The organism is Bacillus sp. SB49 (genome assembly GCF_000469135.2).
GTDB lineage: Bacteria > Bacillota > Bacilli > Bacillales > Halobacillaceae > Halobacillus.
Window position 1 is genome coordinate 1,304,882 of the sequence record NZ_CP048117.1, and the last position, 56,558, is coordinate 1,361,439.

The 56,558-nt window shown below is 49.1% G+C and carries 59 protein-coding genes and 1 riboswitch (1 of these 60 cut by a window edge); of the genes, 47 read left to right on the forward strand and 12 right to left on the reverse strand.

Features of this window, described 5'->3' with window-relative positions; genetic code table 11:
• Positions 1–100 precede the first annotated feature (100 nt).
• Positions 101–430 carry a hypothetical protein gene (locus M662_RS06845; RefSeq protein ID WP_026578469.1) on the reverse strand — a complete coding sequence of 110 codons (330 nt, stop codon included), beginning with the start codon at positions 428–430 and terminating at the stop codon, positions 101–103.
• Positions 431–580: 150 nt separating this feature from the next.
• Here M662_RS06845 and M662_RS06850 point away from each other — a divergent pair, with 150 nt between their 5' ends.
• Positions 581–1,336 (forward strand): class I SAM-dependent methyltransferase, encoded by a 756-nt coding sequence (locus tag M662_RS06850; protein ID WP_026578470.1) that lies wholly within the window; start codon positions 581–583, stop codon positions 1,334–1,336.
• Between the two features lie 41 nt (positions 1,337–1,377).
• Here M662_RS06850 and M662_RS06855 read toward each other — a convergent pair whose 3' ends face one another.
• Entirely contained in the window at positions 1,378–2,046 is a 669-nt protein-coding gene (locus tag M662_RS06855; RefSeq protein WP_026578471.1) for a DsbA family protein, read from the reverse strand.
• Positions 2,047–2,271: 225 nt separating this feature from the next.
• On the opposite strand from M662_RS06855, the gene M662_RS06860 reads away from it, so the two are divergent.
• The 6 genes from M662_RS06860 (at position 2,272) to M662_RS06885 (ending at position 6,488) form a co-directional block, all read left to right on the forward strand.
• Entirely contained in the window at positions 2,272–2,685 is a 414-nt protein-coding gene (locus tag M662_RS06860) for a BlaI/MecI/CopY family transcriptional regulator (protein WP_026578472.1), read from the forward strand.
• Position 2,686: 1 nt separating this feature from the next.
• Positions 2,687–3,535, forward strand: coding sequence for a M56 family metallopeptidase (locus M662_RS06865; RefSeq protein ID WP_026578473.1), 849 nt, complete (start codon positions 2,687–2,689; stop codon positions 3,533–3,535).
• Positions 3,536–3,588: 53 nt separating this feature from the next.
• Complete coding sequence (locus tag M662_RS06870) at positions 3,589–3,987, forward strand: DoxX family protein (protein WP_008637340.1); 399 nt, start codon at positions 3,589–3,591, stop codon at positions 3,985–3,987.
• A gap of 132 nt (positions 3,988–4,119) precedes the next feature.
• The gene (locus M662_RS06875; RefSeq protein WP_152522234.1) at positions 4,120–5,274 is read left to right on the forward strand and encodes an alpha/beta hydrolase; all 1,155 of its coding nucleotides are present in this window, start codon (positions 4,120–4,122) and stop codon (positions 5,272–5,274) included.
• Between the two features lie 335 nt (positions 5,275–5,609).
• Positions 5,610–6,053: a putative immunity protein gene (locus tag M662_RS06880; RefSeq protein WP_236096543.1), complete on the forward strand. Its 444-nt coding sequence runs from the start codon at positions 5,610–5,612 to the stop codon at positions 6,051–6,053.
• Between the two features lie 126 nt (positions 6,054–6,179).
• Entirely contained in the window at positions 6,180–6,488 is a 309-nt protein-coding gene (locus tag M662_RS06885; protein ID WP_051348959.1) for a DUF5316 family protein, read from the forward strand.
• Between the two features lie 54 nt (positions 6,489–6,542).
• On the opposite strand, the gene M662_RS06890 is transcribed toward M662_RS06885, so the two are convergent.
• Complete coding sequence (locus tag M662_RS06890) at positions 6,543–7,301, reverse strand: sporulation protein (protein WP_008637352.1); 759 nt, start codon at positions 7,299–7,301, stop codon at positions 6,543–6,545.
• Positions 7,302–7,506: 205 nt separating this feature from the next.
• On the opposite strand from M662_RS06890, the gene M662_RS06895 reads away from it, so the two are divergent.
• From M662_RS06895 to M662_RS06910, 4 genes are all read left to right on the forward strand, one after another.
• Entirely contained in the window at positions 7,507–8,226 is a 720-nt protein-coding gene (locus M662_RS06895; protein WP_026578476.1) for an ABC transporter ATP-binding protein, read from the forward strand.
• A complete protein-coding gene (locus tag M662_RS06900; protein ID WP_026578477.1) occupies positions 8,195–10,654 on the forward strand; it encodes an FtsX-like permease family protein in 2,460 nt (819 codons plus the stop codon). The genes M662_RS06895 and M662_RS06900 overlap by 32 nt, the downstream gene beginning before the upstream one ends.
• Before the next feature lie 4 nt (positions 10,655–10,658).
• The gene (locus M662_RS06905; RefSeq protein ID WP_026578478.1) at positions 10,659–11,162 is read left to right on the forward strand and encodes a PadR family transcriptional regulator; all 504 of its coding nucleotides are present in this window, start codon (positions 10,659–10,661) and stop codon (positions 11,160–11,162) included.
• Positions 11,163–11,287: 125 nt separating this feature from the next.
• Positions 11,288–12,103, forward strand: a complete 816-nt coding sequence (locus tag M662_RS06910) for a hypothetical protein (protein ID WP_026578479.1) — start codon at positions 11,288–11,290, stop codon at positions 12,101–12,103.
• Between the two features lie 4 nt (positions 12,104–12,107).
• Here M662_RS06910 and M662_RS06915 read toward each other — a convergent pair whose 3' ends face one another.
• Complete coding sequence (locus M662_RS06915) at positions 12,108–12,401, reverse strand: hypothetical protein (RefSeq protein WP_008637361.1); 294 nt, start codon at positions 12,399–12,401, stop codon at positions 12,108–12,110.
• Positions 12,402–12,456: 55 nt separating this feature from the next.
• On the opposite strand from M662_RS06915, the gene M662_RS06920 reads away from it, so the two are divergent.
• From M662_RS06920 to M662_RS19745, 11 genes are all read left to right on the forward strand, one after another.
• Positions 12,457–12,996: a P-loop NTPase family protein gene (locus M662_RS06920; RefSeq protein ID WP_026578480.1), complete on the forward strand. Its 540-nt coding sequence runs from the start codon at positions 12,457–12,459 to the stop codon at positions 12,994–12,996.
• Positions 12,993–13,517 (forward strand): GNAT family N-acetyltransferase, encoded by a 525-nt coding sequence (locus tag M662_RS06925; protein WP_026578481.1) that lies wholly within the window; start codon positions 12,993–12,995, stop codon positions 13,515–13,517. The genes M662_RS06920 and M662_RS06925 overlap by 4 nt, the downstream gene beginning before the upstream one ends.
• Before the next feature lie 36 nt (positions 13,518–13,553).
• A complete protein-coding gene (locus M662_RS06930; RefSeq protein WP_026578482.1) occupies positions 13,554–14,369 on the forward strand; it encodes a lipid II flippase Amj family protein in 816 nt (271 codons plus the stop codon).
• Between the two features lie 18 nt (positions 14,370–14,387).
• On the forward strand, positions 14,388–15,053 hold the full coding sequence (locus M662_RS06935; RefSeq protein ID WP_026578483.1) for an HAD family hydrolase: 666 nt from the start codon (positions 14,388–14,390) through the stop codon (positions 15,051–15,053).
• 11 nt (positions 15,054–15,064) lie between these two features.
• Positions 15,065–15,565, forward strand: coding sequence for a GNAT family N-acetyltransferase (locus M662_RS06940; protein ID WP_026578484.1), 501 nt, complete (start codon positions 15,065–15,067; stop codon positions 15,563–15,565).
• 153 nt (positions 15,566–15,718) lie between these two features.
• Entirely contained in the window at positions 15,719–16,543 is an 825-nt protein-coding gene (locus tag M662_RS06945; protein WP_051348960.1) for a helix-turn-helix domain-containing protein, read from the forward strand.
• Between the two features lie 92 nt (positions 16,544–16,635).
• Entirely contained in the window at positions 16,636–17,628 is a 993-nt protein-coding gene (locus M662_RS06950) for an ABC transporter substrate-binding protein (RefSeq protein WP_026578485.1), read from the forward strand.
• An 18-nt stretch (positions 17,629–17,646) separates the two neighbouring features.
• Positions 17,647–19,674 carry an iron ABC transporter permease gene (locus tag M662_RS06955; protein WP_026578486.1) on the forward strand — a complete coding sequence of 676 codons (2,028 nt, stop codon included), beginning with the start codon at positions 17,647–17,649 and terminating at the stop codon, positions 19,672–19,674.
• A 45-nt stretch (positions 19,675–19,719) separates the two neighbouring features.
• Complete coding sequence (gene dapF / locus M662_RS06960; RefSeq protein WP_026578487.1) at positions 19,720–20,688, forward strand: diaminopimelate epimerase; 969 nt, start codon at positions 19,720–19,722, stop codon at positions 20,686–20,688.
• A gap of 5 nt (positions 20,689–20,693) precedes the next feature.
• Positions 20,694–21,089: a secondary thiamine-phosphate synthase enzyme YjbQ gene (locus M662_RS06965; RefSeq protein ID WP_026578488.1), complete on the forward strand. Its 396-nt coding sequence runs from the start codon at positions 20,694–20,696 to the stop codon at positions 21,087–21,089.
• A 214-nt stretch (positions 21,090–21,303) separates the two neighbouring features.
• Positions 21,304–21,375: a putative holin-like toxin gene (locus tag M662_RS19745; RefSeq protein WP_369815263.1), complete on the forward strand. Its 72-nt coding sequence runs from the start codon at positions 21,304–21,306 to the stop codon at positions 21,373–21,375.
• Between the two features lie 249 nt (positions 21,376–21,624).
• On the opposite strand, the gene M662_RS06970 is transcribed toward M662_RS19745, so the two are convergent.
• Positions 21,625–22,863: a YeeE/YedE family protein gene (locus M662_RS06970; RefSeq protein WP_026578489.1), complete on the reverse strand. Its 1,239-nt coding sequence runs from the start codon at positions 22,861–22,863 to the stop codon at positions 21,625–21,627.
• A gap of 706 nt (positions 22,864–23,569) precedes the next feature.
• On the opposite strand from M662_RS06970, the gene M662_RS06975 reads away from it, so the two are divergent.
• From M662_RS06975 to M662_RS06985, 3 genes are all read left to right on the forward strand, one after another.
• Positions 23,570–24,739 (forward strand): FxLYD domain-containing protein, encoded by a 1,170-nt coding sequence (locus M662_RS06975; protein WP_026578490.1) that lies wholly within the window; start codon positions 23,570–23,572, stop codon positions 24,737–24,739.
• Between the two features lie 11 nt (positions 24,740–24,750).
• Positions 24,751–25,947, forward strand: a complete 1,197-nt coding sequence (locus tag M662_RS06980) for a S1C family serine protease (protein WP_008637386.1) — start codon at positions 24,751–24,753, stop codon at positions 25,945–25,947.
• A 135-nt stretch (positions 25,948–26,082) separates the two neighbouring features.
• Positions 26,083–27,413 (forward strand): IS3 family transposase gene (locus M662_RS06985; RefSeq protein ID WP_162129281.1). Its coding sequence is split into 2 segments (ribosomal slippage): positions 26,083–26,455 and positions 26,455–27,413, totalling 1,332 coding nucleotides; the frame shifts between segments, so codons are not numbered across the junction.
• 471 nt (positions 27,414–27,884) lie between these two features.
• Here M662_RS06985 and M662_RS06990 read toward each other — a convergent pair.
• The gene (locus tag M662_RS06990) at positions 27,885–29,354 is read right to left on the reverse strand and encodes a flavin monoamine oxidase family protein (RefSeq protein ID WP_026578491.1); all 1,470 of its coding nucleotides are present in this window, start codon (positions 29,352–29,354) and stop codon (positions 27,885–27,887) included.
• 122 nt (positions 29,355–29,476) lie between these two features.
• Between M662_RS06990 and M662_RS06995 the strand changes: the two genes are divergently transcribed.
• Together M662_RS06995 and zupT are read left to right on the forward strand one after the other, a co-directional pair.
• A complete protein-coding gene (locus M662_RS06995; RefSeq protein ID WP_026578492.1) occupies positions 29,477–30,112 on the forward strand; it encodes an SIMPL domain-containing protein in 636 nt (211 codons plus the stop codon).
• Positions 30,113–30,336: 224 nt separating this feature from the next.
• Positions 30,337–31,146, forward strand: a complete 810-nt coding sequence (zupT, locus tag M662_RS07000) for a zinc transporter ZupT (RefSeq protein ID WP_026578493.1) — start codon at positions 30,337–30,339, stop codon at positions 31,144–31,146.
• Positions 31,147–31,199: 53 nt separating this feature from the next.
• On the opposite strand, the gene M662_RS07005 is transcribed toward zupT, so the two are convergent.
• Positions 31,200–31,799, reverse strand: coding sequence for a YgjP-like metallopeptidase domain-containing protein (locus M662_RS07005; RefSeq protein WP_026578494.1), 600 nt, complete (start codon positions 31,797–31,799; stop codon positions 31,200–31,202).
• Between the two features lie 300 nt (positions 31,800–32,099).
• Between M662_RS07005 and qoxA the strand changes: the two genes are divergently transcribed.
• From qoxA to M662_RS07030, 5 genes are read left to right on the forward strand one after another with little or no spacing between them, the layout of a single operon-like run.
• Complete coding sequence (gene qoxA, locus M662_RS07010) at positions 32,100–33,044, forward strand: cytochrome aa3 quinol oxidase subunit II (protein WP_008637393.1); 945 nt, start codon at positions 32,100–32,102, stop codon at positions 33,042–33,044.
• An 18-nt stretch (positions 33,045–33,062) separates the two neighbouring features.
• Positions 33,063–35,003 carry a cytochrome aa3 quinol oxidase subunit I gene (gene qoxB / locus M662_RS07015; RefSeq protein WP_026578495.1) on the forward strand — a complete coding sequence of 647 codons (1,941 nt, stop codon included), beginning with the start codon at positions 33,063–33,065 and terminating at the stop codon, positions 35,001–35,003.
• Between the two features lies 1 nt (position 35,004).
• Positions 35,005–35,610 carry a cytochrome aa3 quinol oxidase subunit III gene (gene qoxC / locus M662_RS07020; protein WP_008637396.1) on the forward strand — a complete coding sequence of 202 codons (606 nt, stop codon included), beginning with the start codon at positions 35,005–35,007 and terminating at the stop codon, positions 35,608–35,610.
• On the forward strand, positions 35,611–35,997 hold the full coding sequence (gene qoxD, locus M662_RS07025; RefSeq protein ID WP_008637398.1) for a cytochrome aa3 quinol oxidase subunit IV: 387 nt from the start codon (positions 35,611–35,613) through the stop codon (positions 35,995–35,997).
• Positions 35,998–36,021: 24 nt separating this feature from the next.
• On the forward strand, positions 36,022–36,249 hold the full coding sequence (locus tag M662_RS07030) for a hypothetical protein (RefSeq protein WP_008637400.1): 228 nt from the start codon (positions 36,022–36,024) through the stop codon (positions 36,247–36,249).
• A gap of 197 nt (positions 36,250–36,446) precedes the next feature.
• Here M662_RS07030 and M662_RS07035 read toward each other — a convergent pair whose 3' ends face one another.
• Positions 36,447–36,746, reverse strand: coding sequence for a hypothetical protein (locus tag M662_RS07035; RefSeq protein ID WP_008637402.1), 300 nt, complete (start codon positions 36,744–36,746; stop codon positions 36,447–36,449).
• Between the two features lie 382 nt (positions 36,747–37,128).
• Between M662_RS07035 and M662_RS07040 the strand changes: the two genes are divergently transcribed.
• The 4 genes from M662_RS07040 (at position 37,129) to M662_RS07055 (ending at position 41,081) form a co-directional block, all read left to right on the forward strand.
• Positions 37,129–38,871: a solute:sodium symporter family transporter gene (locus M662_RS07040; protein ID WP_035388472.1), complete on the forward strand. Its 1,743-nt coding sequence runs from the start codon at positions 37,129–37,131 to the stop codon at positions 38,869–38,871.
• A 272-nt stretch (positions 38,872–39,143) separates the two neighbouring features.
• Positions 39,144–39,512 (forward strand): GntR family transcriptional regulator, encoded by a 369-nt coding sequence (locus M662_RS07045; RefSeq protein ID WP_008637408.1) that lies wholly within the window; start codon positions 39,144–39,146, stop codon positions 39,510–39,512.
• Entirely contained in the window at positions 39,509–40,384 is an 876-nt protein-coding gene (locus M662_RS07050; RefSeq protein WP_008637410.1) for an ABC transporter ATP-binding protein, read from the forward strand. Before M662_RS07045 ends, M662_RS07050 begins: the two co-directional genes overlap by 4 nt.
• Complete coding sequence (locus M662_RS07055) at positions 40,377–41,081, forward strand: hypothetical protein (protein ID WP_008637418.1); 705 nt, start codon at positions 40,377–40,379, stop codon at positions 41,079–41,081. The genes M662_RS07050 and M662_RS07055 overlap by 8 nt, the downstream gene beginning before the upstream one ends.
• Positions 41,082–41,334: 253 nt before the next feature.
• On the opposite strand, the gene yfkAB is transcribed toward M662_RS07055, so the two are convergent.
• A complete protein-coding gene (yfkAB, locus tag M662_RS07060; RefSeq protein WP_026578496.1) occupies positions 41,335–42,459 on the reverse strand; it encodes a radical SAM/CxCxxxxC motif protein YfkAB in 1,125 nt (374 codons plus the stop codon).
• Positions 42,460–42,854: 395 nt separating this feature from the next.
• Between yfkAB and M662_RS07065 the strand changes: the two genes are divergently transcribed.
• Positions 42,855–43,070: a hypothetical protein gene (locus M662_RS07065; RefSeq protein ID WP_026578497.1), complete on the forward strand. Its 216-nt coding sequence runs from the start codon at positions 42,855–42,857 to the stop codon at positions 43,068–43,070.
• 240 nt (positions 43,071–43,310) lie between these two features.
• Entirely contained in the window at positions 43,311–44,804 is a 1,494-nt protein-coding gene (gene dacB, locus M662_RS07070; protein ID WP_026578498.1) for a D-alanyl-D-alanine carboxypeptidase/D-alanyl-D-alanine endopeptidase, read from the forward strand.
• A 177-nt stretch (positions 44,805–44,981) separates the two neighbouring features.
• Here the strand turns inward: dacB and M662_RS07075 are convergent, their stop codons facing one another.
• Positions 44,982–46,217 carry a dicarboxylate/amino acid:cation symporter gene (locus tag M662_RS07075; protein ID WP_026578499.1) on the reverse strand — a complete coding sequence of 412 codons (1,236 nt, stop codon included), beginning with the start codon at positions 46,215–46,217 and terminating at the stop codon, positions 44,982–44,984.
• 234 nt (positions 46,218–46,451) lie between these two features.
• Between M662_RS07075 and M662_RS07080 the strand changes: the two genes are divergently transcribed.
• The 9 genes from M662_RS07080 (at position 46,452) to M662_RS07120 (ending at position 55,056) form a co-directional block, all read left to right on the forward strand.
• Positions 46,452–47,645 carry a DUF819 family protein gene (locus tag M662_RS07080; protein ID WP_008637425.1) on the forward strand — a complete coding sequence of 398 codons (1,194 nt, stop codon included), beginning with the start codon at positions 46,452–46,454 and terminating at the stop codon, positions 47,643–47,645.
• Between the two features lie 118 nt (positions 47,646–47,763).
• Entirely contained in the window at positions 47,764–48,369 is a 606-nt protein-coding gene (locus M662_RS07085) for an ArsR/SmtB family transcription factor (protein ID WP_026578501.1), read from the forward strand.
• A gap of 84 nt (positions 48,370–48,453) precedes the next feature.
• Positions 48,454–49,698, forward strand: a complete 1,245-nt coding sequence (locus tag M662_RS07090; protein ID WP_026578502.1) for an MFS transporter — start codon at positions 48,454–48,456, stop codon at positions 49,696–49,698.
• A 195-nt stretch (positions 49,699–49,893) separates the two neighbouring features.
• Positions 49,894–50,802 carry an SDR family oxidoreductase gene (locus M662_RS07095; protein WP_051348961.1) on the forward strand — a complete coding sequence of 303 codons (909 nt, stop codon included), beginning with the start codon at positions 49,894–49,896 and terminating at the stop codon, positions 50,800–50,802.
• Positions 50,756–51,493, forward strand: a complete 738-nt coding sequence (locus tag M662_RS07100; RefSeq protein ID WP_026578503.1) for an alpha/beta hydrolase — start codon at positions 50,756–50,758, stop codon at positions 51,491–51,493. The genes M662_RS07095 and M662_RS07100 overlap by 47 nt, the downstream gene beginning before the upstream one ends.
• 83 nt (positions 51,494–51,576) lie before the next feature.
• Positions 51,577–51,676, forward strand: a riboswitch (TPP riboswitch).
• An 89-nt stretch (positions 51,677–51,765) separates the two neighbouring features.
• Positions 51,766–52,335: an energy-coupled thiamine transporter ThiT gene (gene thiT, locus M662_RS07105; protein WP_008637432.1), complete on the forward strand. Its 570-nt coding sequence runs from the start codon at positions 51,766–51,768 to the stop codon at positions 52,333–52,335.
• A 174-nt stretch (positions 52,336–52,509) separates the two neighbouring features.
• A complete protein-coding gene (locus tag M662_RS07110) occupies positions 52,510–53,952 on the forward strand; it encodes a phospholipase D family protein (protein ID WP_008637433.1) in 1,443 nt (480 codons plus the stop codon).
• Positions 53,953–54,035: 83 nt separating this feature from the next.
• Positions 54,036–54,500 carry a hypothetical protein gene (locus M662_RS07115; protein WP_026578504.1) on the forward strand — a complete coding sequence of 155 codons (465 nt, stop codon included), beginning with the start codon at positions 54,036–54,038 and terminating at the stop codon, positions 54,498–54,500.
• Between the two features lie 19 nt (positions 54,501–54,519).
• Complete coding sequence (locus M662_RS07120; protein WP_026578505.1) at positions 54,520–55,056, forward strand: GNAT family N-acetyltransferase; 537 nt, start codon at positions 54,520–54,522, stop codon at positions 55,054–55,056.
• 33 nt (positions 55,057–55,089) lie between these two features.
• Here the strand turns inward: M662_RS07120 and M662_RS07125 are convergent, their stop codons facing one another.
• Together M662_RS07125 and M662_RS07130 are read right to left on the reverse strand one after the other, a co-directional pair.
• A complete protein-coding gene (locus tag M662_RS07125; RefSeq protein ID WP_026578506.1) occupies positions 55,090–55,854 on the reverse strand; it encodes a DUF4397 domain-containing protein in 765 nt (254 codons plus the stop codon).
• Positions 55,855–55,932: 78 nt separating this feature from the next.
• Positions 55,933–56,558, reverse strand: the 3' portion of a protein-coding gene (locus M662_RS07130; protein ID WP_026578507.1) for a DMT family transporter. It continues 325 nt past the right edge of the window; the window shows 626 of its 951 coding nt (coding positions 326–951); the start codon falls outside the window, past its right edge; it ends in the stop codon at positions 55,933–55,935.

Genomic DNA, 56,558 nt, shown 5'->3' on the forward strand with positions numbered 1-56,558 from the left:
CAGTGGTATTTTTGCGGCGAATTCCAAGAAGAAAGATCAGTGAGGGGCGGGCTGTTCATTTTTTGTAAGTATTGGTTTAAATAGAGGATGCTCCCTTTCCTTAATTTATTCGTTGAACAGCACTTTTCTCTTCGTCTTTCCAGGAATACAGCACCTGTTCTCCATTCTTTTTATTGACAGCTACATCATAGTTGAACGGGGGAATGCCGGCTTTCGCTTTTATGACAGTAATTTCATCAATTGCTTCTTTCGCAAGGCCACTGTCTTCGTTTGTAATTTCCCACATAACAGCAGCTAAGAGTTCTTCTCTATCATGTAGCTCCTGTTGGGAATAGTTTTGTAACATCTGATACATGGAGAAAATAGATAGACAAACAAGGGCGGCCGCTAGTATGAAAATGGTCCATTTACTTTTTTTTCCTTTTAACATAGTAGTCTCCTTAATGGTTTTTTTGGTTATCACAAAATATGGGAAGGTCATTTCGTGAATGGTATGTAAAATTATGTATTACATTCTATCATGAAAATTATTCTTTATAAATCTCTCATTGGAAAATGAGGATTGAAATGAGGTGAGGAAATGTTCGGATTTTACAACTCTTTATCTGCAGAAGTGTATGACCTGGATAAACCGATCGGCCATTCCTTCGGGGATATCGAATTTTATTTGGACCATCTGGGCGGGGTGAACGGCAGACTATTGGAGCCTGCCGTCGGCACCGGCCGGCTGTTGATTCCGCTGCTTGAAAATGGATATGACGTGGACGGGTTCGATTTGTCTCCGGACATGCTCGCTGTCTGCCGTAACAACTGCCGGCAGAGCGGGGTTGCTCCAAAGCTTTTCGAAGCGAATATGACCGACTTCGACCTGGGTGAGGAATACGGAGCGATCGTAGTACCGACCGGGACGTTCCTTTTGATTCATGAACGGGAGAAGTCGATCGCGGCCCTCCGGCAGTTTCATCATCATTTGAAAACAGGAGGAAAACTGCTCCTCGATGTCTTTCTGGAGACGGATATCCAACTCGGGAAGGTGTCTGTGAAGCAGTGGGACTGCCCGAACGGGGATACGATTACGCTGGAAGCGAAGCAGGTGGAAGTGGATTACATCCATCAGTATGTCGTTTCGCATCATCGGTATGAGCGGTGGAGAAATGGGAAGCTGATGGAAAGTGAACAGGAGCGTTTTCCGACCCGGTGGTACGGAGTGGAGGAATTCTCTCTGGTTCTGCAAGCGTGCGGGTTTGAGGTGAAAGAGATATCTGCGGATTATAAGCGCGGAGTGTATCCGTCAAAGTCCGATCAGGTCATCACATTTGAAGCAGTGAAAAAATAAAACAGGCAGAGGAGCGGATGTGCTCCTTCTGCCTGTTTCGATTATTCTCCCTGTGCTTCCTCAACAGCCTGTACGAAATCTTCATGCGTGCTTCCTTCAAAGCGCTCGCCGTCAATGAACAGCGCAGGAGTGCTGGTGACGCCCCACTCTTTCACCAGATCCAAGTCGCGCTCGACGGCATCTTCTCCTTCGCCGTTCTGGTACGCTTCCAGTACGGTTTGTGCTTCTTCCTCGCTTGCGATGCTTTCCAGCGTCTCTACGAGGTAGTCTTCCGTATAGACTTCTTCCTGCTCTTCACCAGGGTTCTGTTTTTCATACAATAGGTCATGGAATTCCCAGAACGTATCATTTCCAAGTTCCTGATAAACGACTTCGGCGAATTCAGCCGACCGTTTGGAATCCTCGTGGATGAACGGGTAGTTGACGAAATAGAACTTCGCTTTTCCTGTCTCGATGAGGTCTTTATCGATCAATGGGTACGTATTTGCGGTAAAGTCTTTGCAGTACGGGCACTTATAGTCGCCGAACTCGACGATCTTCACTTCTGCATCCTCATCTCCAAGATAAGGCTGTCCTTCATAGGTGTCTGCGGATGGTGCATCCCCGGAGCCTGTATCATCATCGGAATTCGTTGCTGCATAGACCCCGATGATTCCTGCGATGACTACGATGCCGAGAAAAACCAACATCCATATCCATGGCTTCTTCATGAGTTGTCCTCCTGTCCTTCGTGGAAACGTATGATCGGTCAGGGATTCTGCTGTTGTACTTGTTCCCCTTATCGATCGTGTGGAAGCTTCTTCTTCCTCTAAAAAAGAGTGGAAAGTTCCTTCACCAAGACACTACATGATGTAGTGTGAAAAGTCAAAGGGGAAAATTCGCGTCTTGACGGGGAGGGAAGTCTACACTACAATCTGTAGTTGAGAGGTGTAGAGATGAAAATTCAACCGTTCAAAACAAATGAAAAAGGGCTGAACCGTTTCTTTGGACCGCTGGAAGCGCGTGTAATGGATGTGCTTTGGAACGGATCTGAAATGTCGATCAAAGCTGTCAAAGAAAGACTCGATCACGAGCAGGAGGCGAAGTTCAATACGGTCATGACCGTGATGAACCGTCTCGTTGATAAAGGTGTGCTTACAAAGCGGATAGAGAAGCGGAAATCGTTATATACTCCTGTCCTTACAAGAGAGGAATTCCTGAACGATCAATCGAAAGAGCTGACCAAAGGAATCATGGATGAATTCGGTTCGCTTGCCGTCAATCACATGCTGGATGCCTTGGAGGAAGCGGACCCCGGCTTGCTTGAGAAGCTGGAGAAGAAGGTGCAGCAGCTGAATAAGGAGAAGTAGAATGAAAATCAGGGAGCTCAAGTTTCTTTTTATCCTGTCGTTTCTGTTGATCAGTGCGGTCATTGCTCAGATGTCATGGTACGGCTTCTATGTGGTGACGAGCCATAATTTATTTTTAAACATCGCAAAAGTCTGTCACAACTGGCTGCAGGCCATCGACGTGTCGCCACTGAATGCTCTTCTCCAGCTGCTTGCGATCTCGACAATTGTACTTTTTCTGATCCAAATCGGAAGGCAGTTCCGGCTCCATCACCGGTTTCACCGGAGGATGGAAGCCCTGCGTGATGAACCGTTGACTACCGAGGTCAGAGAGAAGACCGGCTTTGGGAACAAGAACCTGATCGTTGTCCAAAGTGACGAGTGGATGGCGCTCACATGCGGGTTCCTGAAACCGAAAATCATTCTCTCGTCCGAAATGGTAGCAGGTTTGGAGAAGGATGAACTTCGTGCGGTCGTTTATCATGAAGGGTATCACCAAAGATATTTCGATCCGTTGAAGAAATTACTCATCCAGACCCTTACCGCAGCATTCTGGTATATTCCGATACTAAAGTGGGTGGCGGAACAATATCATGTCTGTAAGGAGCTGGCAGCCGATCAATATTCGATTGACCAGATGGACAATGATTTGTATCTGAGTGCCGCGCTCTTGAAGCTCGTCAGGAATGGACAAGGAAAAGCGGCGCATTCGTTCGCTGTTTCTTTTGCCGATACCGCGGTCAATTATAGGATCCAGCAGCTGGTTAAGCCGGACGAGCAGGTCAAAGTAGCGGTTCCATTAGGATCAGCACTGTTATCTTTCATCATCTTTTTAGGGATGACGGGGATGTTCATCATCGCCCTTCCCTAAAAATTTTTAAATCAAAGCACTACATAGTGTAGTGTATCAAGGAGGAAATAATAATGAAGACAACGACAAGTATGACTATTTTACGGGTGGTTCTGGGAATCATATTCCTCGTCCACGGAGCACAGAAGTTTTCCGGAGGAATATCCAACACAGCAGGTTTCTTTGACAGTCTCGGCATTCCCGGGGTGATGGCGTATGCCGTCGCCGTCATTGAGCTTCTGGGAGGGGCGCTGATGATTCTCGGGCTCGCTACCCGTGTCATCGCCGGCTTGTTCATGATCGTTATGCTAGGGGCGATCTTCACTGTTAAAATCGGTCAAGGCTTCGTCGGTGGAGTCGAGTTCGATCTTGCTCTTCTGAGTATGTCCATCGCACTCCTTATCGGAGGCAGCGGTCCGCTCGCATTGGATAGCCGCTTCACAGGCAAAACATCAGAAAAGGCTGTATCCTAAAATAAACGCAGGGTTGTCTCTTAATTGGAGGCGATCCTGTTTTTTTATCCAAACGAGAATAGAAGGAATCACTGCGGAGATTCTTGAATGGTATAGAGAGAAGGTCATTGTATAGTGGAAGGAAGTGACGTAGTGGAACCGTTGGGCTACTTTGTGACAGCTCTGCTGTATGCGTCGGGTGTCTGTTTTGCGGTCGTACCAAGAAAGTGGGCGCTGCCTTTTCGGTCGCCGGGGAAGTATCTGCTGATGTTTACCGAGCTATCTTTTCATCTGCTGTTGTTCTTGTTTTTATCCACCTTTCTTGCTGTAATCGAAGGGGATTTGAATTCGGTTCTCGGCCCCGTATCCTTGGTGATCATGGCTGCATCTGCTGCGGCCGTCCTATGGGGCATCTCAAAAAGTTTAAAAACAGCGTCCATCCTCCGGCATGCTTTTGATGAACACCTTGAAGGATGGCGCCGAACCGGTGCGCAAGCCGGCATCAGGCACAGTTTTTCCGTCCGTGCATTCCTCGGTCCTTTCCGGATATGGAGAGGAGTGAAGAGGACCCGCAATATTGCTTATGCGGATAAGGGTTCACGCAACCGCATGGATCTGTACCGGCACAAACGTTGTCCGGATCGAGCTCCTGTTTTGATTCACCTGCATGGAGGCGGTTTCGTCAGCGGGAAGAAAAGCACCCAATCGCTGCCGATGATCCAGCACTTTGTAAAGCGTGGATGGGTCTGCATCAGTGCGAACTACAGGCTTCTTCCCAATGCGGAGTTCCCGGAACCGCTCATCGATGTGAAGAAGCTGATTGCCTGGGTGCGCAGGCATGCCGGCACGTACAATATAGACCCTGATAAGATTTTCCTAGCAGGGAATTCGGCAGGCGGTCATTTGGCCACGATGGCCGCACTGACAGTCAATGATCCTGTGTACCAGCCGGGTTTTGAAGAAGCGGACACAACGATCGCCGCAGCCATCTCCTTCTACGGGTATTATGGAAGAATGGAGATGGAGAAGGAACTTTCTTCTCCTCTGAATCATGATGCGAAGGACGCTCCTCCCTTCTTTCTTGTGCACGGGGACCGGGATACGTACGTGAGCCAAAAAGGGGCGAAGCGTCTTTCTCAGCACATCGCCGGGTCCTCTGTACATCCGGTTGTTTATGTAGAATTGCCGGGTGCGGAGCATAACTTCGACTTGTTCCACTCGATTCGTGCCGAGAGTATCAGTAGAGGGGCGGCAGTGTTTGCGGAGTGGGTGATCAACAGGAAGCGTGACAAATCTGCAGAGGTTTAAGGGGGCGGGATGGAGGGGTAGATGATAATCAACGGCCGAGAGGGAATCCTTTCCAATTCTGTGCTGGTAAAAACGGGCTGTTTTTATTACGTGGGAAGGCAGAAAGATCAAAACCCTCACAGGCAGGGATGCGGAATAGTTTATAAACAAGGTCGAACGAACAGCTGAGGACAACGAAACGCAGGTATGGTTGGCAAAAGGGGCAGGGAATTTCATAAGAGGGAATGAACGATAGGATGAATGGCATATTTTCTGATGTGAAAAGAAATATAGACAGGAAAAATAAGCTTCTATTTACTAGAAATAGTCCTTCTTTACAGCCATTAAGAGATCGCATGGCCATACAGCCGCGCAGAACGCTTGTGATGTGGGCGTTGGAGAGTGCCCGTGTTCCTCTCTTACGCCTGCAGGATCGATACCCGGAGGAAGAGAGGCCGAGGATCTGTCTGGAGCGCTGCGATGAATGGGCGCGGGGAGCTGTCAAGATGCCGGAAGCAAAGAGAGCCATCCTGGATGCGCATGCCGCTTCCAAAGAAATAGCGGATCCTGCGTATGCCGCTCTATGTCAAGCTGTCGGCCATGCTGGAGCAACTGTGCACGTAGGAACCCATGCATTAGGGTTACCGATTTATGAGTTAACAGCTCTGGTCTATGAATATGGCAGGATGGATTTTACAAGCCATGCAAGGAAAAGAATCAAGGAGTACCATCACCGGCTGGATTATTGGATAGAGCATACGGATACGTGTGACCGGGAATGGGCGGAATTTCTACAATGAAAAAGGACCCGGGATCGCTTTAATCCGGGCACACAACCGGCATATCAAGCATAGCTTTTGTTAAGGGAGGATGGTCTCCTAAACGGAGGAGGTCGTCTTCCTTTGTGATAGAAAGGAGTGGACGGTGTGCGTTTCATCGGAATAGGTTTGATCGGTACCCTTCTGGCTCTTATTTATGGTTTTTTCACGCAGCGTTGGGAAACGACAGTGCAGATCATCGGCTGGTTCGCGCTGGTGCCTCTTCTGCTTGCCGGTCTGCTTGCGGGGGTGTTCGTCAGCGGGGATCGGAACAGAGCGAATTATCATTCCGGGGACAAGGAGACGAGGAAGGCAAGGGGCAGCTGGACGGTACGCTTCCTGCTGATCGGGGCACCGAATGCCGTCTGTGTGCTCCTCTTCGTTGTTATCGCTGTCGTCCAGAGCGGCGGTTTTTAAAAGGATAGGAAAACGTCTGAGAATGGCTTCTCAGACGTTTTTTTATGGGAAGTATTATTGTTTAAGGGGGTCGATGGATGTCCTCAGTTTACCGGCTATCGCTGTCGTTCCTTCTTGAAGTTCTTGCTCGTCAAAGGATACTTTCACGATACTCTCGTCCATCTCCAACGCTTCTGAGAACAGCCCTTTAAGCCCCCTGGCCCGGCGGTCCACTTCCAGCATGACGTCCAGTTTATTTTCGTTCAGGAAGAAGATGACCTCCAATTCGTCCAGGTAGCTGCGGTATTCCCCGTTAGGAACGAACTCGAATTCCTGAACGTACCCGTGGCGTTTCGATACCTCCATATCCACTTTCCTAATGTGAAAGCCGATGGATTCGAGTGCTTCGATCACTTTCTGGATGGACGGATGCGGAGCGATCTTAATCGGATCCCTGTCACCCGGGTCCAGTGCCATCGGAATATCCAGTCCCGTTTCAAACCAGATCGGCAGGCGGCCGTGGGAAGCGGGAGCGTGAAATGGCATTTGTATGACGAACGGTATTTCTTTCGTTTCGCCTGCCCCGATCGTTTCGTTGTCTGCAATCAAGTATTTCTCGAGCGCCACTTTTTCTTTCACTTTCTTTTCATCTACTTCGCGCACCGCTTCGGTCATCAGAAACATATGGATGGAATCGATCGACTGCTCGACATCTCCTCCTTTAATGACGACTCTCCCACGCACGTCCTCCCCGGGAACGAATTGGTTCTTTTCCAGTTGGGTATCCACTTTCGCAGCACCGACGCCGACACTTGCCAGGAATTTCTTAAACATAGGGCCTCTCCTCCTCTTTTTTATACCTACGTCCGGACGACCCAAAAGGGTTCAAAATTTAACAGAAAACTAATTTGTGTGCATACTTAGTATAATGATTTATTTCTTTGTTTGTCTCATTTAGATAATTATTCTGGGATTATTTCTACCCTTTTATATATACTTAGTATATAATGAGCGTAGATAAAGATGGGAGGGATTGTTAATGATTACAGTTAATGGTTTGACGAAAGACTTTATCCAGGGTAGGCAGCGTGTAGACGTGTTGAAAGGCATCGATTTGTCAGTGCAGGAAGGAGAATTCGTCGCGATCATGGGGCCGAGCGGGTCGGGGAAGAGTACGCTTCTGCAGCTGTTGGGAGGGCTGGATGCGCCTACAGACGGAGAGATGCATGTGAAGGGGCGTCCGCTGCATGACATGAAGGAGAAGGAAAGGACGATCTTCAGGAGAAAAGAATTAGGGTTTGTCTTTCAAAATTATCAACTGCTCCCGACCTTGACGGTGGAGGAGAACGTCGCGTTTCCGCTCCATGCAGATGGGAAGCTGACGAGAGAAAAGAAGGAATACGTCCATGAGCTGCTTCAATCGGTAGGGTTGGAGGGACTGCATAAGAAACGGGCCAACCTTTTGAGCGGAGGGCAGCAGCAGCGGGTCGCCATTGCACGTGCACTTGTCAATGACCCGGCTGTCCTGCTGGCGGATGAGCCGACCGGGAATTTGGACAGACAAAAGGCGGAAGAGATTCTCGTGTTGTTTTCCAAATTCCACCGCGAACAGAAACAAACGATCGTCATGGTGACCCATGATATCTTTGCGGCGGGTTTTGCGGATCGAATCGTTCTTTTCCGTGACGGGGTCGTCGATCAGGTCATATCCAGGAAGGATCGGGACTATGCTAAATACTTGGCTGATTTCATGGCGTAATACGACGTCGAACAAGAAGCGCTTTTTCTTTACCCTGCTTGCGATTATCGTTGGAACGATGATGTTGACGGCAATGTTGATCGCGAATGAAACGACGGAAGACGTCTTTGACTATTACGAAGATATGTATGTAGCGGATGCGGACTATTGGGTGCTGAGCGAAGGGGAGACGTATCCGGAATCCACGATCGCTCCAATGGAGAATGATCCGGCTGTTACAGAGACGCTGCATGCACTTGATAAGCAGACCTTCTTCGAATTGGAAGAACGTACTCTTAATGAGAGGTCTGTCCGGATTACCGGCGTCGATGATCAAAAGAGTTCTCTTTTGAAGATTCCTGTAATAGAGGGGGAGCTCGATAATGAGGGGATCGTCCTTCCGGAACCGGTTGCAGCCCTGCTGGATAAGGAAGTCGGCGATACCGTCCGCTTCACAGGCATGGGAGAGGCGAAAGTGTCTGCCATTACGGAATATACCCAGCTGCTCTCCAGTCCAAGTGACTGGGAAGGGGCGGAATCTAGCAGCTTCCGCGTCATGGCTCCACTTGACCTGTTAAGAGAGTGGACCGGGGAGGAAGATGCGCTGTCCTATGTGCGTTTTCAAACAGATGGGGATGGGGAAGCGCTGTTCCGGAAATGGCAGGAGAAATTCCAGGGGACGGGCGCCTATATCGAACCTGTCGTCGCCGATGATCTGCAGAGTAATGACATCGGAGGGCTGTACACCTTCTTCTATATCATTGCAGCACTTGCCATATTTATCAGCGGATTCATCGTGTTCAATATGATTTATACGAGCGTGATTGAGCGGAAGAAAGAATTCGCCATTATGAAGAGCCTTGGTTACACGAAGGGTTCTGTTTCCAAACTGGTTCTTATTGAAATGGTGCTTCTCGCTTTAATCGGTTCCTTCGTCGGGGTACCGCTTGGTATTTGGATGGGGGATGCATTCATGGGGGCGCTTCTGCAAGTATTCCAATTCGATATGGTTTACACGTTGAATTGGAAGGGGCCTGTTTTGACCGCCTTCCTGCTCAGTCTCTGCTATCCTGTGTTGTTTTCTCTTTTTCCCATCTATCACGCGGGGAAGGTTTCTATTTTATTGGCGTTGAAGGAAGCAGGTGTCAAACAGCCTTTATCAACAAGCTATGTAGGAAGAGGGCTCGCAGGACTTGTGCTTATTTGCTGTGTTTTCATCGATCATCCAATTTCCTACGCGGCGGGAATTGCAGGTGTCCTTCTCTTGTTCCCGCTTTTGTTAGCGGGGATAGGGAAACTGACGGCCCCTTTATTCCGGTCATTTTTTCACTATCCGGGTGTAGTGGCTGTCAGGAATCTGTATCAGCAGATAAACAGAAACGCCAATACCGCTGCGATCCTCGCTGTTGGAGTAGCAATCATTTTGTTACTTAGTGCCGTAATTGAAACAGCGCCGGAAGGTTATGAAAAAGAAATTACGAGTACGTACGGCGGGGATATGAGAATCACTTCAGAGGCTCCGTGGACGCAGGATGATGTGGATAAACTGCTTACGTACAAGGAAATTACGGATGTAGAGCCTTTGTCGGAAGCTGCTCCGATTACATGGGAAACCGTGGGAGGAGAGAGGCGGCAGTTTTCGGTGCTTTCTGTGAGGGAGGAAGGCCCCGTCTTATTTGAAGAAAAGGGGACAGAAGACACCTATGCCTCCCTGGAAAAGGAATCTACGATTGCGCTTGGTGAACGGGCCTTTGATGAATGGGGCGGGGAGATCGGGGATTCCATCTTGATGAACACTCCGAACGGAGAGCAGCAGTACAAAGTGGTCGACGTCGTGAAAACCTCCCATCATGCCGGCTATACAGCTTTCATGAAGGAGGAGAACCTGGCGGATGAATTCGGTTGGAGCCAAAGCTATGATATGCTGTTAACGGTAACGAACAACGCCGACCAGGCGCTGCGCAATCAATTGTGGCAGGATTTCGGTGAGCATCTGTCCAAAGTGCAGACAGCAGAGGAAGAAATTCAGTCCACCACTTCCGCTATTACAGGGATGAATGAATTGATCCTGTTATTGATGGTCATCATCATTGCCTTATCAAGTGTCGGTACCGCCAATACGCTGTTGATGAATACGTACGAGCGCAGGTTTGAGATCGGAACGATGCGAGCGCTCGGTTTTACGAAAAAGCAGGTGAAGACGATGATTCTGTCCGAAGGGCTCCTCATCGGCTTATCGGGTGTAGCAGGCGGTTTATTGTCTGGGGTGCTTTTCATCTATGCGACGAGTAAATCCGAACTGATGGAAGGGTTTATGACGTTCCGCCTCCCTGTACCGACGATGATGGTGGCGCTGGCTGCCGGAATTGTCTTAAGTATAGGCGCGGCGTGGATTTCAAGCCGTTCGGCAAGTAAAATCGATGTACAGGCATCACTTAAAGAAGGTTGATACATTGTCCGTTAAATATGGAATTTTAACTTTGTTATATGTAGAGAGACATCATGGCTACGAATTGAAGCTGGAGATGGACTCCCTTCTTGGTATGAAGGGAAAAGTCAATCCAGGACAGATTTACACGACGCTCGACCGTTTGATCCGGGACGAATTGGTATCGTCTCCGGGCTTGGATGATCAGGACAGGAAGCTGTTCGAATTGGAGCAGAAGGGGAAGGACCAGGTGGAAAAGTGGCTGCTGGAACCGGTGCCTTATCATTCGACGAAGGACGACTTCTTTTTTAAATGGAACTGCTCCCGCAGAATCGGTTTTCAGGACGAAGATAAAATGCTCCAGAATCAGAAGGAAGTGATCCTTGAAGGGGTCATGGAACTGACGTCCGCGAAGACGGAAGCCCTTATGAAGGGAGACGAGAATACGTACCTATGGATGAGCGGGCTGCTGCTGCACCTGGAGGCGGACTTGAACTGGATCATGCAGGTGGAAAACAGGATACGATAACGATTCAGGCAGGGGATCCCGAGAAAGGGTCCCCTGCTTTTTTTTACTATTCCATTAGACACCGTACCATGCTACATTGGATAAAGGTGGAATATTGAAAATTCTAAAAAGGTGGTCGTGAACGAATGCTTGCAACGATGTATAAACGGAGGGAGAAACTGGCCGCCCTGCTGTCCGTCATTCTTTTGGCCGTGCTCTCTGTCTATGTGTTATGGAGACCGCCGGGAACAGCGGAGCAGTGGCTGAATATTGCTGTGTTTGCGCTCCCACTTCTATTCATGGGCAGTATGGTGGTTTCCAGCAGACAGAAATATAACAAAGTAAAGAAAGTGGAGGTACCGGAATCGAATAATTCTCTTTCAGAGGTGGATCATCTTGTGCTGAAAGGAGATGCTGGATGGTTCCCCCGCCTGCTCATCTTCGAAAAGAACGGCGCTTATCTGGGCGGATGGAAGCTAGACAAAGCCGCCTGGTGGGTTCGCCCTCTGATCCTCTATCGAAAATCGGTGCTGTCATTCTTTCCGACGACATTCGGATTTTACTCCAACACAGGGGAACGAATCCTCTCCTGGAGTCGAAAAGGGTTTAAAGATACGGTCGTAACGATTTACGACCGGGATGGGGAAACGCTCGGGTCTTACATACAGAAAGAATTCAAAAGCCTTGTCCATATTAAGGGGGAGCTCAGGGGAACCGATGGAAACAAACTTCTGTCTGTTCAGGTGTCCGGGTTTTCCGGTGATTTCAACCTGGTGGACGAAGAAGGGCGGTGTTGGGCGGACTTTTATAACGGCAGGTTCCCGCATGAATATACGGAACTGTTTCGGGATATCGATAATGATATCGTCGGACTCTCCGGACAGCTTCGGGAGGACGAGAAGCAGCTGGTGATCGGTGCTGTCTGCTTCCTTTTCATGGAGCGTCAGCTGAGAAACCGGTAGTGGATCAACGAAGATCTTTTGGGTAATATTTGGGCTTGAACAGCAGGCCGCCTGCCATGATGATCAGTCCATTGAAGAAGAGGACCATCGCGCCGATCGCTCCGAAGACGTGTTCCGCTCCGTCAAGGTCGCGGGTGACAAAAAGAGCGAGCGCCGCCCGGATAAGAAAGTAGAATACAGCAGCGCCTGCTGTGGACAGAAGGGCTCCGGTGATCAGCCAGCTTTTCTTATTCCTTTTCACAAAAGTGGCTACGGCTGTGTTCAATAGAATGAGAATGACGATCAGAATTGTAATCATAGACTTTTTCCTTTCTGTAAAGAGTCTGGGAATCTAGTGGGTGGAGAGATGCAGAATGGATGACGCTACAAAGAAGATCAGGATTATCGGCTCGGTGGCAAGCGGGAAGACGACGCTTGCTAAAGAACTTTCCGAATATTTACATATTCCCTATATTGAAATGGATAATCTTGTATGGGACAGAGGGAGCGGGACAGACCGCCGGCGTACACCGGAAGAGAGGGATGCTTGCCTTCACCAAGTTCTGGTGGAAGATCAGTGGATCCTCGAGGGGGTGCACCGAGGGGACTGGACGGAGGATACGTTCTTCGAAGCGGATGTCGTCCTTATGCTGGATCCGCCATACATGCTTAGAACCTGGCGGATTATCCGCCGTTTCTTCCGTCAGAAAGCAGGCTTGGAATCAGCCAATTATCGTCCCTCTCTGAAAATTTTCCTGCGGATGTTTCGTTGGAACAGACATTTCGAAAAGGTGGAGAAACGGAAGTTCCTGCAGTCAGAAGCCGGGTTGCTTCCGAAGACGAAACGGGTGACGCGATGGAGCGGCGATCTTGAAAACCTGGACAGTCTGGTGCGCAGGAGGGATATGGGATGAAGCATGACGTACGCCGGTGGACGATCCGGTCGGTCGAAGTGGCGGATGCGGGAGAGTTGTCTGCCTTACGTTATCAGATAGATGGGGAGACGGAATACCTCGATCGGGAACAGGGGGAAGCGTTCCTTGATGAGACAGGCTTCCGTAAGTTGATTGAGAAGGATGCAGAAGCGGAGAACCGTTTGTTTCTTGTTGCAGAATCAGAAGGGAAACTGGTCGGTTTTGCACGGTGTGAAGGGATGGATTTAAAAAGGAAAGCCCATCAGGCGGAGTTCGGTGTTGCCGTAAAAAAGGAATACTGGGGATGTGGGATTGGGAGGGGCCTTCTTGAATCAGCTGTTGCCTGGGCGGACAGGAGCGGGATTGTTAAACTTACGCTGAGTGTCCTTGCAGCCAATCAAAAAGCAGTGGAGCTGTATAAGCAATATGGTTTTGTAGAAGAAGGCCGGCTGCGGGCAGATAAACGTCTCGCAGACGGCTATTACGATACGCTTCTGATGGCAAGGTTTCATTCCTTTTAATACTTAGTAAAACACAGAGAAAGAGGAGAAGGAAAGATGGCGTTCATCACAGCGAAAGTCTTGTATATTTCCTTGTTCATTTTAATTATTCATACGATCGAGACCCTTGCCTATGCAGTCCGGCTGTCAGGGGCGCGGGTCGGGATGATCGCGGCGGCCCTGTCTTTGTTCAATCTGATGGTCATCGTGTCACGGATGGCGAACATGCTCCAACAGCCTTTTACCGGAAGTCTGGTGGATAAGGCTCCGGACGGGAACGCGCTTGGTTTTATCGAAGATCAATTCCGTGTCATCATCGGAGCGTCAACGCTAGGTACCCTGCTTGGCATTATTCTGCTGCCGACATTCATCGCCCTGTTCTCGCGGGCAATCATTCAGCTGTCGAAGCAGGGAGGCTCGGTGCCGTCTTTGATCAAACTGCTTCTCACCCCGCAGTACATCAAGTGCGGTCTTCATTTGATGCATATACCGAAGCGCTCTTATTTGAAAGGGGTATCGTTTACAAGGATACCGAAACGCTTGTTCTTCATCAACATGGTTGTCACAGCCGTCTATACTATCGGCGTGCTGTCTGCTCTATACGCTTCGCTGCTTGTCCCTGACCGATCCAATACCGCAGTGATGGCTTCCGGGATGATCAACGGGATCGCGACGATTCTGCTTGCCGTTTTCGTCGATCCGAAGATTTCCGTCATGGCGGATGACGTCATTCATAAGCGCGGGGATTACAGCCGATTAAAAAGCGTCTCGCTGATGATGATCACCTCCCGGCTTCTGGGAACGCTGCTTGCCCAACTGCTGTTTATACCGGGCGCTTATTATATCGGTTGGTTCACTAAATTCTTAGTATAAAGAAAAGGGGATTAGAAAATGGAAAAATCCGTGATTTTTGACATGGATGGAACCTTGTTTCAAACGAATCTGGTATTGGAATCAGCACTGGATGATGCTTTCGACTACTTGAGGAATTCCGGAAAATGGGAAGGACAAACACCGATTGAGCTGTATCGGGAAATCATGGGTGTGCCGCTTCCTGAAGTATGGAAAGCCCTGATGCCGGATCATTCCGAAGAGGACAGACGTTTGACGGATGCTTTCTTTCTTGCCAGGCTCCTTCACCACATCAAAGAAGGGAACGGGGCCCTTTACCCTCATGCTGGAGAGACGCTGCGTTTGCTGAAGGAGAAAGGCTGCCGTTTATTCATAGCCAGCAACGGTCTGATCGACTACCTTCAGGCAATTGTTCGCTGTTACAGTTTGGATGAATGGGTGACGGAGACGTTCAGCATTGAACAAATCGATTCTCTCGATAAGGCAGACCTGGTAAAGGAAATCGTGAACAAATACGATTTAAAGGACGCAGTAGTCGTCGGTGATCGTCTCTCCGATATTCGGGCGGCAGAGACAAACGGGTTGGTTTCTGTCGGCTGCCGTTTTGACTTTGCCAAGGAAGAAGAACTTGCCGAAGCGGATTATATCATTAATGAATTACAGGATCTGCTGCCCGTCGTTATGCAGACGGTAAGCGTGGAATAGGGGGAGGACAAATGGATCAATACCAAACGGAACGATTGACGATGATGGTTTTTACTTTGGATATGATGAACGCTGCTCTTGAGAGTAACACCCAGCTTAAGGAAGCATCGGGCTGTGAGGTTCCGGAGAATTATCCGATGGAATTGTACAAGCAGATGCTGCCGTACAAAATCGAACGATTTCACGAACATCCGGAAGAGAATCTATGGGAAGGTCTCATCATTCATACAGAATCGAACACAATCATCGGAGATATGGGCTTCAAAGGCGGCCCCGATGAGAATGGGGAAATGGACATCGGCTACAGCATCCTTCCAGAATATCGCGGAAACGGCTATGCTTCGGAGATGGCGTCGTCGATCGTCCTCTGGGGGTTAAAGCAGCCGGGTGTAAAGAAAATCACGGCGTCATGCTCGACCGGAAATCAAGCATCGATCCGGGTGCTTGAGAAAGCCGGATTCCAGCGGACCGGCGAGTCGGACGGGGAATGGTATTGGCAGCTGGAAGCGTGAGTACAGGTAGGATCGTGTCCATTCCCGGACCACGCTTTTTCTATAAACGCATCATCCGCATACTTTTATGCGGATTTTTTTCATTTTATAGACACCTCCCTTAGTCCTTCTTTCGATTATTAGGATAGAACACTTAAATCGGAGGAATGACGAATGATGATGAACTGGGTCCGCAAGCATCAAACATTTCAATCGAAGGCGGAGTTGGACAAGCACGTAAGAAGCTTCTTGTATAGAAGAAAGGCCGCTTTGTCGGAGGGGACGCTTGAGGTGCTGACGTTCCTTTGGCGGCACGCCGTGAAGTTTCCAGGCGTCGCTTTCCCTAAAAGGCAGACCGTCGTAAAAAGCACCGGCCTGAGTGAGAGCACAGTCGTAAGGGCACTCCGGCGGCTCGTCCAGGAAGGCCTGATTGAAAAAGTAAGGACGACGAAACCGAACGGTCGGCAGGGCGTGAATCTGATCGTTTTCCTTCCACAGGACACGGGTTCCCTTCCCGTTGATGACACCCCTCGCGACACCCTTCCTGACACCCCTCAAAAATCAGAGAAACCTTTCCAACTCTGCTCGGAAGCATCATTTTCCCAACCGGAAACAAAGGAGAAACAAAGAAAAGCTTCTCTTAGTAAATCAGTACCCCTCGACGCATCCTACCTTCCCTCTTTCATACCGAATCGCTTCATTCAAACAACAATACCCTTTTTACAGACAGATAAGATCCTTGATGCATGGCGCACGGTAGAAAATGCCTATAAACAGTCAGATTTGATGATGCCGTTGGAAGCTTATGAAGACTTGTACATCCAAACTTTCAAACAGGGCGTGTACGCGTGGAAAAAGGGAAGAATACGGACAGAGCTGCTACGCTATTATTACGGGGGGCTTGTGCGGACGTTTGAAATACAGGCAAGGAAAGAGGCTTTTCAGCGGCAGGAATCCCTCCTTTATTATGACTGGCTCCAAGTGAATGAAAGCGTGTGAAAGGTTATTGACAGAAAATTGAGCATAGATTATGATAGATGTTATGAGAATGAGAATCTTTATCATTTACATAATTCGAAAGGGTGTTGAACGTGAAGAAAGTTTGGTTGTTTGCGTTAATGTTAGGGTTGGTGCTGCTTGCTGCCTGTGGTGGTCAGGAAGAAAGCGAAGACAGCTCGGATAGTCAAAGCGGAGAAGGAACCGATTCCCGCTCCGTAACGATTGAAGATGCTACAGGGGAGAAGACGATCGAAGGAACACCTGAGAAAGTCGTCGTTCTCGAGTGGACGTATGCAGAAAATATGCAGGCGCTCGGCATGGAGCCTGTCGGTGTAGCCGGATTGAGTGATTACGGGGACTGGGTCAATGTCGGTATCCCTTTCAGTGACTCCGTCGAAGACGTCGGTACGCGCCAGGAACCGAACCTCGAGGCGATCTCCCGCTTGAACCCTGATTTGATCATCGGGGTCGATTTCCGTCATGAAGCGATCAAAGAGGATTTGGAGAAGATTGCTCCGACGGTATTGTTCGCTCCATATTCTGAAGAAGCCTCCAAAGATCAGTTCCAGAACATGAAGGATGAATTTGCAGCCATGGCTAAAATCCTGGATAAAGAAGAAAAAGCGGATGAAGTCATCCAGGACATGGAACAGACATTTGAGGAACAGGCCAAGCGTCTCGAGGATAGCGGCAAGGATGGGATGAATTATGTGCTGACTCAGGCATTCACCGCTCAAAACACACCGACACTCCGCTTGTTCAAAGACAACTCGATGGCCGCTCAAATTATGAACCAGATGGGCATGAAGAACGATTACGAATCGGAGAATCTGGAAGTTTACGGCTACACGGAAACAACGGTTGAAGCCTTGCAAAACTATCAGGATTCGAACTTCTTCTATATCGTGCAGGAAGAAGACAATATCTTCACGAACCAGCTGGAAGGAAACCCGGTATGGGACGGTCTCGGCTTCGTTAAAGAAGACCGGACGTATCAACTACCCGGTGATGCGTGGACGTTCGGTGGACCATTGTCCGCAGAGGTACTCGCTGAGCAGGTAGCGGATGCCGCTCTGGAAGAGTAGAAAAGGGCGTGAATACGGATGAACGCTAAGCTTAAGAACACAATAGTTGCGGTCCTCACCTTCGGAGGTGGGACCGCGCTGTTGTGTCTTTTAACATTTATACATATCAATCAAGGGAATGTTTCGATTCCCTTATCAACAGTGATCGATGCGGTCTTCCGTCCGGAGGATACGCTTGAGCATCATACCGTCCGTACGCTTCGGATGCCGCGGGCGGTCATGGGGATACTTGCGGGCGGAGCACTTGCTGTGTCCGGAGTGATCCTCCAGACGGTTACGAAAAATCCGCTGTCTTCTGCAAGTACGCTTGGTATCCATTCCGGTACGTATTTCGCTGTCGTCGTCTCCACGATCTTCTTCCCGTCCGTCATGTTCGGGAATGGAATTCTGACGGCTTTCCTCGGCGGAATCCTTACTTTCCTGTTCGTGTACGTGCTGTCTGGCGGCAGCGATGCGACGCCGGTCCGAATGGTTCTCGCCGGAATGATTGTCACGTTCCTGTTCTCCTCCCTGACTTCTGTCCTGCAAATCTTCTTCGAGAACGAAACACAGGGGCTGTTCTTGTGGGGGGCCGGTACGCTGATCCAAAATGACTGGAGCGGCGTCCGCTTTTCCCTGCCGCTGATTGCCTTCGGCCTGACTGCTGCTTTAGTGTTTGCCGGGAAGCTCGACACGCTCACCCTGGGGGACGATGTGGCGACAGCCCTTGGACAAAATGTGCGGACGGTGAAGTTGGTTACAGTACTCGCTGCAGTTCTTTTGACTAGTGTAACGGTCAGCATCGTCGGTCCGATCGGATTCGTCGGCCTCGTAGCTCCGCATCTGATCAAGCTGCTCGGCTATCGTTCCCATGTGCTCCTGCTGCTCGGTTCGTTTCTATGGGGAGCGAATGTGCTGCTGCTTGCCGATGTGCTTGCACGCGTCATCGATCCATCCTTCAATGAACTTCCTGTCGGTGCCATTACGGCGTTGATCGGGTCGCCGTGGCTGATCTGGCTTGTCCTGCGTATGAAGCAGTCCGGAAATAAACAGGAGACGGGAGCGCTGCTTGCCGGGAAACACTCGGTTAAATGGCCGCTGAAGAAAATGCTCCCTGTCCTCGTCATCGTCATTCTTCTGACCGTGCTCGTCAGCCTCGCTTCCGGGAACTACGGCTTCGAACCGCTCGTCACTTATCAGGCGTTCTTCGGGGAAGGGAATACGTTCCTGCAGAGCCTCATCATTGATTTAAGGCTGCCCCGGGCACTTGTCGCTCTCTTCAGCGGCGCGGTGCTTGCGGTCAGCGGGCTCATTTTTCAAGGGGTGATGCGGAATCCTCTTGCGGACCCGTCTGTCATCGGGATTACTTCCGGCGCCGGCGTCGGTGCCCTGTTCACGATGTATGTGTTCAGCGTGTCGGCCATTTGGATTCCAGTCGGAGCGATGGTCGGTGCCTTTGTTTTCTTCTTAATTGTCATGACGCTCGGTGCGAAGGCGGAGTTTCAGCCGACGGTGCTCGCTCTTCTCGGTATCGGGATGTCCGCATTCGGTTCGGCCCTGATCCAAATCCTTGTCGTGCAGGCGGATCTGGGTGTCGCCTCCGCCTTGACGTGGCTGTCCGGAACGACCTATGCAAAAGGGTGGTCGGACTTGATTCAGTACTTGATCTGGCCGGTACTCCTGTTCGTGCCGCTTCTCCTTTTCTATATGAAAACGCTCGATGTGCTGGCGCTTGGCGATGATACGGCAAAAGGCCTCGGGCTGCATGTCCGCTCGATCCGCTTTCAAATGGCTTTCATTGCGACACTGCTTGCGGCCTCGAGCGTCGCAGCTGTCGGTGCCATCGGCTTCGTCGGACTGATTGCACCACATGTAGCACGCCTGCTTGTCGGCAGCGTCAACCAAAAGCTGCTGCCGGTGACGATGCTCATTGGCGGCGCTCTGCTTGTCATTGCGGATCTTTTCAGCCGGACGCTACTTGCGCCGAATGAGATTCCGTCCGGCATTCTCGTCGCTCTGATCGGGGCACCTTATTTTCTATGGTTGATGAAACGCCGCACCGCTTAACAAATATGCTATGATAGGAAAAAAACAACAGGGGAGAGAACCAACATGCGCATTCCATTCATTAAATGCCACGGGTCGGGAAACGATTTTATCCTGATCGATGAAATAGAACATGACTTTGCATTCACAGAGGACGATAGAAGAGAGCTGTCTTTGCTTTTATGCGACCGCGAGCGTGGGATCGGCTCTGACGGAATTCTGTTCGTCCTGCCGAGTAAAAAAGCAGAAGGACGGATGCGGATGTTCAACTCAGACGGAACAGAAGCAGAGATGTGCGGCAACGGTCTCCGATGTGTCGCCCGTCATATGATCGACAAGATCGGCCGCGAGGATATCGCTATTGAAACAGAGAAAGCCGTTCTTCCTGTCAGGAAAGTCAAAGAAATCTACCCGGATATCGATACGTATTCCGTTATGATCGAACCGGTTTCCTTTGATCCGGCCAGCCTGCCGATACGCACAGAAGGATCGGAAGCGGTGGATATAAAGATTCCGGAGCTTTCGGATATTCGCACGTTCACTGCTTTGAGCGTCCCGAATCCGCATATTGTAACCCTTGTCGACCGTGTGGAGGAGGAAGAAATCCTGGCAGTTGGCAGGAAGGCGAATGATCTTCCGGAGGTATTTCCGAACGGGGTAAACGTAAGTTTTGTTCAGGTGCTTGAGAAGAACAAAATATTCGTTCGTACCTATGAGCGTGGTGTCGGCTTGACGAATGCCTGTGGAACAGCCATGTCCGCTTCTTCTCTGGTGTCGACCATCCTTGGACCGAACGATCTTGATACGCCGATTGTCGTCATTAACAAAGGCGGAATGGTCAACTGCGTCGTGGAGAAGAAGGAAGGGCGTTTCTCCATCCAGCTGCGCGGGAATGGAACGAATGTGTACGAAGCGGCTGTCGAGGTGGATTTACAATCAGCTGCGTTCACCGTTTCCGAGAAGGAATATTTTGAAGAAGAGAATGCGTTGTACGAAAAACTGGAAGCTTTCGCTGCTTCTGAAATTGGAGGCTGATTGCTGTGATGAAGACGTTCCATGTAAAAACCGATCATCACGATCAAATGATCGATGTGACGGCTCAAGTGGAAGATTGGATTCAGGAACAGGGAGTGAAGGACGGCATCGTCGTCGTTTCCTCCCTTCACACGACGGCGGGACTTACCGTCAACGAAAATGCCGACCCGGATGTGAAGACGGATATGCTCCGTCGTTTCCGTGAAGTGTATCCCTGGGAACATCCCGAGGACCGGCATATGGAGGGAAACACGGCTTCTCACATGAAGGTGAGCACCATCGGTCATGCCCAAACGCTGATCATTGACGGCGGGCGGCTTGTACTCGGGACGTGGCAGGGCTTGTATTTCTGTGAGTTCGACGGTCCGAGACAACGGAAAATCGTAGCGAAGCTGTTATAGGGAAAAGAGGCGGATGACGCCTCTTTTTTTTGTGGAAAAAGCGGGACAGGTGGGGACTAAGGATAGGTCGAAAAACCTGTCTTTCTTGGCGGGTGAACATGGTATAATTTGTATAGGGTAGTTGTTCGTTCCAACTGAATAGGGTGTCGGCTAATCCCCATGTCGAAGGCTGGAGGGGGTGATGCCTCTGAGTATGTATGAATCGTTGATGGTGATGATCGCCTTCAGTTCCCTTACTGTATCGATCCTCGGTTTAGTCGTAGCGATTTTTCGCATAAAAAAATAGACTCCCTATTCTGACGTGAATGCGGGTGAGTCTATTTTTCTTCATGTAGGCTGCGCCCCTTTTGGACGACAGCTATCCGGGGAGGTCGCAGTGCCAGCTGCGGCCTCTTTCTTCATGTGTACCCTTTATCTACCATTATCATACCACATTTCTCAATAAAAGGGCGCTTTTTTCCTTTTGAAAATAAAACGAACGCATCCTATTCCTATGCAGGAAAGGATGCGTTCGTTCTTTTATAGGACTGTCCGATCAGCAGATGGAATCTTTCGGACTCGGATTCTTCAATCCGAACATCGGTCGGATGAACAGCGCCAGGTACGTACCAAGCAGAGCCATGATCATCCATACCCATCCATGCAGACTGAAGGAGGCGATTCCTCCGAAGTAAGCACCGATGTTACAACCGAAGGCAAGGCGTGCGCCGTAGCCCATGGCGATGCCTCCGAAGATGGAAGCCGTCGCAATACCGGGCTTGATTTTACCTGGTTTGAAGTTTCCTTGGAAGCTCGCTGCGATGAACGCGCCAAGGATGATGCCGAAGTTCATGACACTTGTGGAATCGGCAAGGACAGATTGGTTCAGTGGTGCAGGGTTATCCGCCCAGTACGTCCAGCTTGCGACGTCCACGCCGAACATCTGAATGAATTTGGAACCCCACAGCGCGAAAGCGGAGGTGATGCCCCAAGGATTGCCGCGTACCGTCAGTGTGAGTGCGTTGAGCAGGGCAAGCAGTACGGCAGCGACGAGCAGCGGCCATGCCCCGCGCCATAATTTCTTAAAGCCTGTCGTTGTCTTCAGCGGCGCCATTTTCGGTGGGTTCTTCTTTTTGGCGATTTTAACGGTTGCGCCGTAAATCCCTAGGAAAATAAGCATCTGCAGCACCCAACCGCCAAAATAACCGAAGCCGGTTGATTCCGCGAGGGAAATCGCCGGAAGGGATGGTGTTTCCCGCCAGAAACCGATGTGATAGGCACCTAGAACGGAACCGGCAATGAAACCGAGCAGCGTCAGAACCATGGACGATTTCCCGCCTCCGACCGTATATAACGTTCCGGACGCACAGCCGGATCCAAGCTGCATCCCGATTCCGAAAAGGAACGAACCGAAGATGACGCTGATCCCGACGGGGGATACATACCCTTGCGGGGTCGTCCCTGTGAAACTGAAGCCGGTAGAGAGAATGATAGCGAAAAGTGTTGTAGCTACGGCGAGCATCAGCATATGTGCCTGCAGCCCCTGTACATTTCCGACAGAAGCGAGTCTGCGGAAGGCCGATGTGAAACCGAAACGTGCATGGAGCAGCACGAGTCCGAGCGCGATTCCGATGAGGAAAAGCACCCCTTGTGTCATAGTCGTGGCCGCTGTGATAGCAATCAGCAGAATAATGGATACGATGACGCCGATCCATACGAACGGTTTCTGCACTGGGTCAAGCGGAGCGACGACGGTCGTACGTCTGTTGTCTTGGTGGACAGCTTCTTGCTGCATTTATAAAAACCTCCTAATACTCATTTGTTTACTCGGTATTAACTTTTTCTCATTTTAAGTGATGGTGTTCTTTTTGTAAACAAACATGCATACATTGGTTGTACAGAGGGGACAAGTACCTGATTTACAAGGATTTTACATTCGGCCGTCCCGCAGAATGGTAGAATGGAAGTGTAGACAGGCTTTGTTAATAATAATGGGAGGGATGTCTTATACCTGTCGTCGTTCGCTCTTATGTCACTCGTCGGTTTTTCGTCGTTCACTTGAATGCAATTCGAAGAACCTCTTGGCATACATCCGGCGCACCTCCCCCGTGTAAGAAATATATGTAAGAAAGCCCTGTATTCTTTATGAATGCAGGGCTTGCGTTCTTTGTAGGGCACGACTGCCCGAAGGGAGGAGCGCTTAGCGTGAGTTTCCTTTCGGCTTACGTCCACAGCAGGGTTTTCTTTTCGGCTGACTTTGTTGATTTCCGCGGCTTCCCATATAGAATCCCTCCTCTCAACATTGAGATAATCCATTGTATGCAGGCCGCAGGTCAGAGGGGTGTTCGCTTTTCCCGCTTTTTGTGAAAAAAATTACTTTCTACCTTGAAAAAAAGGCCTAAAGAACGTTTACAGAACTGTATACAGGCGTGCTATAATGTTTGTTAGCATGGAACTCGTTCCATTATTATGTAAGATTGATAGAGGAGGAGGACGGGACTGTGAAAGAATGTCCTCAATGTAAACAGGAAATGACGGAAAACTCCCGGTACTGCTCCCACTGCGGAGCTGCGTTGAATCAAGACGGGGAGTCTCCACTAATAAATAATTCTAACAAAAATAAGAAGAGATCGTGGTTGCCCGTTGTCACACCAGCGGTTGTTCTGGTCGTGATTGGGGTAGCCCTTTATTTTGTATATGAACAGGAAAAGCATGTGAATGAAGAGGTGGCCGCATGGAAGAAGAAGGCCGAGAATGTTGCATTGGACGGGGAGTATCGTCAGGCGGAAACGCTGCTCTCGAAAGCGATCGATCAGCGTCCGGGTAATGAATCGTTGAAAGCAGAACTGAAGGAAGTACAGGTAGCGGTAGGTCTCGATAAGAAGTTAACGGAAGCGGAGAAGCAGATAGAGAAGGAAGACCTGGCGAAAGCGAAGAAGAGGCTCTCTGCGATCCAGGAGAAGATCCAACAAAACCAGAGCAGGGTCATCCTTACCCTTGTACCGAGATTAAATGAATTGAATTCCACCATTACGCTTCAGGAAGTAAATAAGGAACTGGCGAAGCTTTCCAGCGTCGATGAGCTGGCGGCTAAATTGAATACGCTGTCGGATTTGAATTTGGAAGAGACGGCAAAGGTGAGAGAGAAAATCTTCGAGAAGATCGTTAACCGATCGACGAAAGAAGCGGAAGCCGCCATGAAAGAAAAGCAGTACACCGAAGCGATTGCATTGATCGACCAGGGGTTGCAGTATGTGTCCAATGATGACCAGCTGATCCAGCTGAAGGAACGGATCCAGAAGGAAAAAGAGGCCTTCGAGCAGGCAGAGCAGCAACGGTTGGAGCAGGCGATGCAGCAGGCGGCGGAAGATGAACTTGTCAACCAGACGGAAGCGTTGAAAGTGTTGAGCTTCGACATTACAAAGGATGAGTTCGGGGATTACAAGGTGAAAGGCCAGCTGGAGAGTGTGGCCACCCAGATCATCAGTACCGTTACGGTAAAGTATGACATTCTCGATAAAGACGGGAAAGTCGTCCGTTCTGAATCTGCGAAAGTGTATCCGACGTATATAAATCCGGGTACAAAAGGCAGCTTCGAAAAGGTATATTACGAGCTTGAAGAAGGCGAATACTCTGTCAACATGACAGAGATGGAATGGATGGTAGAATAGGAGGATAGCAGATGAATCGCGCATGGATCATCAGCATCGCTGTTTCCCTCATATTGATAGGGGGCGGCGCTGCGGGCGTTTTCTACATCATGAAATCTGTGCCTGGACAAATGACTGTGCAGGCTGTGCTTAGTGCGCCCCCGGAAGAAGATGCAGAGAAAACGCAGGTACCGAAAGATACGCAGCAAATTATATTCGAATCACAAAAGCTTGTCGTCCAGGTAGAATTGGAGGACGGGACGATCGGGTCCGGTTTCCTTTACAACGATAAAGGAGACATTCTGACCAACGCCCACGTCGTCGCCAATGCGAAAGATGTGAGTGTCATAACCGCCGACTCGAAGAGCATGCCCGGGGAAGTGATCGGCATCAGCAGAGATACGGATATCGCGGTTGTCCGTGTTCCGGGATTGAAAGGGAAAGAGCCGCTTCCGATCCGCAGGGAAGACTCTGCTAAACTGTTGGATGAGGTGCTGGCTCTCGGAAGCCCGCTTGGGTTGCAGAATACCGTGACGCGCGGAGAAATCAGCGGGCTGGATCGTACCCTCGACATCGACCCGTTCCGCTATGAGAACATGTATCAGATCTCTGCACCGATCGAAAGAGGGAACAGCGGTGGTCCGCTGTTGGACAGGACGACGGGTGACGTCATCGGTATCAATTCAGCAAAGCTGGATGAAGAGACGATCGGCTTCAGTATTCCGATTGCGGACGTACTGCCTATGGTCGAGCGCTGGAGTGAGTCTCCGATGAAGTCCCTGCCGGAATTTCCGGAATTCAGTGACCAGACCCCTTCCCCTGTCACCGGCACGGATGCGGAACAGGCGAGTTACCTCGTCCAATATTTCTATGACAGCATCAATCAAGGCGATTTCGTAACCGCTTTTTCTCTGTTAAGCAGCAGTTGGCAGGAGAAAGCATCCTTTGAGGAGTTTCGTTCCACATACCATGACATCCTGAACGTTCAAGTGGACAACGTCGTCGCTGATCCGAAAGAGGGTTCCGTGGAAGTGACAGCCTTCCTGACAACCGAGGAGACAGTCGACGGAGATGTGGTGACGAAAAAATATAAAGTCGTCTACCCTGTCGTATCGGAAAATCGCGCTGTTAAAATCGGCGAAGGCAGCGTGCAGGAGCTGAAGGCGGAAGACGAAGAAGCAGAAGATTCTAAAGAGAAAAAAGATGGCGAAAAAGAAGAAGCAGCGTAAAAAAAACCTCTCCCGTTTGAACTATAACCCGAATAATGGACACTTATAAAAAAGTGCCCCGTTATTCGGGTTATTTCTGTTTCAAGGAAGGAAACCCGTTTATAATCAAAATAAATATATGAACGGAGTGTGACTATGAGTAAACATCTTTATTCAAATACGGAAATGAAACAATTAGAGGACAATCCGAATGTCGTAAAGGTATCGGAACGTTCTATCACATACCATCCTTTATTTAAGAAAGCTGCAATTCAGGAATATCAGAATGGAAACTTTCCATCTCAAATATTTGAAGAGCACGGATTTGATTTAGTAGTGATTGGGAAGGATCAACCCAGAAGATGCTTAAAGCGCTGGCGTAACACATTTGAAAAGTACGGAGAACTTGGTCTGGAGGGAGACCGTCGTGGAAAAGGAAGTAAAGGTCGACCTTCTTCAAAGAAGATGTCTGCGGAAGAAAAACTTGAGAAAGCGGAAGCTCGTATTAAGTACTTAGAGGCTGAAAATGATTTTTTAAAAAAGCTAGACAAACTCGAAAGGCAGGCGTTGAAGAAGAAACGAAAATAACTCCATCAGAAGTCTATCAGCTTATTTATGAAACAATCCATAATTACTCCTTAAGGAGTATGGTCTCTTATTTATGTGAATTCACAGGAGTAAGTCGAAGTGGATATTATGCGTGGATAAATAGTGATTCCAAAAGACAAGTGAAAAATCAGAAAGACGAAAAGGATATACAAATTATTCAAGTTATCTTCTCACAAAACCATGAGAAAGTAGGAGCTCTGCAAATTAAGTTGATTCTCGAAAATGATTATGGGGTCATCATGAATCATAAAAAAATTCGAAGATTAATGAAGAAATTTGATCTTTCGGCAAAGATCAGACAGGCTAAACCATACAAACAAATGTTGAAAGCCACTCAAGAGCATCGTACGTGCCCAAACCATCTTAACCGAGAGTTCACACAACTAGAACCCGGAAAAGTCTTTTTGACTGATATCACTTACACGTATTTTGGGAAAGGTCAAAAAGCATATCTTTCTTGCGTGAAAGATAGTACAACAAAGGAAATTGTAGCTCACCATATATCTACTTCCCTAGGGATGGATATTGTTTACCGAACGTTAGAGAAACTTCAAGACACCGTAAAATCTTTCCATCCAGAAGCAATGATTCATTCGGATCAAGGGTTTCATTACACTCACCCCAAATTCCAATCTAGAGTGAGAGAAGCTGGCCTTCGTCAGTCCATGTCCCGAAAAGGTAACTGTTGGGATAATGCACCTATGGAATCATTCTTTGGTCATTTAAAGGATATGGTGGATCACCAATCATGTGAAAGCTTAAGCCAACTTAAAGAAGAAATTAACCAGTATATAGCAAAATATAATAATAAAAGATATCAGTGGAATTTAAATAAGATGACCCCGGTGCAATACCGAGATCATCTCCTAGCCGCCTAAGGTTCTTTTTATAAACTGTCCGAATTATAGGTTACAGTTCAGTTTGGGAGAGGTTTTTTATTATGCAACAGCATTCTAATGGAGCACCACCGAAGTATCTTTATCTGTATCCTACCTGGAATTAGATAACGGAGAGAATATTATTTCCAAGTGTTGAAACCTACATGGAATCTTGTTTCCATGTACGGGAATAGTTATCTTGAAACGGTACTAACTCCAAATATATCGAAACGGAGCCTTCCACAATAAGTGGCAATTCTTTAATGGGAATAGGACGGGGACTATAGGTAAGATATTCTTTCTAGCTCGTTTCATTAGATAAATGTGTTACCTCCAGTTACTGTCCCAAGCGCTTTTCTTGATAGCCTGAAAAAAGCCTTCCCGTTAGAGAAAGCTTTTAATTGTTTTATCTACATAGGATGGATTTTCTTCGTTGAAAGGTCCCTGATACGCCGCAATCTTTTTCAGGCATCAGGAACGATGATGGATTTCATTCGCGGCGCGGATGCCTGATTCCACCGCCCCTTCGATCCAGCCGTGGAAGGAGGAGGTGTGCTCGCCGGCGAAGTGGATCCGGCCCTCCGGCTTGGTGATCACGTCTCCGAGGTCACGGCTTTGTCCGGGGGTGAATAAGGTGAAACATCCGGCGGAGAATGGGTTCCTGGTCCAGTTGTAAACGACGGTCTGCATGTAGGTTTCATAGACGACAGGACCATAAATCAAATAAAGGTTCTCCAGCACCTCTTTGACAATCTGGTCTTTCGTCAGACTGTTCCAGAGCATGGCATTTTGTCCCCATGAATAACTAGCCAGAAGGACGGCAGGCCCATCTTTTCCCTGCCCGTGGCTAGGTAGATACATAAACCGGATGGGCAGGTCGGAGGTGACGTTGCCGATGGGATACTCTTCCCAGAACGGACGGCTGAACTCCATTCCGATTTTGACAGCCGGGACGTTGATGATTTCCTGAATGGCCTCCCTTTTCTTGAAGGAGATCGAGTCATGAGGATACACATCGACGAATTGGAAGGTGGTGAAAGGGATGGTCGTCAAGACGTAATCTCCCTCCCAAACCCTTTGGGCGTTCGTTTGTGTATCAACGGTATAGACGTTCACTTTATCCGGGAACTGGACAATCCGCTCTACACGCTGGTTCAAATGAATGTCGGATGCGAGGTATGGATAGAAGGAATAAGGAAGGCGGTCGTTGCCGCCTTCGATTTCGACGAACGTCGTCCCTTCGTTGAAAATCGGATAGGTGATGTCGGTCAAGATGTCGAGAAACGCAAATTCCGGAAACCCTTCAATTCCGAGCAGCACTTTAATTTTGCGGACGGCGTCTGAAGAGAGCGACGGGCCAAGAGGATTCTCACGCAGGTATTCTCCCATCGAATAAGAGGAGAATTGTTTGCGCAGCTTCTCCTGTTCTTCCTCCGTGCTGTTCTCATATATCGAAAAAAAGGTCCCGACAGCTTCCACAAACAATTCCTGTGCGGTTTTTCCTTTTTCCTCTTCATTGACAGGGTAGTCGAGGATATCCGGGTTTTCTTCATACGCTTTCTTGTATACTTTCTTCCCGTTCACCATCAGAACATCGGTGTCTCTTGTATTGGCGAACGGCTGGGTTGGAAGCCCGAACCCTTTGATATATTCCTGGACGAGCAGATGGTTGGAAGGGATGCGCATGGCACCGACGTCGAGGTAGTTCCCTTGTGAAAACGGCTCCCTGACAGTATGAACACGTCCTCCCAGCCGATTGTTCCCTTCCAGGATCGTCACGTCGTGGGAGGCGCTCTTCAACAGCGCCGCAGCTACGAGCCCGGCCATCCCTCCACCGATGATGATGACCTTCTTTTTGTTTTCCGCGGACGGAAGTCCCTGCCGGATGATGTTCAGGAAATCTTCCGGGTAGGACAGCTCTTCAGGTTTCCTCGTGTGCATGAAAACACCCCCTCTTACTATATATTCCAATTGAATGCCGTCCATTATGAGATTTTGTTCCCTTTTCCAGGCATAATCCGTAAAGCCGCGACATCGAATGAAAAAAAGGGGAGGAATGGAACATGAGGCATGGAGAAGGGCGAATCATGAAGGTGACCGGAAGCGGGACAGTCGACGTCATTCCGGACAGAGCCGTATTAGAGGTCGGTGTCGTGACAGAGAAAGAGAGCCTGGAGCAGGCACAGAAAGAAAATGCCGCTGTCACGGAGAGAGTGAAGCGGCAGCTGATGCAGGCGGGTGTTCCGGAAGAAGCGGTCCAAACATCGCAATATACGATATTTCCGGAATATGACTACGTGGACGGGAGCCAGGTCTTTCGGGGGTATCAGGTGACCCATCTCCTTCAAATTACGATCGACCAGGTGGAACGGACCGGTTATTTAATCGATACCGCTGTCGCCAATGGGGCCAACCGTGTTTCCAGCATTACATTCACCATCAGGAATCCGGAACAGGCTTATCAACAGGCATTGACTAAAGCCCTGGCCGGTGCCGTTACCCATGCCGGGACAATGGCAGAGGCGATGGCTGTGCAGCTTGACCCGACACCGGTCCGTATGACGGAAATCAGGAGTGGAACCGAGCCCGTGCAGCCGTTCCAGAAGACGCAGATGCTCCAAGGTTCCGCCACACCGATTCAGCCGGGAACGATCGAAACATCCGCAGCCGTGGAGGTGTGGTTTCAATATTTGCCTTGATCCCCACAGGTGCCTGTGGGTTTTTTTGCGTACAGCGGACATAGCAGATTCTGAAAAAGGACAATCTATGCAAAAGGTTCAAAAGAAACAAGATAATTTTTTCGAGGAAAAGGTACGTTTTTTACATAGGCGCATAAAATATAACTGAAACAAAAAAAGTTGCACTAAGGAAAAACTTCGAGTAAAATGTCGATTAGATAGTACGAGATAGAAGGAGAGGTAGTATGGAAAATGTATTATTAGCCTTCGGGCTCACATTATTTGCAGGATTGGCGACCGGGATCGGCAGCGTGCTCGCCTTTTTCACTTCCACGACAAACACAAGGTTCCTATCGCTGGCACTCGGGTTCTCGGCAGGGGTGATGATCTATGTGTCGATGGTGGAAATTTTCTTTAAAGCACAGGATTCGCTGACGAGTGCGCTCGGTGAAGTCCCTGGGAAGTGGTCGACGGTCGGTGCCTTCTTCGGCGGAATGCTCGTCATTGCTCTGATTGACCGCTTGATTCCGAAAGCCGGAAATCCGCACGAAGTGAAGAAAGTCGAAGATATGAAGAGCGGCGGTGCTTCCGCTGTCCATGATCCGGCTCTTCTGAAGATGGGAACTTTCACGGCACTAGCTATAGCGATTCACAACTTTCCGGAAGGGATTGCCACGTTCACAGCCGCGCTTAATGATCCGACGCTTGGGATTGCGATTGCCGCAGCCATAGCAATCCACAACATCCCGGAGGGAATCGCGGTGTCCGTTCCCATTTACTTCGCAACTGGAGATAAGAAGAAGGCGTTCAAGCTTTCCTTCTTAAGCGGGTTATCTGAGCCGCTTGGTGCTATTCTCGCCTTTCTGATTCTCATGCCGTTTCTGAATGATGTCATGTTCGGAGTGTTGTTCGCCGGTGTTGCCGGAATCATGGTCTTCATTTCCCTTGATGAACTGCTTCCGGCTTCGAGACGGTACGGGGAAGCACACTTATCCATTTACGGTGTCGTAGCCGGTATGGCTGTGATGGCGCTCAGCTTATTGCTATTCATCTGAATTTTACTCATCGAAAAAACCCTTCCACTATATAGGTGGAAGGGTTTTTTATGTCAGTATGCTTTTTCTTCGATCAGGTCCTGGATCGTCCGGGCGGTCGTTTCTTTCGGGCGATGGACGAGCCGCCAGTTCAATTGAATGCCGTCCTTATGCTTACGTCCCAAACGGATGTGGTCCTCTTCGATGGATACAGAGGTTTCCTCTGCAAGGGAGGCGAGCTTATCGGCAGCCTTTTGTTTAAACCATGCCTTTGTCTGCTCCCGCCAGGCTTCCTGACGCTTCTCTTCGTTCCACTCCTGTGGGAAATGGAAGGCGAACCCTCCTTTACGGAAGGCGAAGGAAGCCTCGGTCGAGTCCGGCTCCGGGTGGATCTTCAGCTTATAGGAGCGGCCAAGGTAGGGAATCCGCTGTTCCTCTTCGTTAAAATCAACGGCATCGAGGATGTACAAGTCTTCATGGGTGCCGCACCAACGATCGATGATCCAGCCGGCTTTTTTCTCGACGAAAGCGCGGATCCGTGCTTCTTCCTTATTGGAAGCAGCCGTCACCTGTACGCCGTTCAAATCGTCCATATAAATTTTGATAAACGGGACATCCGGTTTTTTATGTAGGTCATAGTGTATTTCTTTGTCATCATATACAATGGTCTGCATGAGTATTCTCTCCTTTATTCTATTAACCAGTTTAATGGAGACGGAAGATTCCGTCAAAAGTCCAAGATTGAGATAAAAGTGTTACAAATTTATTAATAAATGGAAGTAAATAGCATGTAAACGCTTGATTGTAACAAAAAGTTAACAAAGATGCGCCTGTTAATGTGAAATATTTGTGAAAGGGAGGTGAAATTCTACAAAATCTGATATAATCATTCAAGCCCTAGTAGTATGGATGAGAGTCATAGATGTCTCATTCTTGTACTTATAAATAATAGTCTGATAGGAGGGTTAAAACAAATGAAAGCTAAACATCTGCGTTCTAGATGGCTAGGACTACTTCCACTAAGCCTGGTATTGTTCCTGAGCGGCTGTGGGCAAATGACTGTGCTTAACCCGAAAGGTCCAGTGGCGGAAAGCCAGAAAGATCTAATCGTATATTCCTTATGGTTCATGCTTGGAATTGTCGTGGTTGTTTTTGCACTATTTGCGTATATGGTCATCAAGTACCGCGATCGTCCTGGTCGAGGCGATAAGGACTATGCTCCGAACCTTCACGGTAACACAGCTATTGAAGTTGTTTGGACAGTTATTCCGATCATTATCGTTACATTACTATCGATCCCGACGGTCACTACATTGTTCGACCTGGAGAAACCTCCAGAACCTGCTGCAGGAGAAGAGGCGAAAGAACCTCTGGTCGTTTATGCGACAGCAGCGGATTGGAAATGGTTCTTCAGTTATCCGGAACAGGACATTGAAACAGTGAACTACTTACACATTCCGACGGATCGTCCGATCGAATTCCGATTGACATCCGCAGACTCCATGTCCGCACTTTGGATCCCGGCACTCGGTGGTCAGAAGTACAACATGGCAGGAATGATGACGAAGCTTTATCTTCAGGCAGATGAAGAAGGGGTCTACGATGGACGTAACTCCAACTTCAACGGAGAAGGTTTCGCAGCACAGACGTTCAAAGTTCATGCGGAAAGCGAAGAGAACTTTAACAGCTGGGTCAGCGATATCCAGAACGAGTCTCCGGAACTTACACAGGATCAATACAATGATTTGGTCAAACCTGGTCTGACAGACAAATCATCTTATTCCTCTACGCACTTGGAATTTGTTGATCACGGTACACATGAAGGAGCGTCTTACGTCGTTGACAGATACTTCGATCTTTATGGAGAGAAGCTGCACTTAGGTAACGACGAGGTTGAAACACAAGAAACATTCGATTAAGAAAGCAGGTGAGAGGACATGCACATTACTGATATATTAGTCACCGGCGAACCGCTTATTTACGGCGCTATGGTGTCGATTGCACTCGTTTCGATCGCAATCGTCTTCGTATTGACGTATTTCAAGAAATGGGGCTGGCTTTGGCGTGAATGGTTGACTACCGTCGACCATAAGAAAATCGGAATCATGTACATCCTGGCTGCACTGCTCATGTTATTCCGTGGTGGTGTCGACGCCTTAATGATGAGGATCCAGCTTGCTTTTCCAGGGCTTGGATTCCTAGATTCCCAACACTATAATGAAATCTTTACGACACACGGTACGATCATGATCATCTTCATGGCGATGCCGTTCCTTATCGGTTTGATGAACATTATCGTTCCATTGCAAATCGGAGCACGTGACTTCGCGTTCCCTTATTTGAACGCTGTCAGCTTCTGGTCGTTTGCATTCGGAGCTATTCTATTCAACATTTCCTTCGTCATCGGGGGATCACCGGACGCTGGTTGGACAAGTTACACACCGCTTGCAGGTGCGGCAATGAGTCCAGGACCGGGTCAGAACTTCTACTTGATGGGCTTACAGCTCTCGGGTATCGGTACATTGGGTACCGGAATCAACTTGATGGTAACCATCCTTAAGATGCGTGCCCCTGGTATGAAACTGTTCCATATGCCGATCTTCACTTGGTCGACATTGGTTACATGTTTCATCATCGTGTTCGCATTCCCAATCCTTACAGTAGCGCTTGCGCTGCTTACAATCGACCGTATCTTCGGTGCTCAGTTCTTCACATTAACCGGAGAAGGACTGCCGATGATGTGGGCGAACTTATTCTGGATGTGGGGACACCCTGAGGTTTACATCGTTATTCTGCCGGCATTCGGTATCTTCTCCGAAGTCATTGCGGCTTTCGCGAAGAAACGATTGTTCGGTTACAACGCCATGGTTTGGTCCATGATCATTATTGCACTACTAAGTTTCCTTGTTTGGGTACACCACTTCTTCACGATGGGAGCAGGCGCGTTCGTAAACTCCGTCTTCTCTGTATCGACGATGTTGATCGCTGTACCAACAGGGGTTAAAATCTTTAACTGGCTTGCGACATTGTACAAGTCGAAAATCGAAATTACCGTACCGATGCTTTGGTCTCTATCCTTCATTCCGAGTTTCGTACTCGGCGGGGTGACAGGGGTTATGCTCGGTATGGCAGCAGCGGACTACCAGTTCCATAACTCTTACTTCCTGATCGCGCACTTCCACTACGTGCTGATCGCCGGAACAGTCTTCGGTTGTTTCGCAGGTTTGACTTACTGGTATCCGAAGATGTTCGGTCACAAGATGAACGAACGTCTCGGGAAATGGGCATTCTGGTTGTTCTTTGCCGGCTTCCATGTCTGCTTCTTCCCGCAGTATTTCCTAGGTTTGGATGGAATGCCTCGTCGTTTGTTCATCACAAACGTAGTCGAGTGGCTTCCATTGAACGTCATCTCTACTGTCGGTGCATTTGGAATGGGACTTGGTTTCATCGTCTTCGTTTACAACGTTTACTACAGCTACCGCTATGCAGAACGTGAAACAAGCGGCGACTCCTGGGGCCATGGACGTACGCTTGAGTGGTCTACGACAACTCCTGTACCGTTCTATAACTTTGCTACCGTACCATACGTCGATCGTATCGACCCGTATGAGCGCATGAGAGAAGAAGGTCAAACGACATTCGACGAATCGAAATTGAAGCCGATCCACATGCCGAGTTACACCGGGCAGCCGATCATCATGATGACATTCCTGTTCATCGGAAGCTTCGGTCTCGTCTTCGAGTGGATGCCTGTGGCGATCTTCGGTCTTGTTGGTGGTGTGATCATGATGATCATCCGTTCCTTCGACTACGATGACGGTTACTATGTAAGCGTCGATGAAGTGAAACGCATCGAGCGAAAAGCGAGGGGGTTATGATATGGCTGCAGAAGAATTGAAAACAGGTCCATTAGAATACCGGACGCAAGAAGGACAGATGAGTATTCTCGGATTTTGGATTTTCCTTGGAGCCGAAGTCGTACTTTTCTCTACGCTGTTCGCAACGTATGCCGTCCTATTCGGCCGTACAGCTGATGCACCGACACCTGGTGAGTTGTTCGAGCCAGGCATCGTGTTAATCATGACGTTCCTGCTTTTGGTGAGTAGTTTCACGTGTGGACTTGCGATTCACCAAATGCGTAAAGGGAATGTCAAAGGCATGACGTTATGGATGATCATAACGCTTGCCCTTGGTTTAGGATTCCTTGGATTCGAAATCTTCGAGTTCTTCCATTATACGCACGAAGGCGCGACACTGCAGTCGGCTGCCTTCTGGTCAGCATTCTTCGTCCTTGCCGGAACCCACGGGCTTCACGTAACCCTTGGTATCGGATGGGCGATCGGACTTCTGATTCAACTAAGAAAACGCGGACTTACAACTAAGACAAGTCGAAAATTCTTTATCGTCAGTTTGTACTGGCACTTCCTGGACGTTGTGTGGATCTTCATCTTCACAGCTGTCTATCTGATAGGGATGGTGGTCTAGATGGCAGATACGTCAAAGAAAGTACCGACTAGTCACGTAATAGGATTCTTGTTATCCGTCGTTATGACGCTTGTCGCTGCTTGGGCAGCAATCAATTCCGACCTTCCAGTTGCAGTGATCATTTCAGGTATTCTGATTCTGGCGCTGCTTCAGGCTGGTGTTCAGTTGTTCATGTTCATGCACATCACAGAAAAGGGCAGCGGTGGCGGTCATGTTCCATGGAATATGATGTTCCACGGTTTCGCTCTTGCTGCGATTCTCGTAGCAGGTTCCTTATTCACGATGTCCTTCGGGTTCCAACACGGGGAACACGGAGACCACGGGGACATGGAAAACATGAATCACGAGGAAATGAATATGGACAGTGGAGAACACAGCGGGCATTAATACATCAAACAGGGGGAGAAAGTAATGGAACAGAAACAGCAGATGGACAATGAGCAGGCACCAATGATCGGAGGCTTGCAGTGGAAGCATATGATCGGGTTTGTTCTATGTGTCGTATTGGCGGCTTTCTCTCTTACAGGTGCGATGTATTCTCATTATGAACCGACTTTCGTTCTCTATATCCTGAGCGGTGTCGCTTTTGTTCAGGCGATGATTCAGCTGTTCAAAGCGCAGCCGATCGAGGATCAATAACAGAAAGGCCTCTTCCTTAATAGTAAGGAAGAGGCTTTTTTTTATGGAGAGGGGCGTGCTGCAAAAAAAGAACGCTTTTTGCGCGCGTCAGGCAGTCTTCTTGAAGCTTTCCTCTTCCAACTTTAATTCGCTTTTCTTTTTCTCCCATAAAAGACCCCTTACCGGCAGGCGGTAAGGGGTCTTTTCACTTCGCTGAATTATATTTTGTCCGGCGCTTCGATTTTCTCTTGAAGTGCCTGTTTGTAGATCGGGCCTTCTTTGACGGTTGCTATGAAGAACATCACCCATCCGATATGTGTACCGATGAGGGCGAGGTAGAACATCGTCCATGTCGGTGAGAATGCGGTAGGTGTTGTATAAAGGAGTACTTGGAAGTAATAGACCCACATGCCCATAAGCAAGACAGAATGAACGATCGCAAAAGCAGGTTTCTTCATCATCAGAAACAAAATCGGAGTCACTGTCGCCAACAACAAGAACATGGATGCTACACCCATTATATTCATCTCCTTTGTTACACTAGTTTGTGTAAACGGTTTCTTTGTATTCATTGTAACAGAAATTTCTTATTTTGGACACAAAATGTTCGAAATTTATTTAAAAATAGGCTTGCTTATTGCTGTATCCCTTGATAATACAGGCTTTAAGCTTGTTCATATTTAGGAATAAAAAGTGTCTGAAGGAAGAAATATCCTCCAAAAAAGGGGCGGGGTCCTCCCGTATGATTTGATGGTTTTTTAGAAAAATAACATTGCAATCGCTTACTTTAGTTTTGGCTTTTTTTCGCCGGGGTATCTCTGAGTTAAGTGAAAAAAACAGGGAGGATTTAACATTTCGTTCTTGTCATCTTTTCACTACATAACTTAGGGAGGATTTCATATGATAGGCATCATCATCTTCAGCTTTCTTTTTTACACCATATTCGTCGCCTGGTATTCGTGGTTCAAAACGCGGAAAACGAATCTTTCCAGTTCAGATGGATATTTTCTGGGAGGGCGCAGCCTGACGGGCGTCGTCATCGCAGGGTCTTTAATATTAACCAATCTTTCGACGGAGCAGCTTGTCGGTTTGAACGGACAAGGGTTTTCGGAAACTATGGCAGTCATGGGCTGGGAAGTGACGAGTCCACTGGTGCTCATCCTGATGGCGTTCGTATTTCTTCCAAGGTATTTGAAGTCCGGCATCACGACCATTCCTGATTTCCTTGAGCAGCGGTATGACAGAAAAACGAGACAGATCGTTTCTGTCCTTTTCCTGCTTGGTTATGCGGTCGCCTATTTACCGACGGTCCTTTATTCTGGAGCGTTGGTGCTGGACAGCATTTTCTCTTTATCAAGCATTGCAGGTACGAGTCAGATCATGACTGTTTCCATCGTGGCGGCAGCAATCGGCATCATCGGCTGCGGTTATGTTATCTTCGGAGGGCTACGGGCTTGTGCAATCAGTGATACCATCAATGGGATCGGTCTCATAATCGGCGGTCTCTTGATTCCGATCCTTGCACTTGTGGCGATCGGCGGAGGAGATCTTGTCGGCGGCTTTAAAGAATTGATCGATAAGAATCCCGCTAAGCTGAACGCAATTGGTAATCATGAATCCTCGGTACCCTGGACGGTGCTGTTGACAGGACTCTTGTTCAATAATCTTTTTTACTGGTGTACGAACCAGTCCATCATCCAGCGGACCTTCGCTGCGAAGAATCTGGCTGAAGGGCAAAAGGGAGTCTTGTTCGCCGGTTTATTCAAGATATTCGGGGTATTCTTCCTCGTCCTGCCGGGAATCATCGCCTCTTTCCTTTACGGGAATACTCTTCCTACAGGGGATATGGCTTATCCGACACTCGTCAGTGATGTCTTGCCGCTTGCACTGTCAGGATTTCTAGCTGCCGTTTTGTTCGGAGCAATCTTAAGCTCGTTCAATGCTGCCTTGAACAGTTCGATTACGTTATTCACGCTTGATATATATCAACCGATTTTTAAACCGGAAGCATCCGAGAGGGAGCTTGTTAAAGCGGGACGCTTCTTCGCAGGAGCACTGGCTCTCGTTTCCGTGCTCGTCGCACCATTTATCATATTTGCACCCTCCGGACTGTACAGTTACTTACAGGAGATGTTCGGATTCTATAACCTGCCGATCATTGCCATGGTCCTCGTCGGCTTCTTCAGCAAATATGTGCCGGCCAGTGCACCGAAGATTACGATCATTGTTCACTTGATCGCCTATTCGTTGAGTAAGGTTTTTCTCGGGCATGTCAACTTCCTTTATGTCCTCGCGATCCTGTTCCCGCTGAACATCTTTATTATGGTGCTGGTAGGAAAACTGAAACCGCGCATCACACCTTATGTTCTTCTCGATGCAGGAAAAGTGGACTTGACCCCTTGGAAACACGCGAAGGCCTTCACCATTTTCACCATTAGTTTGATGATCGCGATGTATGTCTTCTTCTCTCCGATCGGAATCGCAGAATCTGCAGGTGGCTACTCGCCGCTGTCCGTCGTCTTCATGATCGGATCACTCGCGCTGCTTGGAGCCGTCTTCTGGTTCTTCAAGCGAACGGAAACGCGGAGAGAAAGAGTGAAAGCAGGTCCAATTTCTCCGAAAGTGACCCAGCTGCATAAATGAGCGTTTAATGAAAGTAGAGGAAGGAAATTATATAAATAAAGTTGTGGATGAGGAGGATCATACATGACAAAACAAGAGCGGTATGAAGCAGTAGTCGAAGGATATACCTGCTGTTGGACGTGTATTGTGTGCTTATTTCGAAGAAACTGAAGCGAGAAGCTGCCGGGAATGTACCCGACAGCTTTTTTTATTTGTAAAATATTTCTTGACTTTCCACCATCCTAGTTATATGGTTAGTTACATAACTAATGAACCAACGAAGAGGTGCTTTTATGGATCGTGATTTGGCGGTCGACAAGCCGATATTTCAACAAATAGCGGAAAAAGTCGAAGCAGGCATTTTGGATCAATCGATAACCGAAGGGGAAAGGGTCCCATCAACGAATGAATTCGCCAAGTTCTATCAGATCAATCCCGCGACGGCTGCCAAAGGAATCAATCTGCTGGTGGATGAGGGGATCATATTCAAGAAGAGGGGAATCGGCATGTTTGTTGCAGAAGGTGCGCGGGCTATCGTACTCAAAAAGCGTAAAACGGTTTTCTATGAAGAGTATATTCTTCCTTTGAAGGAGGAAGCAGAGAAAATCGGGTTGGATAAGGAAGAACTGGATCGTCTATTAGGGGAGGCGGGAATCAAATGAAAATCGAACTGAAGAACTTGACGAAAAAGTATGGAGAGAAAACGGCGCTGAACGGGATCAACTTGACGCTGGAAGAAAATAAATTCTACGGGCTGCTTGGAAAGAACGGAGCAGGAAAGACGACCTTGATGCAGCTTTTGGCCGGTCACACGCTTCCCACTTCCGGGGAGGTGCTGGTGGATGGGCAGTCCCCGTTTGATAATAGGACGGTGCTGCAGGATATATGCCTGATCAATGAGACGAGCAACTTTAAGCGGCGCCTGAAAATTAAAGATGTGCTGAAGATTGTCTCCATGTTTTACCCGAATTGGTCCCAGGAAACGGCTGACCGCCTCATGGAGAAATTCCACCTGCACCCACGCACGAACGCCAGCGGACTTTCCAAAGGAATGGAATCAGCGCTTGGAATCATCATCGGTCTGTCTTCAAGGGCGAAGATTACGATATTCGACGAACCGTATATCGGACTCGACGCAGCTGCCCGGTATATGTTTTATGACTTGTTGCTGGAAGAATTTCAAGAATTTCCGCGTACGTTTCTGCTTTCGACGCACTTGATTGATGAGGTAAGCCGGCTGTTTGAAGAGGTAATCATGCTTCATAATGGTGAAATCATGTTTCATGATCAGGCGGAAGCGATGGTTCAGAAGAGCTTGAAGGTCGCCGGCATGAAAGAAAAGGTGGATGCTTTCACCACGGATAAGCATGTATTAAAAGAGCAGGAAATGATGGGGATGAAAACGGTGTGGTTGTATGGAGAGGGCTATTCGCTTGAAGGCGCCAGAAATGCCGGGCTTGAAGCGGAGCATATTTCCATGCAGGGCATCATGGTTCATTTGACGGAACTCGAAGGGGTGGAGAAGAATGCTTAGGGATTTAAAAGGGATTTTCTATTATTTATTAATCGATTACCGCTTTTCCTTTCTAGTGTTTTGGAGCATATTAACGGCGACGCTCGTTGGGTTTACGCTGCTTTCTATTCTTGTTCCGGACAGTTCCATGATTGTCTTTACAAGTCCCATCGTCTTCGTTTTCTGTGTTATTTCCGGCCTTAATATGACGAAGGAAACTTTCCCGTTCTGTGTGAAAATGGGGACGACGCGTACCCGGTATCTGCTCGGTACGTTCGCTTTCAGCCTGTTTTTCTCTCTCGTTTTATCCATGGTTCATCTCGGGATTGTACGTGGATTCCGGGCAGTCCTGGATGCGGAAAAGATATCAAGCATCCGTCACTATTCCCTTATGGACATGTTGGATGTGCAGGCAGCCTGGTATAACGAAATCTGGGTGCTTGGTTTATTGTTCTTTCTGTTCATCTCCATCGGGTTCCTGCTCGGTTCCGTCTTTTACCGATACGGCCTTATTGGAGGCTTCAGCGGGGTGGCGGTCTTTGGGGTGTTGATGATGCTTCCTGTCACGAAGGATTATCTGTTCAGTGAGGTTTTTCGACTTCAGGGGATGACGCTTCACGTGGATTTCCTCCTTCTTCTGGTTGCAGCCCTGTTGACTTTCGTTCCGAGCTGGATGGTCCTAAGAAAAGCCTCGACGACTGCTGCAAGAGCAAGATAAGAGCGTCCTGGTGAAAGGAACAGCAGTAATTATGGGAGGGATCATTCCGGCAAAGGGTAGAGGGAAATGGGCAGACTCCGACGGGATTAGCGGGACAGGAGAGACCCTGGAAGAACAACGCGATGAGGAGGCTCACCGGCCGCCGCGTGGAAAGCGTCCCATTTCCCGGACCCCGCCCTCTCCCTAGCTGGGAATCACTTCTTCAAAAAGCTGAAAGCCCCGCTGATACCTATCAGCGGGGCTTTCGTCCTTTTTATAAGGAGATCTTGGCTTTTCGTTTCTGGAAGTCGATATCGGAATAGTAGGCGTTCTTGACGAGTACGTTCGGTCCGAGACATTCGACAGCGGGGCAGTGGCAGTTCAGGCTTTTTGCTGTGTCTGTTTCCATCCATTGCTGGTAAGCGTCCGTCAGCTTCGTATCCTGGATGTTGCCGAGGCCCGGTTCGTCTCCGAAATCGGTCACGATGATATCGCCGCTGAAGATGTTTACATTCAGGCGGGAACGTCCGTCCGGATCATTTCTGACCGTTACATTCTTTGCACTATACAAACGTTTAAGCATGTCCAAATCTTCGTCGGAAGTGCTGCAAGGGTAGTAGGGCAGCGTGCCGAACAGCATCCACATATCTTCATCACGGTGATCCAGCAGGCGGTTGATACCTTCCCGCATTTCTTCCAAGCTCAGTGTTTCAAGCGCGCTAGCGAAATCGACCGGATACATCGGGTGGATTTCGTGGCGGGCGCACTTCATTTCCTTGACATGGTCATGGATCGATTCCAGATAAGGGAATGTCCGTTTGTTCAGCATCGTTTCTGCAGATACCATGACGCCTTCTGCGGCGAGTTTCTGGGAGTTCTCCACCATCCGGTCGAAGAACTTCCTGCGTGCCTCCTCCGACGGCTTTCTTTCCATGCGGGCGAAGCCGGTCGTAACGAACTCCTCGATCGTTCCCCAGTTATGAGAAATATGTAGCACATCGAGATAAGGGATGATCGGAACATAGCGCTCGTACGGCAGCGTCAGATTGGAATTAATCTGAGTCCGAACGCCGCGCTCATGGGCATATTTAAGAAGTGGCAGGACATAATTGTCGACCGATTTCTTCGACATCATCGGTTCTCCGCCGGTGATGCTCAAGGTGCGCAGGTGAGGGATTTCATCCAGACGATTAATGATCAGGTCCATCGGCAGGGCATCCGGGTCCTTCGACTGCAGCGTATAACCGACAGCACAGTGCGCACAGCGCATGTTGCAGAGTGTCGTCGTCGTAAATTCTATGTTGGATAACGTCATGTCTCCGTGTTCCTTTACATCCATGTAAGCTTCCCAAGGATCAAAGGATGGGGAGAGTTCTTGAAGCTTCATGTTGGTACTCATAAGTATGAAACTTCCTTTCTATTAAAATTGGTTTAGGACAAACCCTTCCTATTCTAACACTATTCTAGAGATAACCATACCATTCCTGCTCGGATTTCTCCGGGGACATCGGACTTTTTGGAAAAGCTTTTAAATGTAAAAAGGTTTTGACATGTTTGTTTCTTTCTCTATACTGAATATGTGAAAAGTTTTTACATAATGAGGGGACCTCTGATTGAATATTTGCATCCGGTCCAAAAGGAAAACGAGGAAGAACTCTCCGGATGTACTGGCAAAACGGCGCCTGGTGACGAGGGAGACGATTAATACGACTCGACACGGAAACCCGCCTTTCCATTGTCTCTCGCGTTAAAAACATCCGAAGACGAGCTGTTTTCGTATGAGGAGGAAAAGAAATGAAGTGGAAGAAGCAGGACGAAATGGAGAAACACCAAAGCGGTAGGGCGGCAAAGAATGGGTTTGTCTATTATACCGTCGTACTCTTGATCTGGTCGATCTATAATCAGATCACGAAAGGGGGCGACGGCGGCTGGCAGTATACCATTCTCATTGGAGGAGTCGCCGTCTACTTCCTGTCCCGCGTGTACTATAACCGAAAAGTAAATGGCTGAGGGACCATCTCTCTAAAAAAAGACCGGAACCCGTCTGACGGGTTCCGGTCTTTTCAGGAGGAGAAACAGCACGGAAAGGGTAAAGTTCCCTCTCTCGCATAGAATAAAGATGGACCATTGACCTCCGGCTAACGTTCTGTTTTAGTCAGAATTATTAGAAAATTATTACAATAGATGAAGTTCTTTGCTATGGTTATAAGTAAATAAACTGGATGGGAGGCCCATACATATATGATTTCAATGAAGAAAAAGCACGTCGTCGTTCCGCTGCTTGCATCTTTTTTAATGTTTTCCTCGTACCAAGCTCCTGCGGAATCGGAAGTGGATGCGGCAAAGGAGGAATCGGGTTTGAAGAAGAAGCTGGATACGGTGCTTGCAGATGAAGATTTGAAAGGGGCTCTTGCCGGGGTCAGTATCCGGATGGCGGAAACCGGCGAAGTGATCTATGAGCATGATGCCCACACAAGGCTGAAGCCGGCTTCCAATATGAAGCTGTTCAGTGGGGCCGCGGCGATGGATCAGCTTGGTCCTGACTATACATTTTCTACAGAAGTCTATGCAGAGGGGACGATTCGGGGGCATAAGCTGCATGGCGACTTGTATTTGAAAGGCAAGGGAGACCCGACCTTGATGATGGAAGACCTTGAGAAGATGGCGGAAGAATTGAAGGAGAATGGCATACGAGAAGTGAAAGGGGATTTGATCGCGGACGATACATGGTATGACGACGTCCGGCTTTCTGAAGACATTACGTGGAACGATGAAACCCACTACTACGGTGCGCAGGTCTCTGCTTTGACCGTGGCGCCGAATGAAGATTACGACGCCGGGACGGTCATCGTCGCTGCCTATCCGGCAGAGAAGGAAGGGGACCCGGCTCGTGTGGAAGTCACGCCGAAGACGGATTATGTGAAAATCATCAACCGGACGAAAACGGTGCCGGCAGATGGGGAGAGGGATATATCGATGGAAAGGGAGCATGAAACGAACCGGATCATCGTGGAAGGAACGATTCCTCTCGACTCAAGCAGATCCCGCTCTTGGATAGCCGTATCGGAACCGACCGGACTTGCTTTGGACGTATTCCGAAGCGCCTTGGAGGAACAAGGGATCAAAGTGAAAGGAAAAAACAAGGAAGGGAAGCGGACACCAAAGAAAGCTCTCAAGCTGATCACTCATGAATCGATGCCGCTTGAGGAGCTGTTTATTCCGTTCATGAAGCTGAGCAACAACGGCCATGCGGAGGTGCTGGTGAAGGAAATGGGGAAAGTCGTCCATGACGAAGGCAGCTGGGAGAAGGGGCTTGAAGTCGTGGATAGTTATCTGAAAAGCGCCGGTGTCGACACGTCCACCCTCCGATTAAGAGACGGTTCCGGGATGTCCCATGTCAACATGATTCCCGCTCATGAAATATCGGAGCTGCTTTATCAGGTCCAGGACGAAAAATGGTTCCCTGCCTATTTGAATTCCCTGCCCGTTGCAGGGAATGCCGAACGGTTCGTCGGCGGCACCATCCGTTCCCGAATGCAGGACACGGCTGCCGAGGATAACGTACAGGCAAAGACCGGATCGTTGACAGGGGTTTCCTCTTTATCGGGCTATGTGACGACAAAAGACGGAGAGAAGCTTATTTTCTCTATTGTTTTGAATAATTACCTGGTCGAGGATGTCGGAGACCTGGAAGACCGGATCGCAGTCATTCTGGCGGAACATCGATTTGTAGAGGAAGAGTAATTACTGATTATGGAAGATCGATTGCGGCATCGTGTGGAGAGGAATGGGCAGAGTCCATCAGGCTCACCGGCCAAAGAAAATTACTTCTTCAACAACCTGAAGTCAAGGCGCTCTTAAGTTTCCCGACTATATGGAAAAAGGATCAGAGAAGGCTCTGATCCTTTTTTGATTGGACAATTATGATTCTGGATTGGTACGGTCGGTTTCTTTTTTATCCACAAAAGCGGATCCTACCATATCACCGAATACGTTCGAGGCCGTTCCTGCCATCCCGATCAGGACGTCAACGCCTGCAATTAAGGCGACGATTTCAAGCGGGAGGTTGAACATCGTAAGCACGGCTGCGAGGGTGACGAGTCCGGCAGCGGGAATGCCTGCTGTCCCGATCGACAGCAGTGTGCCGATGACGACGATGGTGATGAAGTCCATGACGGTTAAATCAAGCCCTGTCACATTGGCGGCGAACACGATGGAAACACCCATACGCAGGGCGCCGCCATCCGAGTTGAACACGGCTCCGATCGGTAGGCTGAAGTTCACAATCCGATCGGAAATGCCGGCTTTCTTCGCCGATTCCATCGCAACGGGCAGGGAAGCGATACTGCTTGATGTAAAGAATGCCGTAACATAGGCGTCCTTCGTACTAGCGAAAAAGTCACGAACGTGCCACTTCGCAAGTTTTAAGAAAGACGTATATACTAGCAGCCAAAGCAGAAGGACACCTAAGTAAAACACACCGGTAAACGCGAACAGCGAGCGGAAGGTCTCCCATCCTTGACTGCCGAATGTCGAAGCACCGATCGCAAAGATTCCGACAGGCGCATAGAGAAGGATCCCCTGCAGAAGCAGGAAGAACAGGTCATTGGCCGCCGAGAAAAACTGGTGCAGCGTCTCTCCTGATTTCTTGAGTTCGTCCTTGTCCGAATAGCGCATCTTCACCAAAGCGAGGCCGGTGATGACGGCAAGGAAAAGAATGCCCATCAGCTCCCCGGAAGAAAACGCAGTGAACAAGTTGTCCGGGACGATGTTAAGCAGTACATCGGAAAATCCGGGCGTTTCCGGCTTTTCGACATCCGCGTTTGGCAGTTCCAGCCCGGCTCCCGGGTTGATCCACAGGGCGAGTGCTACCCCGATAAGGACAGCTGCAGCGGTCGTTATGCCGTAATAGACGAGCAGCTTCCCTCCAATTCTGCCAAGGTACCTCGGGTTCATTTGATTGATTGCAAGGACGACGGTCAGGAATATGACCGGAACAGCGATCAAATTCAACAAATTGATCAATATCGTACCGAGCGGTTTGACCGCCTCCATGGACGGGCCGAAAAGGATGCCGGCTCCGATCCCGAGCAGGAAACCGAGCGTCATTTTCAATAGAAAAGAAGAATCTTTGTATAAGTGCCAAATCTTTTTCATACTTTCACCTCTTTATAAGCAATAGACCCAGTATAGCAGTTCCGTGCCGATTGCAGTAGCGTAATATTCGATTGATGCTCTCTCATGTCATTTTGCGTATATAGAGGAAAAAAATGCATAAGTTCAATGAATTCCTTTTCCTGCGGTTGTGTGCTAAACTGGCAAAATGCAAAATTACATATCTGTAATTTTTTCAAATTTCTAATGGTTTCAGATAGGAGATGTAAGAAGTTTATGGACCACGCACTTATACAGGAACCGATGGCGGTATTCGCTTATCTTATCGCTGTCGTGGGAATCGTGTTCATGTTATCAACGATGGAGTATAAGCCTTTGAAGAAATTCTTCGGCTATCTTCCTCCGCTTATTTGGATGTATTTCCTTCCGATGCTTTCGACGACGTTCGGAATCATCCCGCAGAGCTCGGATGTGTACAGCTTTTTGAGTACGTATATCCTTCCCGCCGGGTTGCTGCTGTTAATGATCAGTACGAACGTACCGGCAACGTTCAAGCTTGGCGCGAAGGCCGTGCTCGTTTTCTTTGCGGGTACGATCGGCATCGTGATCGGGGGACCGATTGCGTTCGCCTTGTTCCAGGGGATTCTCCCTGAGGATGCGTGGCGAGGTGTCGGGGCGCTTGCCGGAAGCTGGATCGGCGGCTCGGCTAACATGGGAGCCATGATCGAAGCCTTTGATACGCCGGATCATATACTAAGCCCGATGATTTTGACCGATACGATCGTCGGAATCGGCTGGATGGGGGTCATGATTTCGCTCGCCAACTTCCAGAACCGCTTCAATAAATGGAATGGTGCGGATAACTCCACCATTAAACGGGTGAATGAGGAGATCGCGACAGACGTGGAGAAGAATGCCAGACCGCTCGAGCTTCCGCAGCTCTTCGGAATTCTGTCCATCGGTATTGCCGGCTCGTTCCTCGTCCGTCAGTTTGCCGATCTTTCCTTTATTCCGAAGTCGGAGGTCATGAATACGTCGACATGGACGTTCTTGATCATTACGGCCGTCGGAATTCTTTTGTCCTTTACGAAGGTGCGGAACCTCGAATATTATGGAGCCAGTAAGATCGGTTATGCCGGCATCTACTTGTTCCTGGCGGGGATCGGAAGCCAGGCGAACCTTCTGGATATTGTGGAGGCGCCGCAATTTATCCTGATGGGAATCGTTTGGCTTGCCATCCACGTGCTGTGTATTTTCCTCGCGGCCCGCTTATTGAAGGCGCCGCTCTTCTTTGTCGCCGTCGGTTCACAGGGGAATATCGGAGGGACAAGCTCTGCACCGATCGTCGCATCGGTCTTCCAGCCGGCGCTTGCCCCTGTCGGCCTGCTGATGGGGATCCTCGGTAACGTCGTCGGAACCTATGCTGCTCTGCTCTGTGGTCAGCTCGCACGTATGATTGCCGGAGGTTGATAGAAAAGCCGCTTTCCTTTTGATGAAGGAAAGCGGCTTTTCTTATTGACAATTCCTTCCTTGTGGTTGATACTACAGTTAAATAAATTTTACCGAGTAAAAAGGAGTGAACGGTCTAGTGGAGGACATAAAAATACTAACAACCCACGACCAGCTGAAGGCGATGGCGGATCCGTTCCGGTCGGACCTGCTTCTGCGTCTGATGGGGAAGGCGCAGACCGGTCAGCAGCTTTCTGAAATCTATCAGCTCTCAAGAGCCCGCATCCATTATCATTTGAAAGAGTTGGAGAAGAACGGGCTCTTGGAAATTGCTAGAACGGAAGAAAAGAACGGGATTGTCCAGAAGTTCTATCAAACGGTAGCCCGCGGGTTTGTACCAGATGCCGAACTGCTGCCAAACGCAGAGGTGTCGGGTCCAATCCGGCAGATGATGCTCGCCATGCTCGATCACTCCAAACAGCGGGTTTTATCTGTGCCGGAGGAGTCGCTGGAGAATGATTCCCTGTCTAAAAAACCGGAAGACTGGAAATACCGATCCGCCGCTTATGAAATTCATGCAAAGGAGGAGAACTTTCTGGCCTGGCAGCAGAAATTCTCCGACTTAATGGAAGAACTTGCATCGATTCAACGTACGGAGCCGACAGAAGATGCGAAGCTGTACTATTTTCACATGCTCGGTTTGCAGATAGAGGAAAGTCGGTTCGGGAAAAAGGGAGAGAGATGAAGTCGGGGTGGAGCTCTCTTTTTTTGTGCAACAGTAAAATATTTTTTACCGTCGGCCTGCGCCGGCATCCGAGGAGGAGATGTTATGGAAAGCGCAAAGTCATATGAGGAGAAAAGAGAGGTTTCGTTATGGAAGTCAAGATCCTTTCTCCTTTTGGCCTTTACAACGGTTGTTTCCAGTTTAAGCCTGTCAATGTTTATGTTTCTTCAGTCGTGGTACATCGTAGAGTCGTTACATATGGCAGCGGCTCTCGGCATGGTGTTGATTTCCTTGACGACGGTGCGGATGGTTTCCATGATTGTCGGCGGAGTGGTCGCGGACCGCTGCAGTCAAACGAAGGTCATGGCGGCATCGGACTTAACGATGGCTGTCTTCCTCTTTACCTTATCGATTTGTTTTCTTACCCTTCAGGAGGTTCCCGTTTGGATCATGGCGGTCCACGCAGGCTTGTTCGGAGCCTGCGGCGGAATGTTCGAGCCGGCAAGAGATGCGCTGCTTCCGAAAGTGGCCGGGGAAGAGCAGCTGACGCGCGCAAACTCCGTCATTCAGGGAACGATCCAGATTGCTACGTTCACCGGACCACTCCTTGCCGGTGTCCTGATCCATTCGCTTTCCTACAGCTTCGTCCTTCTGATCATCGTCCTGTTTCTTATCTTATCCGGTGTCGGAATTCTATTTGTGAAAAAGCAGGGAAAGGATGCGCAGGAAGGGGAGCGTTCCCCGTTCTATGCCCAATTGGCGGAGGGCTTCCGTTACACGTGGCAGTCCAGACTGCTGCGGTCGCTGTTCATCATTACGATCATCGTCAACTTTTTCATCTCCGGCCCTTTGATGATGGGGCTGCCGATCTTCGTGGAGGGAGTCCTGAAAGGAAGTGCCCTCGATTTCAGTCTCGTCCAAGGTGGACTGACGTTCGGGATGATTCTCGGAGCTGTCCTGATCGGTTTTCTCAACATCCGGCGGAGACGGGGAGCGTATGCGCTGTACTTGATCGCTCTCGAAGGAGCCGGTATGTTTATCTTCAGCCGTGCAGATACGCTGGTTTTATCCGTGCTCATTATCGTTCTTATCGGCATGATCATTCCGGCCGTCAATATTCCGCTCCTATCCCTCGTTCAATCGTCTGCAGAAGAAAGCAAGGTGGGAAGGGTGATGAGTCTGATACGGACCGGATCGCTTGGGTTAATTCCGCTCTCGTACGCGGTCACCTCTCTGTTTCTCGGCTGGGGAATTCCGATTCAAACGTTGATGGCATGGAGCGCCCTGCCCCTTCTCGTGAGTGTTTTCGCTTTATATGTGACTTTTCCTGTCCTGCGCTCCGCCGATTAAGCGGGGTCTTTTCTTTTTGCCTGCCGTGATATGCGGGAGAACAGGGGAAAGTACGGGAGAGAAAGGGAAGAACTTATCTTATAAGATCAATCCCGTCAGAGAAACCATTGTGTTTTTGTACAGAGGGCATTAGAGGAAAACAAGTGTTTGATATCGAACGTTATAAGGAATGAGGAAGCAGAGAGGAGAAATGACATGAATCCAACCGTATTGATTACCGGAGCATCGAGTGGGTTCGGCTATTTGACGGCGGTCAAATGTGCGGAAAAAGGGTTTTCGGTAATCGCGACAATGAGGAACATGGAAAAAGCGGAAGTATTCGAGGACGCAGCGATTTCCAATCACGTGAGGAGCCGGATCACGGTTTGGAAGCTCGACGTGACCGATGATGCTTCCATCGCTGCATTTAAAGAAAAGCTGAACGATTTGGAAGCAGTCGACGTTCTCGTCAACAATGCTGGTTTTGCAATCGGCGGCTTTCTCGAGCAGATACCGCTGGAAGCGTACAGACGTCAGTTCGAGACGAATGTGTTCGGGGTCATCGCCGTCACCCAGGCAGTTCTGCCGCTCATGCGGAAGCAGACGCGTGGCAAGATCATCAATGTGAGCAGCGTCAGCGGTTTGATCGGATTCCCGGGGTTATCGGCATACGTGTCATCGAAACATGCGCTCGAAGGGCTTACAGAAAGCCTCCGCTTCGAGGTCCAGCCATTCGGCATCGATGTTGCTCTTGTAGAGCCGGGCTCGTACCAAACGAATATATGGTCAGCCGGAATGGAACTCCCGGACGCTGTCCATGACCCTGATTCTCCCTATGCTGATTACATAAAAGGACTATGGAATGCGTTGAATGGAGACAGCCGCGAAAATCCGTCGGATGTAGCTGCATTGATGACCGAGTTGATCGAGCAGGACAGAATACGGAAGCTGCGCTTTCCAATCGGAGCGAAAGTGAAGTTCAACGTATTTCTGAAACGGGTCATGCCTTGGAGAATATTGGAGAAAGCAGTGCTGTCGACGGTTTTAGGAAAAGGAAAAACGAACAGGAGGAAACGAAATGACCGCAGTGATGAGTGGGGCAGAAGAGATACGGTTCGAGGGTAATGAGGTAGGGATCCTGGTATCCCATGGATTTACAGGAACGACGCAAAGTATGAGGCCGCTGGCAGAAGCATATGGCCGCGCCGGGTATACCGTCGTCTGTCCGAGACTGAAGGGGCACGGCACCACGCCGGAGGACATGGAGTCCACGAGTCATGAAGACTGGATTCAATCGGTCATGGAAGCCTTTGACTGGCTGGAAGCGCGTTGTGAAAAAATCTTCGTCGTCGGCTTGTCGATGGGAGGGACGCTTGCTTTATATGTGGCAGGGAAGAAGAAAGTCGCCGGCGTCATCCCGATCAATGCAGCAATCGATATTCCGGTGCTTGAGAACAGCTCGAGCACAGAGGAGCGCTTTATTGAAGCGATTGGATCGGATATTAAAGATCCGGAAAGTGACGAGCTCGGCTATGATCGGACACCGGTAAAATCGATTAAAGAGCTGTCGATGCTCATGGGGAAGACCAGGGATCTATTAAGCAGCATTCATTGTCCGATCGTCGTTTTCGTTTCAAGGGAGGATCATGTCGTGCCCCCGAACAATTCCGAGGTGATCTTTGAAACGGTTTTTTCCGAGCATAAAGAAATTATTCATTTGGATGACAGCTATCACGTCGCAACGCTCGACCATGATAAAGACTTGATCATCGAGCGCAGTCTGGAGTTTTTCCAGACGTACACAAATACGAAATAGCATTCCCCGGGAAATAAAAGGCCTTTGTAATTTCGGGTGGTTTCGACTATAATAGAAGACAAATCAAGAAAAGTAAACGGTATAAAGCCTTCAAGGGGAGCCTCCGGCTGAGAGTGGACGCTGTGTCCAGACCCTTCGAACCTGTCAGTTAGCACTGGCGCAGGGATGGCGGCTTTTTTGATGGTGCAATGCTCAACAAGGGACTCCTCCATCAGGAAGCTTCCCTTTTTGGCATTGCTTTTTTTGTGTTCAATTATTGGGGGTAGAAAACGATGAGAAATCGTCGTGTATTATTTCTTGTCGAAGTAGCTATATTCTCTGCTTTGGCACTGCTTTTGGACATCATTCCATTTCTTTCATTCAAATTGTGGGCACAGGGTGGTTCTGTGTCGCTCGCGATGGTTCCTGTCTTCATCATCGCTTTCCGTTGGGGAATCAAAGGCGGAGTCGCCACCGGGCTGCTGCTCGGGGCCTATCAAATCTTAACCGGTGCTTACATCATGACACCTCTTCAGACGTTTCTTGATTACTTCGTAGCTTTCGGTGTCATCGGACTTGCAGGTGTCGCGGCAAAGCCGGTATGGAACGCGGTACGGAAACAAAACAAAAAAGCGATCGTCGGCTGGATCATTGTCGGCTGCTTTGTCGGGAGTCTCCTGCGTTTCTTCGGACATTTTCTCGCAGGGATCGTCTTTTACGGGGAGTTCGCGCCGGAAGGACAGCCGGTCTGGCTGTATTCGCTCGTCTATAACGGGGGGTATATGCTGCCTGCATTCGTATTGAGCAGTATCGTCCTCATCATTCTTTTTCTGCAGCGTCCGAAGCTGCTCACACAAGAATAATACAAGGTTCCCATCCCGCTCCTAGGAATCCTTAACCACTAAAAGCATCGTGCTCCGGCACGATGCTTTTCTATTTTTATAGGGAGGGAGACCCTATTTTATAGCATATGGGTTTCATGCTTCCTGTAGAAGTGTATATACCATTGCACTGGTTACATAAAAGGAGGGCTGGAAATGAAGAAGCTTTTTAGAAAGAAACGGTTTTGGTTGATTGTCATTCTTATATTTATCGTACTCGTTTTCATGATCGCTTATCATACATCGTGGAAGAAGCTTCCTGAGGGCATCTCCTATGAAGGGGACGTGCACGAACTATCGGGCGTGGAGTTTTTTCGGGATCTCACGTATGAAGATGAAGAAGGTAATACGGTTCACGACGCGGAGATATTCGATGAAATAAACGCCATGATTGGTGAGGCGGAGGATTTCATTGTTGCAGATATGTTTTTATTTAACGGCTACACAGATGGAAAAAGAGATTTTCCGCCACTGTCGGAAAACCTGGTGGATGCCATTCTCGCCCAAAAGGAAAAGCATCCTGACTTGAAGGTCGTTTTCATCACCGATCCAATCAATACGGTTTACGGGTCTTATGAGTCGGAATCGATCAAGCGGCTGAGGGATGGGGGTGTCGATGTCGTGCTGACGGACCTGAACGAGCTCCGTGATTCCAACCCGCTCTACTCCAGCGTCTGGAGGCTGACGGCTTCATGGATGGGGACAGGCGACGGCGGCTGGATCAGCAACCCGCTCGCAAAAGATGCACCCGATGTCACTCTGCGCTCGTATTTGAAGCTGATGAATATTAAAGCGAATCACAGGAAGCTCGTTGTGACGGAAGAAGCGGCAATCGTATCGACGGCGAATCCCCATGACGCGAGCGGTTACCATGAGAATGTGGCGTTCAAGATGACAGGCCCGATCATCCGGGACATTCTCGAAGCCGAGGAGGCAGTTGTCCGTTATTCCGGCGACGCTGATTTCCCGGATTACAAGAACAGGAAATGGGAAAAACAGGATGGTCCAGTGAAGACCAAGTTCGTCACGGAAGGAAAGACGTATCAGGCAATTTTGGAAGAACTTAAGGATGTTGGAAAAGGAGATACGATCTGGCTCGGCATGTATTACCTTGCGGACAGAAAGATCATTGACCTGATTGACAAAGCAGCAGACCGGGGGGCGGAAGCGAACATCATCATGGACCCGAACAAGCAGTCATTTGGACATGAGAAGACGGGGATTCCTAATTTACCCGTAGCCGCAGAGATGCAGCGGCTCGGGAATAAGAACATCCATCTCCGCTGGTATGATGTGAATATCGAACAATTCCATACGAAGATGCTTTATTTAGATAAAGAAGAGGAAGACGTCATCATTGCCGGCTCCGCCAACTATACGAGACGGAACCTGGCAGACTTGAACCTGGAAGCGAACGTCGTGATGAAAGGAAGCGGAGAAGAGCCTGTTTTTCAGGAGGTCGACGGCTACTTCACCAAGCTTTGGAATAACGAAGACGGTCATTTCACAGCGGATTATGAGGAATATACGGATAAGCTGACGTTTATCCGCTATGCCACGTATTACCTGCAGAAATGGACGTGGTTTACGACCTATTGATAGACTACCTCCGGACGATGAGCGTCCGGGGGTTTTTCTGTGTCGGGAACGTTTTATGCTACGATAGAAGGAGGGGGGATGTTATGAAAGCAGCCGGCATCGTCATCGAGATCATCGCTGTTGCATCCGTATTCCTGTTGAGTCAAGTCCTGATGTATGGCGTAGATACGGTTCCTCTAGGGATGGATATGGGAGAAGACGGTAAGACAGTCACTCGTCAAGATTGGATGTGGGAGGAAAAGGAAGTTGTTGAGGTTCAAGCGCTCTCCAGTGAGCAGGAAGTCGCTGTTCTTGTCATGGATCAACGCCTCCACAATTTTTTTGCCTGGATCATCAGTCTTCCTCTTTTTCTAGTCATCGGGGCAGGGTCCCGTATTTTCTCAAAAAGGTATGGAACGCGTGCTCTTCTTTCACCGAACTGGCAGGGAGTGTTGGATGTCGTCGCGATCGCCTTCATCCTCGCCCTATGCATATATGTGGGTTTGGAGTACAAGGAGCTTCTTGAAGAGGCGGATGCTTTATGGCAGCAGCTGAAAAGAGCTGCATAATAGAAGAGGAGTGGTAAGGATGAAATTGGAATTCCGAAAGATCACCGCCTTCGACGAGACAATGGTCGCGGCATACAACCGTTGGGAGAACGATCGAACAATCAGTGCACTTGCAAGACCTCATAAAAATCAAGCGTCTTTCGAGAAGGAACGTCTGCAGACGGTGGATACACTGACGAAGCGCCTGGAGGACCATGAAATGTATGCCATCATGCTGGACGGGGTCCTTGTCGGTGAAATGAACTTCATGATCGATCCGGAACATCTCTTTAGGAAAGAGAAGGGCTCCGGCTGGATCGGGATCACCATCGGTGAAGCCGGCGCCCGGGGGAAAGGTATCGGCGCTAAGGCGATTTTATTTATGGAGGAGGAAATGAAGAAGATGGGCTTGAAGCGGGTCGAGCTCGGAGTTTTTGAATTCAACGAGTCTGCGCACAGACTATACAGCAGACTCGGTTACAAGGAGATAGCCAGAGAAGAAGGATTCACCTACTATGACGGGAGGATGTGGGCGGATATCCGTATGGAGAAGCCTCTTTCGCTGACGGCCCAATAAAAAAATCCCGGGACGGCCCGGGATTTGGTGGTATTATGGCTGAAGGAACATCGCTTCAAGGGCTGGGTCGCCCCCGGCGAAACCTAAGGCAACAGCTGTATATGCTTCATTCGGCTTAAACGTCGCTTGAGGGATTTCAAGGACGACCTGATTCGTACCGGCGACCCGGACTTCCAGGTCGGCCGTCGTCGGCGGCAGGGTCATGTAACGGGTCGCTTTACCGAAGGGAACATTCCGGAAGAGGACGTCCCCACCTTTGACGGCGACGTCGACAGCCGGAGCGTTCGGTGATAAATGCCACACCCTCACCTTGCTGCTTCCGGAAGAGACACTGCTGCTGTCTACTACCGGTATCAGCTGAAGGTTATTCACAGCTCCTGCTGCGGCTACGGTATAGCGGTTGCCTCCGTCGACGCTCACCTGCTGGGATAAGACCGGACTGCTTGTATCTCCGGCTGCATAGATGTCAATCTTATAAGTGCCTGCTGGAACGGTCAAATAATTGCTCTGCTGTTTATAAGAGATGCCTCCAAGAACCTTTTGTCCGTTTACATAGACGTCGACGGCCGGTGCGTCCGGTGAGGCGTGCAGCACCCGCACCATCGCATTCATCCCCGTGTTTCCTCCGGATCCACCCGGTCCCATTTCACTGCGCTCGCTCATGATGAGCCGCTGCATGCACTCCAGGTGTCTCTGGTAATAGTACACATGCAGCCTGGGGTCGATATATTTGTAGTAATTCGCCATCAGATCATACTTCATCGCCTGCCACGCAAGCTGATCCCTGCCATCATTCATGTTTATCATCCCCTCCCAGGAAAAAATCTCTAACACAAGCCTATGCGTGCTTTCCTGGAAAGAGACCAACCATTCTGTTTACTCGGCTTTGGACAACGCTTGGACGGGAGAGGCCTGCTTGTTCAGGAAACTCATGAACAGCGTATGGATGACGATCCCGATCATAATCAGACAGACGCCGAGAAGAGCAAGGCCGCTCGGCAGCGGACTGGAAAGCAGCCACGCTTCCCCGACAATGACGAACAGGATCTGCGTCGACTGTGTCGCTTCCACAGCAGCCAGCTTCCCCTGGTGATGCTGGACGCGGTACGTTGCAAAAAAGAACAGGGTTGTGGCAATGATTCCGGAGGAAACCGCAACAATCAGCGACTGTACGACCTGGCCGGGACTCGGTGCGCCTGCTTGAACGCCGGCAATGGCACTTAATACAAGCCAGAACGGCAGACTGGCAAGCGTCATCCCGAAAATGCGCTGGAACGTATCCAGCCTGTCGCCACAAACGGCCATCATTTTTCTGTTACCAAGCGGGTAAGCGAAGCAGGCGACAAGCACAGGAAGCACTCCGACGACCCATTCAAGAAATGTCGTGTCGGCGGCCTTTTCGAATTGTATCAAGAATACGCCGAAGAGGATGATGGAAGAGATCGCGAGTGCCCGCCACTGCATGACACCCTTGCCTTTAACAATCAAGGGAGCGATAAGGA

What these genes read in the sequence shown, in the direction of transcription:
- dacB (WP_026578498.1), top strand. Translation starts at nt 43,311, where the DNA reads ATGAAGAAAAAGCACGTCGTCGTTCCGCTGCTTGCATCTTTTTTAATG.
- yfkAB (WP_026578496.1), bottom strand. Translation starts at nt 42,459, where the DNA reads ATGAGTACCAACATGAAGCTTCAAGAACTCTCCCCATCCTTTGATCCT.
- M662_RS06845 (WP_026578469.1), bottom strand. Translation starts at nt 430, where the DNA reads ATGTTAAAAGGAAAAAAAAGTAAATGGACCATTTTCATACTAGCGGCC.
- M662_RS07090 (WP_026578502.1), top strand. Translation starts at nt 48,454, where the DNA reads ATGGAAAGCGCAAAGTCATATGAGGAGAAAAGAGAGGTTTCGTTATGG.
- M662_RS06925 (WP_026578481.1), top strand. Translation starts at nt 12,993, where the DNA reads ATGAAGCATGACGTACGCCGGTGGACGATCCGGTCGGTCGAAGTGGCG.
- M662_RS07055 (WP_008637418.1), top strand. Translation starts at nt 40,377, where the DNA reads ATGCTTAGGGATTTAAAAGGGATTTTCTATTATTTATTAATCGATTAC.
- qoxD (WP_008637398.1), top strand. Translation starts at nt 35,611, where the DNA reads ATGGCAGATACGTCAAAGAAAGTACCGACTAGTCACGTAATAGGATTC.
- M662_RS06980 (WP_008637386.1), top strand. Translation starts at nt 24,751, where the DNA reads ATGAATCGCGCATGGATCATCAGCATCGCTGTTTCCCTCATATTGATA.
- M662_RS06865 (WP_026578473.1), top strand. Translation starts at nt 2,687, where the DNA reads ATGAAAATCAGGGAGCTCAAGTTTCTTTTTATCCTGTCGTTTCTGTTG.
- qoxA (WP_008637393.1), top strand. Translation starts at nt 32,100, where the DNA reads ATGAAAGCTAAACATCTGCGTTCTAGATGGCTAGGACTACTTCCACTA.
- M662_RS06930 (WP_026578482.1), top strand. Translation starts at nt 13,554, where the DNA reads ATGGCGTTCATCACAGCGAAAGTCTTGTATATTTCCTTGTTCATTTTA.
- qoxB (WP_026578495.1), top strand. Translation starts at nt 33,063, where the DNA reads ATGCACATTACTGATATATTAGTCACCGGCGAACCGCTTATTTACGGC.
- M662_RS07045 (WP_008637408.1), top strand. Translation starts at nt 39,144, where the DNA reads ATGGATCGTGATTTGGCGGTCGACAAGCCGATATTTCAACAAATAGCG.
- M662_RS07110 (WP_008637433.1), top strand. Translation starts at nt 52,510, where the DNA reads ATGAAGAAGCTTTTTAGAAAGAAACGGTTTTGGTTGATTGTCATTCTT.
- M662_RS06935 (WP_026578483.1), top strand. Translation starts at nt 14,388, where the DNA reads ATGGAAAAATCCGTGATTTTTGACATGGATGGAACCTTGTTTCAAACG.
- M662_RS07125 (WP_026578506.1), bottom strand. Translation starts at nt 55,854, where the DNA reads ATGAATGATGGCAGGGATCAGCTTGCGTGGCAGGCGATGAAGTATGAT.
- M662_RS06995 (WP_026578492.1), top strand. Translation starts at nt 29,477, where the DNA reads ATGAGGCATGGAGAAGGGCGAATCATGAAGGTGACCGGAAGCGGGACA.
- M662_RS06915 (WP_008637361.1), bottom strand. Translation starts at nt 12,401, where the DNA reads ATGATTACAATTCTGATCGTCATTCTCATTCTATTGAACACAGCCGTA.
- thiT (WP_008637432.1), top strand. Translation starts at nt 51,766, where the DNA reads ATGAGAAATCGTCGTGTATTATTTCTTGTCGAAGTAGCTATATTCTCT.
- M662_RS07075 (WP_026578499.1), bottom strand. Translation starts at nt 46,217, where the DNA reads ATGAAAAAGATTTGGCACTTATACAAAGATTCTTCTTTTCTATTGAAA.
- M662_RS07080 (WP_008637425.1), top strand. Translation starts at nt 46,452, where the DNA reads ATGGACCACGCACTTATACAGGAACCGATGGCGGTATTCGCTTATCTT.
- M662_RS07065 (WP_026578497.1), top strand. Translation starts at nt 42,855, where the DNA reads ATGAAGTGGAAGAAGCAGGACGAAATGGAGAAACACCAAAGCGGTAGG.
- M662_RS07115 (WP_026578504.1), top strand. Translation starts at nt 54,036, where the DNA reads ATGAAAGCAGCCGGCATCGTCATCGAGATCATCGCTGTTGCATCCGTA.
- M662_RS06890 (WP_008637352.1), bottom strand. Translation starts at nt 7,301, where the DNA reads ATGTTTAAGAAATTCCTGGCAAGTGTCGGCGTCGGTGCTGCGAAAGTG.
- M662_RS06955 (WP_026578486.1), top strand. Translation starts at nt 17,647, where the DNA reads ATGAACGCTAAGCTTAAGAACACAATAGTTGCGGTCCTCACCTTCGGA.
- M662_RS07005 (WP_026578494.1), bottom strand. Translation starts at nt 31,799, where the DNA reads ATGCAGACCATTGTATATGATGACAAAGAAATACACTATGACCTACAT.
- M662_RS06920 (WP_026578480.1), top strand. Translation starts at nt 12,457, where the DNA reads ATGGATGACGCTACAAAGAAGATCAGGATTATCGGCTCGGTGGCAAGC.
- M662_RS06880 (WP_236096543.1), top strand. Translation starts at nt 5,610, where the DNA reads ATGGCCATACAGCCGCGCAGAACGCTTGTGATGTGGGCGTTGGAGAGT.
- zupT (WP_026578493.1), top strand. Translation starts at nt 30,337, where the DNA reads ATGGAAAATGTATTATTAGCCTTCGGGCTCACATTATTTGCAGGATTG.
- dapF (WP_026578487.1), top strand. Translation starts at nt 19,720, where the DNA reads ATGCGCATTCCATTCATTAAATGCCACGGGTCGGGAAACGATTTTATC.
- M662_RS07100 (WP_026578503.1), top strand. Translation starts at nt 50,756, where the DNA reads ATGACCGCAGTGATGAGTGGGGCAGAAGAGATACGGTTCGAGGGTAAT.
- M662_RS07030 (WP_008637400.1), top strand. Translation starts at nt 36,022, where the DNA reads ATGGAACAGAAACAGCAGATGGACAATGAGCAGGCACCAATGATCGGA.
- M662_RS06895 (WP_026578476.1), top strand. Translation starts at nt 7,507, where the DNA reads ATGATTACAGTTAATGGTTTGACGAAAGACTTTATCCAGGGTAGGCAG.
- M662_RS06910 (WP_026578479.1), top strand. Translation starts at nt 11,288, where the DNA reads ATGCTTGCAACGATGTATAAACGGAGGGAGAAACTGGCCGCCCTGCTG.
- M662_RS06945 (WP_051348960.1), top strand. Translation starts at nt 15,719, where the DNA reads ATGATGATGAACTGGGTCCGCAAGCATCAAACATTTCAATCGAAGGCG.
- M662_RS07035 (WP_008637402.1), bottom strand. Translation starts at nt 36,746, where the DNA reads ATGGGTGTAGCATCCATGTTCTTGTTGTTGGCGACAGTGACTCCGATT.
- M662_RS07120 (WP_026578505.1), top strand. Translation starts at nt 54,520, where the DNA reads ATGAAATTGGAATTCCGAAAGATCACCGCCTTCGACGAGACAATGGTC.
- M662_RS07095 (WP_051348961.1), top strand. Translation starts at nt 49,894, where the DNA reads ATGAATCCAACCGTATTGATTACCGGAGCATCGAGTGGGTTCGGCTAT.
- M662_RS06970 (WP_026578489.1), bottom strand. Translation starts at nt 22,863, where the DNA reads ATGCAGCAAGAAGCTGTCCACCAAGACAACAGACGTACGACCGTCGTC.
- M662_RS06850 (WP_026578470.1), top strand. Translation starts at nt 581, where the DNA reads ATGTTCGGATTTTACAACTCTTTATCTGCAGAAGTGTATGACCTGGAT.
- M662_RS06860 (WP_026578472.1), top strand. Translation starts at nt 2,272, where the DNA reads ATGAAAATTCAACCGTTCAAAACAAATGAAAAAGGGCTGAACCGTTTC.
- M662_RS06990 (WP_026578491.1), bottom strand. Translation starts at nt 29,354, where the DNA reads ATGCACACGAGGAAACCTGAAGAGCTGTCCTACCCGGAAGATTTCCTG.
- qoxC (WP_008637396.1), top strand. Translation starts at nt 35,005, where the DNA reads ATGGCTGCAGAAGAATTGAAAACAGGTCCATTAGAATACCGGACGCAA.
- M662_RS07040 (WP_035388472.1), top strand. Translation starts at nt 37,129, where the DNA reads ATGATAGGCATCATCATCTTCAGCTTTCTTTTTTACACCATATTCGTC.
- M662_RS06870 (WP_008637340.1), top strand. Translation starts at nt 3,589, where the DNA reads ATGAAGACAACGACAAGTATGACTATTTTACGGGTGGTTCTGGGAATC.
- M662_RS06900 (WP_026578477.1), top strand. Translation starts at nt 8,195, where the DNA reads ATGCTAAATACTTGGCTGATTTCATGGCGTAATACGACGTCGAACAAG.
- M662_RS06940 (WP_026578484.1), top strand. Translation starts at nt 15,065, where the DNA reads ATGGATCAATACCAAACGGAACGATTGACGATGATGGTTTTTACTTTG.
- M662_RS07050 (WP_008637410.1), top strand. Translation starts at nt 39,509, where the DNA reads ATGAAAATCGAACTGAAGAACTTGACGAAAAAGTATGGAGAGAAAACG.
- M662_RS06855 (WP_026578471.1), bottom strand. Translation starts at nt 2,046, where the DNA reads ATGAAGAAGCCATGGATATGGATGTTGGTTTTTCTCGGCATCGTAGTC.